The organism is Sphingomonas sp. MJ1 (PH-R8) (assembly GCF_048058635.1).
Classification (GTDB): domain Bacteria; phylum Pseudomonadota; class Alphaproteobacteria; order Sphingomonadales; family Sphingomonadaceae; genus Sphingomonas.
This window is the reverse complement of the sequence record NZ_JBBEFX010000014.1, coordinates 1-57,671: the sequence shown is the minus strand read 5'-3', so window position 1 is coordinate 57,671 and position 57,671 is coordinate 1. Positions and strand designations below refer to the sequence as shown.

Annotated in this window: 38 protein-coding genes (1 of these 38 running past the window's edge); 15 read left to right on the top strand and 23 right to left on the bottom strand. The window is 67.4% G+C overall.

The features are described 5' to 3' along the window. Both VPH46_RS12315 and VPH46_RS12310 read left to right on the top strand, forming a co-directional pair. Positions 1 to 748: the 3' portion of a M24 family metallopeptidase gene (locus VPH46_RS12315; RefSeq protein WP_416611609.1), read on the top strand. Its footprint begins 509 nt before the window's first position; the window shows 748 of its 1,257 coding nt (coding positions 510–1,257); its start codon lies beyond the left edge, outside the window; its stop codon occupies positions 746 to 748. A gap of 71 nt (positions 749 to 819) precedes the next feature. Beyond that, entirely contained in the window at positions 820 to 1,443 is a 624-nt protein-coding gene (locus VPH46_RS12310) for a retropepsin-like aspartic protease family protein (protein ID WP_416611607.1), read from the top strand. A 58-nt stretch (positions 1,444 to 1,501) separates the two neighbouring features. Here VPH46_RS12310 and VPH46_RS12305 read toward each other — a convergent pair whose 3' ends face one another. After that, positions 1,502 to 3,160, bottom strand: coding sequence for a glycoside hydrolase family 43 protein (locus tag VPH46_RS12305; RefSeq protein WP_416611605.1), 1,659 nt, complete (start codon positions 3,158 to 3,160; stop codon positions 1,502 to 1,504). Continuing rightward, the gene (locus VPH46_RS12300; protein ID WP_416611603.1) at positions 3,157 to 4,398 is read right to left on the bottom strand and encodes an MFS transporter; all 1,242 of its coding nucleotides are present in this window, start codon (positions 4,396 to 4,398) and stop codon (positions 3,157 to 3,159) included. The genes VPH46_RS12305 and VPH46_RS12300 overlap by 4 nt, the downstream gene beginning before the upstream one ends. Before the next feature lie 188 nt (positions 4,399 to 4,586). On the opposite strand from VPH46_RS12300, the gene VPH46_RS12295 reads away from it, so the two are divergent. From VPH46_RS12295 to VPH46_RS12280, 4 genes are all read left to right on the top strand, one after another. Then, entirely contained in the window at positions 4,587 to 5,624 is a 1,038-nt protein-coding gene (locus VPH46_RS12295; RefSeq protein ID WP_416611601.1) for a LacI family DNA-binding transcriptional regulator, read from the top strand. A gap of 213 nt (positions 5,625 to 5,837) precedes the next feature. Next, complete coding sequence (locus VPH46_RS12290; protein WP_416611599.1) at positions 5,838 to 6,680, top strand: FadR/GntR family transcriptional regulator; 843 nt, start codon at positions 5,838 to 5,840, stop codon at positions 6,678 to 6,680. A gap of 174 nt (positions 6,681 to 6,854) precedes the next feature. Further along, positions 6,855 to 9,410: a glycoside hydrolase family 9 protein gene (locus VPH46_RS12285; protein ID WP_416611597.1), complete on the top strand. Its 2,556-nt coding sequence runs from the start codon at positions 6,855 to 6,857 to the stop codon at positions 9,408 to 9,410. 40 nt (positions 9,411 to 9,450) lie between these two features. Then, a complete protein-coding gene (locus VPH46_RS12280) occupies positions 9,451 to 11,097 on the top strand; it encodes a glycoside hydrolase family 43 protein (protein ID WP_416611595.1) in 1,647 nt (548 codons plus the stop codon). 86 nt (positions 11,098 to 11,183) lie between these two features. Here VPH46_RS12280 and VPH46_RS12275 read toward each other — a convergent pair whose 3' ends face one another. Beyond that, on the bottom strand, positions 11,184 to 12,620 hold the full coding sequence (locus VPH46_RS12275) for a sugar porter family MFS transporter (protein WP_416611593.1): 1,437 nt from the start codon (positions 12,618 to 12,620) through the stop codon (positions 11,184 to 11,186). A gap of 132 nt (positions 12,621 to 12,752) precedes the next feature. Then, on the bottom strand, positions 12,753 to 13,838 hold the full coding sequence (locus VPH46_RS12270) for a LacI family DNA-binding transcriptional regulator (RefSeq protein WP_132883592.1): 1,086 nt from the start codon (positions 13,836 to 13,838) through the stop codon (positions 12,753 to 12,755). Positions 13,839 to 14,026: 188 nt separating this feature from the next. Between VPH46_RS12270 and VPH46_RS12265 the strand changes: the two genes are divergently transcribed. From VPH46_RS12265 to VPH46_RS12250, 4 genes are all read left to right on the top strand, one after another. Next, a complete protein-coding gene (locus VPH46_RS12265) occupies positions 14,027 to 15,133 on the top strand; it encodes a glycoside hydrolase family 43 protein (RefSeq protein ID WP_416611591.1) in 1,107 nt (368 codons plus the stop codon). Positions 15,134 to 15,140: 7 nt separating this feature from the next. Continuing rightward, on the top strand, positions 15,141 to 16,583 hold the full coding sequence (xylB, locus tag VPH46_RS12260; RefSeq protein WP_416611589.1) for a xylulokinase: 1,443 nt from the start codon (positions 15,141 to 15,143) through the stop codon (positions 16,581 to 16,583). Further along, on the top strand, positions 16,580 to 17,890 hold the full coding sequence (gene xylA, locus VPH46_RS12255) for a xylose isomerase (protein WP_416611587.1): 1,311 nt from the start codon (positions 16,580 to 16,582) through the stop codon (positions 17,888 to 17,890). The genes xylB and xylA overlap by 4 nt, the downstream gene beginning before the upstream one ends. A gap of 217 nt (positions 17,891 to 18,107) precedes the next feature. After that, positions 18,108 to 19,214, top strand: coding sequence for a Gfo/Idh/MocA family protein (locus VPH46_RS12250; RefSeq protein WP_416611585.1), 1,107 nt, complete (start codon positions 18,108 to 18,110; stop codon positions 19,212 to 19,214). A gap of 128 nt (positions 19,215 to 19,342) precedes the next feature. Here VPH46_RS12250 and VPH46_RS12245 read toward each other — a convergent pair whose 3' ends face one another. The 5 genes from VPH46_RS12245 to VPH46_RS12225 form a co-directional block, all read right to left on the bottom strand. After that, a complete protein-coding gene (locus VPH46_RS12245) occupies positions 19,343 to 22,489 on the bottom strand; it encodes a TonB-dependent receptor (RefSeq protein WP_416611583.1) in 3,147 nt (1,048 codons plus the stop codon). 254 nt (positions 22,490 to 22,743) lie between these two features. Further along, a complete protein-coding gene (locus VPH46_RS12240; protein ID WP_416611581.1) occupies positions 22,744 to 24,375 on the bottom strand; it encodes a DUF5597 domain-containing protein in 1,632 nt (543 codons plus the stop codon). A 38-nt stretch (positions 24,376 to 24,413) separates the two neighbouring features. Continuing rightward, on the bottom strand, positions 24,414 to 25,730 hold the full coding sequence (locus tag VPH46_RS12235) for an MFS transporter (RefSeq protein ID WP_416611579.1): 1,317 nt from the start codon (positions 25,728 to 25,730) through the stop codon (positions 24,414 to 24,416). A gap of 1 nt (position 25,731) precedes the next feature. After that, positions 25,732 to 26,943: a D-mannonate dehydratase ManD gene (manD, locus tag VPH46_RS12230; protein WP_416611577.1), complete on the bottom strand. Its 1,212-nt coding sequence runs from the start codon at positions 26,941 to 26,943 to the stop codon at positions 25,732 to 25,734. Between the two features lie 8 nt (positions 26,944 to 26,951). Further along, complete coding sequence (locus VPH46_RS12225; protein WP_416611575.1) at positions 26,952 to 27,233, bottom strand: hypothetical protein; 282 nt, start codon at positions 27,231 to 27,233, stop codon at positions 26,952 to 26,954. A gap of 112 nt (positions 27,234 to 27,345) precedes the next feature. Here VPH46_RS12225 and VPH46_RS12220 point away from each other — a divergent pair, with 112 nt between their 5' ends. The 3 genes from VPH46_RS12220 (at position 27,346) to VPH46_RS12210 (ending at position 32,661) form a co-directional block, all read left to right on the top strand. After that, complete coding sequence (locus tag VPH46_RS12220) at positions 27,346 to 29,445, top strand: alpha-glucuronidase family glycosyl hydrolase (RefSeq protein ID WP_416611574.1); 2,100 nt, start codon at positions 27,346 to 27,348, stop codon at positions 29,443 to 29,445. 34 nt (positions 29,446 to 29,479) lie between these two features. Continuing rightward, a complete protein-coding gene (locus VPH46_RS12215) occupies positions 29,480 to 30,712 on the top strand; it encodes an SGNH/GDSL hydrolase family protein (RefSeq protein WP_416611572.1) in 1,233 nt (410 codons plus the stop codon). Between the two features lie 98 nt (positions 30,713 to 30,810). Continuing rightward, a complete protein-coding gene (locus tag VPH46_RS12210; RefSeq protein WP_416611570.1) occupies positions 30,811 to 32,661 on the top strand; it encodes a M1 family metallopeptidase in 1,851 nt (616 codons plus the stop codon). Positions 32,662 to 32,704: 43 nt separating this feature from the next. Here the strand turns inward: VPH46_RS12210 and mnhG are convergent, their stop codons facing one another. From mnhG to VPH46_RS12180, 6 genes are read right to left on the bottom strand one after another with little or no spacing between them, the layout of a single operon-like run. After that, positions 32,705 to 33,082 (bottom strand): monovalent cation/H(+) antiporter subunit G, encoded by a 378-nt coding sequence (gene mnhG, locus VPH46_RS12205; RefSeq protein WP_416611568.1) that lies wholly within the window; start codon positions 33,080 to 33,082, stop codon positions 32,705 to 32,707. Next, positions 33,079 to 33,360, bottom strand: coding sequence for a K+/H+ antiporter subunit F (locus VPH46_RS12200; RefSeq protein WP_239435296.1), 282 nt, complete (start codon positions 33,358 to 33,360; stop codon positions 33,079 to 33,081). The genes mnhG and VPH46_RS12200 overlap by 4 nt, the downstream gene beginning before the upstream one ends. Further along, positions 33,357 to 33,845, bottom strand: coding sequence for a Na+/H+ antiporter subunit E (locus tag VPH46_RS12195; RefSeq protein WP_416611566.1), 489 nt, complete (start codon positions 33,843 to 33,845; stop codon positions 33,357 to 33,359). Before VPH46_RS12195 ends, VPH46_RS12200 begins: the two co-directional genes overlap by 4 nt. Next, positions 33,842 to 35,452, bottom strand: coding sequence for a monovalent cation/H+ antiporter subunit D (locus VPH46_RS12190; RefSeq protein ID WP_416611563.1), 1,611 nt, complete (start codon positions 35,450 to 35,452; stop codon positions 33,842 to 33,844). The genes VPH46_RS12195 and VPH46_RS12190 overlap by 4 nt, the downstream gene beginning before the upstream one ends. After that, positions 35,449 to 35,787, bottom strand: a complete 339-nt coding sequence (locus VPH46_RS12185) for a Na+/H+ antiporter subunit C (RefSeq protein WP_416611562.1) — start codon at positions 35,785 to 35,787, stop codon at positions 35,449 to 35,451. The genes VPH46_RS12190 and VPH46_RS12185 overlap by 4 nt, the downstream gene beginning before the upstream one ends. Next, positions 35,787 to 38,714, bottom strand: a complete 2,928-nt coding sequence (locus VPH46_RS12180; protein WP_416611560.1) for a monovalent cation/H+ antiporter subunit A — start codon at positions 38,712 to 38,714, stop codon at positions 35,787 to 35,789. The genes VPH46_RS12185 and VPH46_RS12180 overlap by 1 nt, the downstream gene beginning before the upstream one ends. Positions 38,715 to 38,963: 249 nt before the next feature. On the opposite strand from VPH46_RS12180, the gene VPH46_RS12175 reads away from it, so the two are divergent. Beyond that, entirely contained in the window at positions 38,964 to 42,827 is a 3,864-nt protein-coding gene (locus VPH46_RS12175; protein ID WP_416611558.1) for a Mur ligase family protein, read from the top strand. Here the strand turns inward: VPH46_RS12175 and VPH46_RS12170 are convergent. The 8 genes from VPH46_RS12170 to VPH46_RS12135 all read right to left on the bottom strand — a co-directional run bounded on the left by VPH46_RS12170 (position 42,766) and on the right by VPH46_RS12135 (position 55,643). Next, positions 42,766 to 43,797: an alpha/beta hydrolase family protein gene (locus tag VPH46_RS12170; RefSeq protein ID WP_416611556.1), complete on the bottom strand. Its 1,032-nt coding sequence runs from the start codon at positions 43,795 to 43,797 to the stop codon at positions 42,766 to 42,768. The genes VPH46_RS12175 and VPH46_RS12170 overlap by 62 nt on opposite strands. Then, positions 43,794 to 44,987, bottom strand: coding sequence for an HlyD family efflux transporter periplasmic adaptor subunit (locus VPH46_RS12165; RefSeq protein WP_416611554.1), 1,194 nt, complete (start codon positions 44,985 to 44,987; stop codon positions 43,794 to 43,796). Before VPH46_RS12165 ends, VPH46_RS12170 begins: the two co-directional genes overlap by 4 nt. Further along, positions 44,987 to 47,197 (bottom strand): type I secretion system permease/ATPase, encoded by a 2,211-nt coding sequence (locus tag VPH46_RS12160; protein WP_416611552.1) that lies wholly within the window; start codon positions 47,195 to 47,197, stop codon positions 44,987 to 44,989. Before VPH46_RS12160 ends, VPH46_RS12165 begins: the two co-directional genes overlap by 1 nt. Next, positions 47,194 to 48,465: a TolC family protein gene (locus VPH46_RS12155; RefSeq protein ID WP_416611551.1), complete on the bottom strand. Its 1,272-nt coding sequence runs from the start codon at positions 48,463 to 48,465 to the stop codon at positions 47,194 to 47,196. Before VPH46_RS12155 ends, VPH46_RS12160 begins: the two co-directional genes overlap by 4 nt. Before the next feature lie 130 nt (positions 48,466 to 48,595). Next, positions 48,596 to 51,466 carry a BapA/Bap/LapF family large adhesin gene (locus tag VPH46_RS12150; RefSeq protein ID WP_416611549.1) on the bottom strand — a complete coding sequence of 957 codons (2,871 nt, stop codon included), beginning with the start codon at positions 51,464 to 51,466 and terminating at the stop codon, positions 48,596 to 48,598. Between the two features lie 253 nt (positions 51,467 to 51,719). Next, entirely contained in the window at positions 51,720 to 51,989 is a 270-nt protein-coding gene (locus VPH46_RS12145; protein WP_416611665.1) for a response regulator transcription factor, read from the bottom strand. After that, positions 51,965 to 53,515 carry a PAS domain-containing protein gene (locus tag VPH46_RS12140; protein WP_416611547.1) on the bottom strand — a complete coding sequence of 517 codons (1,551 nt, stop codon included), beginning with the start codon at positions 53,513 to 53,515 and terminating at the stop codon, positions 51,965 to 51,967. Before VPH46_RS12140 ends, VPH46_RS12145 begins: the two co-directional genes overlap by 25 nt. 508 nt (positions 53,516 to 54,023) lie before the next feature. After that, positions 54,024 to 55,643 carry a DUF5597 domain-containing protein gene (locus tag VPH46_RS12135; RefSeq protein ID WP_416611545.1) on the bottom strand — a complete coding sequence of 540 codons (1,620 nt, stop codon included), beginning with the start codon at positions 55,641 to 55,643 and terminating at the stop codon, positions 54,024 to 54,026. Positions 55,644 to 55,837: 194 nt separating this feature from the next. Here VPH46_RS12135 and VPH46_RS12130 point away from each other — a divergent pair, with 194 nt between their 5' ends. Next, positions 55,838 to 57,502 carry an alpha-L-fucosidase gene (locus VPH46_RS12130; RefSeq protein ID WP_416611543.1) on the top strand — a complete coding sequence of 555 codons (1,665 nt, stop codon included), beginning with the start codon at positions 55,838 to 55,840 and terminating at the stop codon, positions 57,500 to 57,502. Positions 57,503 to 57,671: the final 169 nt, after the last annotated feature.

Sequence of the window (57,671 nt, the reverse complement as noted above, 5' to 3'; positions counted from 1 at the left end):
GCCGGGCATGCGGCTCGTGTCGGCCGATCCGATCGTCCGCGGCCTGCGCATGATCAAGTCGCCGGCCGAGATCGCGCTGATGCAGATGGCGACCGACGTCACCCTCGCCGCCTATCGCTGGACCTGGGCACGCGTGGAGGGCGGCATGGCCGGCCGTGACGTGTCCGCGCTGATGAGCGCCGCAACCCGCAAGCTCGGCGGCGAGCCGGAGTTCTCGATGGCGCTGGTGGGCGAGGCCTCCGCCTATCCGCACGGCAGCCGACAGGTGCACCGGATCGCGCCGGGCGAAGTGTTGCTGATGGACTGCGGCTGCTCGGTGCATGGCTATGAGTCCGATGTCTCGCGCACCTTCTCCTACCGAAGCGTCCGCCCTGAGGTTCGCCGGGTGTGGGAAACGGTCGCGAAGGGACAGCAGGTGGCGCTGGAGGCAGCGCGGATCGGCGTCGCGGCCGGCACCATCGACGATGCCGTGCGCACCTTCTACGAGGCGCAGGGCTATGGCCCGCGCTACCGGCTGCCCGGCCTTTCCCACCGCACGGGCCACGGCATCGGCATGGATGGGCATGAACCGGTCAACCTCGTGCACGGAGAGACTACCCCGCTCGCCGCCGGCATGTGCTTCTCCAACGAGCCGGGCCTCTACTTGCCCGGCAAGTTCGGCGTCCGGCTGGAGGATTGCTTCTACATGACCCCGGCGGGGCCGCGCTGGTTCAGCAAGCCGCCCGCATCCGTCGACAGTCCGCTCTGATCGTCCCTGAGAGACGCTGCGGATCGAAACCCCGGGCTTTGGGTTCGTGACTGGATGAAGGGCTACACCGCGTGACCATCAGCACCGAATGGCAGCAGATCGCGATCTATGCGGTGCTTGCGGCGCTGGCGCTCGCATTCATCCAGCGCATCCCCTTCATCGGGCCGATCGTGCGCTTCGCTTTCTCGGTCGGCTTGCTCGCGCTGTGCCTGTTCATCCTGTTCCAGCAAGCACCCTACGAACCCTCGTTGGCGCGCATCGCCGAGCGCCTCGGCGTGAACGGCCAGGAGGTGTCCGGCGGAGAGGTTCGCATTCGGATGTCGCCGGACGGGCATTTCTGGGCACGCGCGACGATCAACGGGGTGGAGCGCCGGATGCTGGTCGACAGCGGCGCGACGATCACCGCGATCTCCGAGGACACGGCAAAGGCGGCCGCCATAGGCTCCGGCTCCAGTCTGGTTCCAGTGGTGCTTCAGACCGCGAACGGCCTGGCCCAGGCGCGCACCGGATCGGTGAAGCGGCTCGAACTGGGATCGATCACGGCGCGCGATCTCAAGGTCGCGATCTCCCCGGCGCTCGGCGACATGAACGTGCTGGGGATGAACTTCCTCTCCGATCTCGCCTCGTGGCGGGTCGAGGGACGGACGCTGATCCTCGTCCCGAAGGCCGGGGTAAAGCGGACGCGCAAACCCTGAGGAGGGGCACGGCTGCGCTGGCTCGCGCTTCGCAGCCATTTCCCCGCATCCAGCGCGCCTAGCCCAGAACCTCTGCGCGTGCCGATGCCTGCTCCCGCAGCGGGTCGGCCGCCGGGTGCTCGACATAGTGGAAGTAGCGGAAGTCGGCCGGAAGGCCGGTGCCGGCCATGTCCTGGCACGCCATGCCGACGAAGGTGCCGGTGAAGTTCGGCAGGCCCGGCAGCGTCGCCTCGTCCGACAACAGGCTCGCGTCGAACGTCTCCGGTAGCCAGCACCACTCCAAGGCCCCTGCCAGGCGATAGCCGAACCGAAGCGCCTCATGGTCCACCTCCACGCGAAGCTCGACGGCGCCCGATCCGATCGGGATCGGCGGCGTGAGGAGACTGCTCCCCTCCCCCTGCGGCGTGACGGCCAGCACCTGGATCTGGCGCTCGCCGCCATCGTCGGCGGTCAGGTGGAGGAAGTAGAATTTGGTGCTGTTGTAGTAGCAGGCCAGGCCAGCCGCCTGCTGGAAGTGCTGGGGCTCGAACTCGACGCAGCTCTGCGCATGGTAGCGGAACGCCTGTTGTCGCCGCGCGACCAGCGACTGGGTGAAGTGGCTGCCGATGGTCTCGCGCCCGTAGAGGCGCAGATAGCCCGGACGCGCCTCGAGGCTGAAGAGCTGCTCGGGATAGGGCGTCCGGAGCCATTGGAACGGCTCCGGCAGGGTCGAGCCGGTGAACTCGGTCTCCTCTTGCACAGGGTCGACGGCGGCGTGCGCCGGCCCTGCTACTTCCGCCACCGGTACCCCCGTCCCGTCGACCGTACGCAGCCATCCGTCCGCACCCCAGCGCATCGGCTGGATCGCGCTTTCCCGCCCCAGCACGCAGCGGTCGCTTGCCGGCAAGGGGCGCCCACAGAGGTAGGTCATCCATGTCTCGCCCGAGGGCGTTTCGACGAGGTCGCCGTGACCGGTGCGCTGCAAGGGAGCCTCCGTCCGGCCGCGGGCCGTGAGCACGGGGCCGTCGGGATGCACCTCGTAAGGTCCGAACAGCGAACGCGAGCGGGCCATGACGACGGCATGGTTGCGCTCGGTCCCCCCTTCTGCGACCAGGAGATGGTACCAGCCGTCCCGCTTGTAGAGGTGCGGCCCCTCGGTGAAGCCGAGCGGCGTTCCCTCGAAGATCACGCGGCGCTCCCCGAGCAGGCAGCCGCTGTGGAGATCCATTTCCTGCGCGACGATGCCGGCGAAGCGGCGCCGGCCCGGCCGATGATCCCACAGCATGTTGAGCAGCCAACTGCGTCCGTCGTCGTCGTGGAACAGCGCCGGATCGAAGCCGCTGCTGTTGAGGTGGACGGGATCGGACCAGTCCCCATCGATCCGATCGCACCAGACCCAGTAATTGTGGAAGTCGCGCAGCGATGCCCCCCGGGCACCGTCCACCGTCGTACGGCCGTAGCGCTTCACATCGGTGAAGATCAGGTGGAACCGCCCATCGGCGTAGCTGAGGTCCGGCGCCCACACCCCGCAGGAGTCCGGATTGCCGCGCATGTCGAGCTGGCTGGGGCGGCGAAGCGGACGGGCGACGAGACGCCAGTTGGCGAGATCACGCGAGTGGTGGATGTGGACGCCTGGAAACCATTCGAAGGTGGAGGTGGCGATGTAATAATCGTCGTCCACGCGGACGATCGACGGATCGGGGTTGAAGCCCCGCAGGATGGGATTGCGGATGGTCATGCGGTTTTCCGAACCAGCGTCCAAAGCAGCGCAGCGCCGAGGAGGTCGAGCAGGCCGAGGAGGATGAAGAAGGGTTGATAGCCAACCTGGTCGACCAGCGAGCCCAGCACGAGCGTGAAGATCAGGACGCCCAGGTTGGCAGCCGTCCCCGACACGCCGGTGGCGGTCGCCACCTGGTCCTGCGGAAACAGGTCGGACGACATGGTGATCACCGTTACCGACAGCGTTTGATGCGCGAAGCCGCCAAGGCAGAGGAGTGCGACCGCCGCGATGGGGCTCGTCACCGTTCCGACGAACATCATGCCCATCATCAGCACCGCACCCACCGTGAAGGCGCCGCGACGCGCATCCACCAGAGAGACACCGCGCCGCTGGAGCCAGGCCACCACGGCAGGACCGAACAGGCAGCCGAGGTCCGCCGCGAGAAAGGGCAGCCACGCAAACATCGCAATCTGGGTGAGATCGAAGTGGCGCGCCTGGACGAGATACAGCGGCATCCACAGCGACAGCATGCCCCAGACCGGATCGGCCAGGAAGCGTGCCCCTGCGATGGCCCAGAGGTTCCGCTGGCCAAGCAATTCCCGAAGCGGCGGCCGGCGTCGCCGCTTGGCAAGCGCTGCCTCCTGCCCTTCGACGATAAGCGTGCGCTCCCTCTCGGACAGGGCCCGATGTCGCCCGGGCGGCGCGTACCAGAACAGCCAGGCGATCACCCACAGGAGGCCGAGACCGCCGGCGACGAAGAACGCCGCACGCCAGCTGTGGTTGAGCACCGCCCAGGCCACGAGCGGCGGCGCGAACACCGCGCCGAAGGACGCCCCGATCTGGTAGATCCCTCCGGCAACGCCGCGCTCCCGCGCAGGAAACCACTCGGCGACCAGCTTCATGCCGGCCGGCTGGGCAGAGCCCTCGACCAGCCCCAGCGCGCCGCGCAGGCCTGCAAAGCCCATCCAGCCGGTCGCCAGGCCGTGGCCCATGGTGATCAACGACCACACCGCGACGAACAGGGTGAAGCCGATCTTCAGGCCGATCAGATCGAGCAGATAGCCCGCGACCGGCTGGAACATGATGCCGAGCTGGAACGCGCCCGTGATCCACGAATATTGGGCGGACGAAATATGCTGCTCGGCCATGATCGCCGGTGCGGCGACCCCAAGGATGCTGCGCGTGAGATAGTTGATGACCATCGCGCCTACGAAGAGGCCGATGATGGTCCACCGAACATGCGGAAATCGTCTCACCGTGCAGCCCCTCCCGGTAACGTTACCATCTTCGTAGCCTGCTCGGCGGAGCGAAGGCAAGTCGCCGGGTGAAGGGCTGCGCGGCAGAGAGACGCGCGCGACGGCATTGACGAAGCCGCCTGCAGGGATGCACGTCCTCTGGTCGACGGTCGCAGGCGAAGTCCGCCGGCAGCAACGCAGAGAAGAGCTTGGCACAAACCGCCCGACGGACGCGTGGCGTCACCATCATCGACGTAGCCAAGCAGGCCGGCGTGTCGCCCATGACCGTCTCCCGCGTCATCAACGCCGATCCTGGCGTTCGCGATCAGACCCGCGAACGCGTGAACGAGGCAATTCGCGCGCTCGCTTACAAGCCGAACATGATGGCGCGGAGCCTGGTGACGTCCCGCGAGATCCGGATCGGCGTCATCTACTCCAATCCAAGCGCCGCCTTCATGAGCGATTTCCTGGGCGGCGTCTTCGAGGAGGCGTCCGCCCGCGCGGCGCAGCTGATCCTTCTCAAGGGCAAGGATGGCAAAGCGCCGACGCCGGAGGCGATCGAAGGGCTGATCGCCTCCGGTGTCGGCGGCATCCTGCTGGCGCCGCCGCTGGGCGAGATGCCGCTCGTACGGCAGGTGCTTCGCGCGGCGAACCTGCCCGTCGCGGTCGTCGGGGGGACTGCACCCGATGCCATCTCGGTGGGCATCGACAATCGCCGGGCTGCCTATGACATGACCCGCCACCTGATCGAGCTGGGGCATCGCCGCCTCGGCTTCATCCTCGGCAATCCGGACCAGTCCGCGAGTGCGGAGCGGTTGAGCGGGTTCCAAGAGGCGGTGCGGGAAGCCGGGACGATCGAGGCCCAGATCGCCCAGGGCGATTTCAGCTATGCATCCGGCTTGGTCGCGGGCGAGCAGTTGCTGGATGCGCCCACCCCGCCCACCGCCATCTTCGCGAGCAACGACGACATGGCCGCGGCCGTCGTTTCCGTCGCGCATCGCCGGCACCTGGACGTGCCGGCCGACCTTACCGTCGCCGGCTTCGATGACACCACGGCGGCGGTGACGCTCTGGCCCCCTCTCACGACGATCCGGCAGCCGGTGCTGGAACTCGCGGCGGAAGCGTTGCAGCTTCTGATCCGGGAAATGCGCGCCGGCACCGTTGCGCCGGCGGGGGACGGACGCTTCCGCGTGCTCCAGCATGTCCTGGTCGAGCGCCAGTCGACCGCGCCGCCCGCGCGGAGCTGAAGGGCGCCTGCTGCAACGCATGGCGGGTTGCCGGTTGGCCGGCTGCGTGACAGGTTTGCCGCAAGAATAGAAGATTTGGGAGAACGGAATGCGGCTGTCGACCTATGCGGCTCTGCCGGCGTGGCGGGGAAGCTGCGCCCTTCGTTGCCCGCCCGAGCTTCCGATCCAGCGGCGAGCCTCCGTCCGCGTTGCGCCCCTCCGTCCGGGCAGCCGATGAGCGACGGCAGCGACATGGTACAGCGGGCCGGCGCGATCTCGGAAGGCCAGGATCTTCCGCAAGCAGTTGCCGACACGTCCCCGGCCACCACCGAATCCCGGGAGTCCACGCGCAGGCCTGGACGGCGCCTCCGCGGTGCCGTCGCCCACAAGCTGGGCGTCGCGATCCTTTCGGGGCAGTACAAGCCGGGAGACGTGCTGACCGGCGAGATCGCCGCGGCTGAAGCCCTGGACGTTTCCCGCGGCGCGTATCGCGAGGCAGTTCAGGTCTTGACCGCCAAGGGGCTGGTGGAGAGCCGTGTCAAAACCGGCACCCATGTTCTTCCGCGTGAGCGATGGAACCTGCTCGACCCCGACGTGCTCGCATGGGCATTCACCGGAGAACCGGACGCGCGGCTGGTGCGCAGTCTCTTCGAACTGAGGCTGGTGATCGAACCCGCCGCGGCCGCGTTTGCGGCCGAGCGGCGTACCCGAGCGGACCTGAAGCGCATGGGAGATGCGTTGAAGGGCATGCGCCGGCACTCGCTTGCGACGCCAGCCGGCGTGGCGGCGGATCGCGACTTCCACGACGCGCTGCTGCACGCGACCGGCAACGATGCGATGGTGGTTCTAGGATCCTCGATCGGGGCCGCCGTCGCCTGGACCACGCAGTTCAAGCAACGCACCCGCGCCTTGATCCGCGATCCGATCCCCGATCATGCCCGCGTCTATGATGCCATCGTCGCAAAGGACGTGGCGGGCGCGAATGCCGCGATGCGGCTGCTGGTCGAACTGGCGTTGACCGACACCCGCATCGCGATGCCGCCCCGCGCGGAGGATGAGCGCGCCGATCCGGCCTAGACCGCCGATGTAATTCGCTTCCCCTTCAACGCTTCTGATAGCGCTATCGACAGGAGCTACTCTCCTCGACGTTCTGCAACTCTCAACACAAGATGCAGCTAGCAGACGATGTTGTTAGCGCTATAGTCGAGCACAGGCGCCAAAGAGTGCCGGGACAATCAGGAGAGGATGGTCATGGCGGGAAGACCTGTGTTCTGTCTGCTGGCAGCACTGCTTGCAAGCGCTGCGCCCATAGAAGCTCAAACCCTTCAACCGCCGGCATCGCCGGAGCTGAAGCTGGGCGAAGCGGGCTATTACGAGGCGCCGGCGGTCAACGTGCTGGTCTTCTCGAACTGGTACGACGGCCTGTTCGCCGACTCCAAGATCAGCGGCGTCGAGATCATCCAGCAGGGCAAGCGGATCGCGACAAACGGCGATGTCCGCCTGTCCTCTACTCCCGGCCAATGGGACGCGATCGGACGGTTGGTGGACCGGCAGGTGGACGCCGCAACCGGTGCGATCACGGTGACGCTGGAGTATCCGGAGCACCAATGGCGCTACCGGATCCGCTCCGCAAAGCGCGGCGCGGCGGTCGCCGTATCGGTGATCCTGGACCAGCCGGTCCCGGCAGCACTCGCGGGCAAGGCAGGCTTCAACCTGGAGTTCCTGCCCTCCGCCTATTTCCACCATAGCTATATGGTCGACGGCCGTACCGGCGGCTTCCCGCTCTACCCCGCCGACGCCATGATCCGGACGCCCGAGCGCAACGCGGCGAGCGGACGCGCCGAAGGTCCGGGCGCCGAACCAACGGCGATGGCGCGCGGCAACCGCTTCGTGCTTGCACCGGAAGACCCGGCGCGGCGCGTGTCGATCCAGTCGAACGTGGAGGTGCAGCTGTTCGACGGTCGAAACCAGGCGCAGAACGGCTGGTTCGTGTTCCGCTCGCTGCTGCCGGCAGGACGCACGGGAACGGTCGTCGAATGGACGATCCAGCCGAACAGCGTTCCAGGCTGGCTGCGCCCGCCCGTCATCGCCCACTCGCAGCTCGGCTACACGCCCGACGCGCGCAAGGTCGCCACGATCGAGCTCGACCGCAACGACCGCCGCACCCTGCCCGCGCGGCTGCTGCGCATCGGCGAAGATGGCCGCATGACGCCCGTCGAGACCGGGTCGCCGAAGCGCTGGGGTGACTATCTGCGCTACAGCTACCTGCAGCTGGACTTCAGCGGAGTCCACCAGCCGGGCCTCTATGTGCTGGAATATGGCGACACCCGCACGGCCCCGTTCCGGATCGCCGCCGACGCCTATGCCGGCGCCTGGCACCCGACGATGGACGTCTATTTCCCGGTCGCGATGGACCATATGTTCGTCAACGAGGGCTATCGCGTCTGGCACGGCGAGGCGCATCGGGACGACGCGCGCCAGGCGCCGGTCAGCCATGAGCACATCGATCTCTATGCGCAGGGGCCGACCACCGATACCCGCTTCAAGCCGGGCGAGCACATTCCCGGCCTTGCGGTCGGCGGCTGGTTCGACGCGGGCGACTTCGACATCCGCACCCAGTCGCAATATCAGGTGATCCGCTCCTTGGTGGACAGCTGGGAACGCTGGCGGCCGACGCGCGACACGACCGCGATCGATTGGAGCCGCCGCCGCACGGAGATGCATGTCCCCGACGGCACCCCCGACCTGCTCCAGCAGATCCGGCACGGTACGCTGCAACTGGTCGCGCAGTTTGACGCGGTCGGCCACGCCATCCATGGCATCGTGGAGCCCGACGTCGCCCAATATACCCACTTGGGCGACGCATCGACCAAGACCGACGGGCTGATCTACGACCCGAGCCTGAAGCTGGGCGAGGAGCGGAACGGGGGCAGCGGCACGCCGGACGATCGCTGGGCGTTCACCACCAAGGCATCGGCGCTCAACTATGGCTCGATCGCCGGGCTGGCAGCAGCATCGCGGGCGCTGGCCGAAGTCGATCCGGAGCTTTCGAAGAAGGCGCTGGCGATCGCGACCCGCACCTGGGCGGAGGAGCAGTCGCATGCCCCCGATCTCTACCAATATGGCAACACCACCGGCGGCCCGCTGGAAGCGGAACGCTTCTCGGCCGCGGTGGAATTGCTGCGCGCGACAAAGGACCAGCGCTATGTCGCGGCTGTCCAATCGGCGTGGCCGGCGATCGAGAAGACCTTTGCGTCGAACCTGCGCGACGCCGTCGCGGCCCTGCCCTTCATGCCCGCGAGCTATCGCAACGGCATGATCCCGGCGGTGCGGGCCTATGCCGATGCCACGCGCACGGGAGCAGCCGCCAATCCGTTCGGCGTGCCGATCACCACCGGCGGCTGGGCCGGCAGCGGCGCCGTTTTGGGATCGGCACTCAACGCCTATGCCCTGCACAAGGCGTTCCCGGACATCATGCCGGCCGATCCGGTATTCCGCGGGATCGAGTTCCTGCTCGGCCATCACCCCGGCTCCGACATCTCGTTCGTTTCCGGCGTCGGCACCGTCTCCAAGGAAGTGGCCTATGGCAACAACCGTGCCGACTTCTCCTTCATCGCGGGTGGCGTCGTCCCCGGCGTTTTGATCATCAAGCCGGACTTCCCCGAGAACCATGAGGACTGGCCCTTCTTCTGGGGCGAGAACGAATATGTGATCCCGGAAGGGGCGATGTGGATCGAGCTGGCGCATGCTGCGCACGAGCTCGCCACCCAGGGCGCTGCGGCCAAAGCGGCACCGAGCAAGCAATAAGAGCAAGTTCGTCCCGAACAGGATCACGGAGAGGATCGACATGCATTTTCGCACGCTTGTCCTGGCGCTGGCGGGTCTCGCCGCCGGCTCCCCCGCGCTGGCGACGGAGCCGGCACGGTTCAGCCGCTTCACCTACGACGGCCGCACCCAGGAACGGGTGACCGTCCGTACGGGGCAACACCGCAACCCGATCCTCTCCGGCTATTATCCCGATCCGTCGGTCACGCGCGTCGGCGACGACTATTATCTCGTCCTCTCCTCCTTTGCGCACTATCCGGGGTTGCCGATCTTCCGCTCGAAGGACCTGGTGAACTGGACGCAGATCGGCAACGCGATTGATCGGCCGGAGCAGCTCGACTTCACCGGCATGCGGACTTCGCAGGCGGTGTTCGCCCCCGACATCTCGTACCACGACGGTACCTTCTACATCGCGAACACCTGCGTGGAGTGCGGCGGTAACTTCGTCATCACGGCGAAGGATCCGGCCGGCCCCTGGTCGAAGCCGATCTGGCTGCCGTTCGAGGGGATCGATCCTTCGATCTTCTGGGAAGGCGACCGCGCCTATATCGTCAACAACCGAGCACCGGCCGAACCGCCGCGCTACGACGGCCATCGCGCGATCTGGATCCAGGAGTATGACTGGCGCGCCGCCAAGATGGTGGGCGAAAGCACGCAGCTGGTGAACGGAGGCGTCGACATCTCCAAGAAGCCGGTGTGGATCGAGGGGCCGCACATCCTGAAGAAGGACGGCTGGTATTATCTGACCGCTGCCGAGGGCGGGACCAGCGTCAACCATTCGCAGGTGGTGCTGCGTTCGAAGAACCTGCGCGGCCCCTTCGTACCCTATGCGGACAACCCGATCCTGACCCAGCGGGATCTCGATCCGGCACGTCCAAATCCGATCACGTCTGCGGGGCACGCCAAGCTGGTCGAGACGCAGAACGGAGAGTGGTTCGCGACCTTCCTCGCCGTGCGCCCCTATGAAGGCGACTTCTACAACATCGGGCGCGAAACCTTCCTTCTGCCAGTCACCTGGAAGGACGGCTGGCCGATCATCCTGCCCAAGGGCGAGACCATCCCCTTTGCGAGCAGGGCGCCCAAGCTGCCGGCCCAGGCGCCCGGCCCGGTGCCGACGACCGGCGACTTCGGCTATGTCGACGAGTTCGACGGCGACAGGCTGGCGATGCAGTGGGTCGGCGTACGCACGCCCAAGCGCCCCTTCTACCACCTCGAGGCCGGTGACCTGGTGCTCGACCGCGGCACACCCATCGGGGACCTCTCGGGCGTGCCCGCCTTCCTTGGCCGGCGGCAACAGCATCATGTCGCCACGGTGACCACCACGGTGCGCTTCGATCCAGGGGCGGACGGGGAGCGCGGTGGCCTCGCGGCGATGCAAAGCGACCGGAACTACCTGTTCTTCGGCGTGACGCGGATTGCGGGCAAGCCGGTGGTGGCGCTCTACACGGCCGACCAGGGCCAGGAGCGGCTGGTTTCCTCGGCTCCAATATCGCCCGGAAATCCCGTGACGCTGACGATCCGGGCCGATGGAGGGACCATGGCGTTCGACTATGAGGGCGCAGCCGGCAGGAAGACGCTGGCCGCGGACGTGGACGCGCAGTTCCTGAGCACGAAGGTCGCGACGGGCTTCGTCGGAACGCTGATCGGACCCTACGCCTGGACCAAGTAAGCCTTTCCAGACGTCAGATATGAGAAAGGCGGGAGTACCGGTGTGGTACTCCCGCCTTTTTCTGTGTTGGTGACTAGCAGGAGGGCTTAGCCCGCCATGTCCTCCAGTTCGCGGCCACGGGTCTCGTTCACCATCGCCTTCACGAAGAAGAACGACACGGCCGCGAAGAACGCATAGCCGAAGTAGGTAACGGTCAGGCCCGGCGAGACGGCAAGCGCCGGGAAGCTCACCGAGATCGCCGCATTGGCGATCCACTGCGCGAAGCCCGAGACCGCGAGGCCGGAACCGCGGATCTGGTTCGGGAACATCTCACCCAGCATCACCCACATGACCGGGCCCCAGCTGGCATTGAAGAAGATCACGTAGAGGTTGGCCGCGACCAGCGCGATCATCCCGTTATGGCCCGGCAGCGAAACCGCGCCGGACGCATCGGTGACTGCGGTGGAGAAGGCGTAGGCCACCACGGCCAGGGTAACGGCCATGCCGGCCGAGCCGACGAGCAGCAGCGGCTTGCGGCCGATGCGATCGACGGTCGCGATCGTGAACAGGCAGGCTGCGATCGACAGCACGCCCGACAGGATGTTGATCTGGAGCGCGTTGTCCTCGGTGAAGCCAACCGCCTCCCACAGCACCGCGCCATAGTAGAAGACGACGTTGATGCCGACGAGCTGCTGGAAGATCGCGAGGCCGATGCCGGCCCACAGGATGGGACGGATCTTGCCGGTTGCCTTGTCGCGGAGGTCCGACAGCTTGGGCTTGTGATGGTCGGCCGCGAGGGAGTTGCGGATTTCGACGACCTTGCGGTCGGCCTCCGCACTGCCGAACAGGCGGGTGAGCACCGCATGAGCCTCCGCGTCACGTCCCTTGGCGACCAGGAAGCGGGGGCTTTCCGGGATGACGAGCAGCGCCAGCAGATAGATGGCGGCCGGGATGGCCTGCAGCCAGAACATCCAGCGCCAGGCCGGGAAGCCCAGCCAGAACTCGGACGTCGAGCCACCGGCATAGCGCGCCAGCACGAAGTTGGCGACGAACGCGCCGGTAAGGCCGGTGATGATCATCACCTGCTGCACGCTCGAAAGCCTCCCACGGATCGAAGCGGGAGTGACTTCCGAGATATAGACCGGGGAGATCACGCTCGCGGCGCCGACGCCCAGGCCGCCGACGATGCGGGCGAGGATGAAGACCAGCGAGCCATTGGCAGCGCCGGCAAGTACGGCGCTGACCAGGAACAGCACCGCCGACAGCATCATCACGTTGCGGCGGCCGATCGCGTCGGCCAGCCGTCCCGCGCCAAAGGCGCCGATGGCGGAGCCCACAAGGATGGCGCCGACGTTGACGCCGATGCCCAGGCGGCCGAGGTCGAATGCCGACTCCAGCCCCTTTTGCGTGCCGTTGATCACGCCCGAATCATAGCCGAACATGAAGCCGCCGATCGTCGCCACTGCGACGATTGCGGCGATGAAGCCGTGGTTGGTGGCGATGCCTGCCCCCCCCTGCCCCGGTCCCCTAAAGCTGTCAGTCATCGTCTCTCCTCGCCCGGCCCACGCCGGATTCATCGTTTGTGCGGCTTCTTGCTCCCCGCGGCTGGTCGCGCTCGAGGTGGCCAACTGCCCGTCCGCCTTAACCTGTTATCGCTATCAAGTTGCCGGCTGCCGTCAAGCGCCGAGCGCGCGTGGCCGGCGACGCGGCGGCGCGTCCGATTGACGGCGGATCAGCGTGTAATCGAGAACCTGCTGCTCTGCGGCGCCATCCAGCCGCTTCTGCTGGCGCAGGGTGGCGACAAGCAGTTCCACCGCGGCGCGGGCCATGTTGGCGATCGGCTGGTGGATGGTCGTCAATTCCGGCCAGATCGCGGTCGCCAAGGTGGTATCGTCGAAGCCGCAGACGGTAAGGTCACCAGGCACGTCGAGGCCGCGGCGATGCGCGATCGCAACCGTCGCTGCCGCCATGTCGTCGTTCGATGAAAAGATTGCGGTGGGCGGCTCCGGCAGGTCCAGCAACTGCTCGGCCGCGTCCAGCCCGGAGCGGTAGGTGAACAGCCCGTCGACGATCAGCGCCGGATCCTCGGCCATGCCGGCAGCGGCCAGCGCTTCCCGGAAACCCTCGAGCCGCTGCGCACTCGCGGACAGGTTGGGGTTGCCCGCGATGAACCCGATGCGGCGATGCCCCAGATCCATGATGTGCCGGGTCATCATCGCCGCGGCCTCGCGATCGTCGATGCGGATCGCCAGCTGGTTTTCTGCGGGCAGGCCGGTGGCGACGGCGACCGTCGGGATCCGCGCCGATCGGAGCAGCGAGAGCAGCGCCGGCGCCTCGCACAAGGGAGGCGGCAGGATGATGCCGTCGATGCCGCCGCGCACCAGATGCTGGGCGACCTCGAGTTCATGTTCGCCGAGTTCGCACCGCTCCACGACGATCTGGACGTCGCTGCGGCTCGCCTGGTCCAGGCTGCCAAGCAGGAACTCGCTCAGGAAGCCGGCGCTCGGGTTACTGTACAGCAGGCCGATCCGGACCTGCCCTGCCCCGGCCAAGCTGCGGGCAGCCCGATTGGGCGCATAGTTGAGTTCCGAGATGGCCGCATTGACGGCGTCCCGTGTTGCCGGCCGGACGTTCGCCTCGCCGTTGATGACGCGCGACACCGTCATCGGAGACACTCCGGCTCGCCGGGCGACGTCGCTGATGGTGGGGGCCGAACCCGCGCGGCGGGAAGAACGTGTCGGTGCGGCGGAGATCGGGTCCATGGGGCGGTTGGCGCATTCCAGGTTCGAGACCGCGCAGGCATGAACGCAAGCGGCAGGATGGGCAAGAGCGACGCGCGTGTGCAATCTCCTTGCAGGCGCCGAAATCCCGCAATATGGTAGCGCTATCTAGGTTGCGTCAGCGGCCCGAGGCCTCGCAAGAAGGTCCGAAAAGAGGAAGGAGAGCCTGAATGCGCCTGCGCCTACAACTCTGTCTGGCGACCGCCGCCATTGCCGCTACGGCAACGCTGGCCGGCGCGCAGACCCACACCGCAGCTCAGCATGCGACGCATGCCGAAGCACGTAGCCCCGAGGGGCGCCGGTACGTGGCGCAGCCGCTGGTGACCGACAAGTTCTTCGCCGATCCCTCGGCGCACGTCTTCAACGGGAAGCTCTACGTCTATCCCAGCCATGACGTCGATGCGGGGATCCCCAACGACGACCTGGGCAACCAATATGCCATGCACGACTATCACGTGCTGAGCATGGATCGCGTCGGCGGCCCGGTGACGGTGCATCCGGTCGCGATCGACGTGAAAGACATTCCCTGGGCCTCCAAGCAGACCTGGGCGCCGGACGCTGCGTACAAGAACGGCACCTATTATCTCTACATGCCGGCGCGCGACAAACAGGGCATCTTCCGCATCGGCGTCGCGACGTCCAAGTCGCCGACCGGGCCCTTCAAGGCCGAGAAGGAGCCGATCCGCGGCAGCTACTCCATCGACCCGGCCGTGTTCACCGACACGGACGGCGCAAGCTACATGTACTTCGGCGGCATCTGGGGCGGCCAGCTCCAGCGCTGGACGACGGGACGCTATGATCCGAACGGCGGCGACACCGACCTGAAGCAGGACGACAAGCGCGCGATCGCACCCAAGATCGCCCGCATGTCCGCCGACATGAAACAGTTCGCCGAAACCCCGCGTGACGTCGTCATCTTGGACGAGGCCGGCAAGCCCGTCCTGGGCGGCGACCACGACCGGCGCTTCTTCGAGGCGGCGTGGACGTTCAAGCGCGGCGGCAAATACTACTTCACCTACTCCACGGGTGACACGCACTTCCTGAACTATGCGATCGGGGACTCGCCCTATGGGCCGTTCCGCTACACGGGGCACATCCTGAAGCCGGTGCAGGGTTGGACGTCGCATCACTCGATCGTCGAGTTCCAGGGCCGCTGGTGGTTGTTCTATCACGATACCCAGCTATCCGATAAGAACCACCTGCGCTCGGCCAAGGTGACCGAACTGACCTTCAACACGGACGGCACGATCCAGCTGATCGATCCGTTCAAGGACTGATCGGCCCATGTTCCTCGGCATCGATATCGGCACCTCCGGCGTCAAGGCGGTGGTGCTGGACGAACACGGCGCAGTCGTTGGCCAGGGTACCGCCGCGCTCAGCGTGCAACGGCCCCAGCCGCTCTGGTCGGAGCAGGATCCGGACGCCTGGTGGCATGCCACCACGGCGGCGGTGCAGGCGATCGATCCGGCGGTGCGGCGAGCCGTGCGGGGCATCGGGCTCGCCGGCCAGATGCACGGCGCGACGGTCCTGGGCGCAGACGACACGCCGCTGCGGCCGGCGATCCTCTGGAACGATGGCCGCTCCTATGCGGAATGCGCGGAGCTCGAGGCAGCGGTCCCCGAGCTGCACGCGATCGCCGGCAACCTTGCGATGCCGGGGTTCACGGCACCCAAGCTCCAGTGGCTCCGCCACCACGAGTCCGCGGTCTTCGACCGCATCGCCACCGTGCTGCTGCCCAAGGACTATGTCCGACTGAAGATGACCGGCGAGAAGGCTTCCGACATGTCGGATTCGGCGGGCACCCTGTGGCTCGACGTGGCGGGCCGGCGCTGGAGCGACACGCTGCTCGCGGCCACCGGCCTCACCGAGGCGCAGATGCCGCAGCTGGTGGAAGGGAGCGACATTGCCGGCCGGCTGCTCCCCGACATCGCCGCGTTGTGGGGCATGGCCGAGGTGCCCGTCGCTGGTGGCGGCGGCGACAATGCCGCCGGTGCTGCCGGTGTCGGCGCGGTGCGCGACGGCGACGCCCTGCTCTCGCTCGGCACGTCGGGCGTCATCTTCGTGGCGACGGACCAGTTTCGGCCGAATGTCGCCGGCGCAGTCCACGCCTTCTGCCACTGCCTGCCGGCCATGTGGCACCAGATGGCGGTCCACCTGTCGGCTGCGGCCTGCATCGATTGGGTGGCGCGCCTGACCGGCGCCGCCGGTGCCGCCGACCTGTTTGCCCGCGCCGAACGCGCCGGTCCGGCGTCCGGGCCGGAGATCTTCCTCCCCTATCTCTCCGGTGAGCGGACGCCGCATAATGATGCGCAGGTGCGCGGTGCGTTCCTGCGGCTCGACCATGACACCAGCCCGGAACGGCTGGCGCAGGCGGTGCTGGAAGGCGTCGGCTTCGCCCTTGCCGACGGCGTGCGCGTCCTGCGCGAAGCCGGAACCACCATCGATCGCCTGTCGGTGATCGGGGGTGGCGCCCGTTCGCGCTACTGGGGCGAGACGCTTGCGGCAGCGATGGACGTGACGCTTGTCTACCTGCAGGGCGGCGAAGTTGGGCCTGCCTTGGGTGCCGCCCGTCTCGCCCAGCTTGCCCTCGATGGCGGCACCGCCGCAGACGTGTGCCAGGCACCGCCCGTCGCCCACGTCATTGAACCCGATCCAGCGCTCGTCGAGCGCCTGGCCCCCAAGCGCGCCACCTTCCGCGACGCCTATCCCCGCATAAGGAACCTGTGATGGCCGAGTTCTTCGCCGACATTCCCCAGATCCGCTACGAGGGTCCCGATAGCGAGAACGAACTCGCCTATCGCTTCTACGACAAGAACCGCGTCGTGCTCGGCAAGACGATGGAGGAGCATCTGCGCTTCGCCGCGTGCTTCTGGCACACCTTCTGCTGGCCCGGCAGCGACGTGTTCGGTGGCGGCACCTTCAACCGCCCCTGGCATCGCGGTGCCAACGACAGCAACGCAGCGGCGCAGAAGCGTGAGGTGGCGTTCGACTTCTTCCAGAAGCTCGACGTGCCCTTCTACTGCTTCCACGACGTCGACGTGATGGCGGACGCCGCCAACGTGGCGGAGCATCGCCGCTACTTCGCCGAAGCGATCGATCACCTTGAAAAGCTGCAGGCGTCCTCCGGCCGCAAGCTGCTGTGGGGCACCGCCAACCTGTTCAGCCACCCCCGCTATGCCGCCGGCGGCGCGACCAACCCGGACCCGGAAGTGTTCGCGTTCGGCGCGATGCAGGTCCGCGACGCGCTGGAGGCGACCCATCGCCTCGGCGGCACCAACTATGTGCTGTGGGGCGGCCGCGAGGGCTATGAGACGCTGCTCAACACCGACCTAAAGCGCGAACTCGACAATCTCGGCCGCTTCCTGAACCTGGTGGTCGAGCACAAGCACAAGATCGGCTTCACCGGCACGATCCTGATCGAGCCGAAGCCGCACGAGCCGACCAAGCACCAGTACGACTTCGACACGGCGACCGTGTACGGCTTTCTGAAGCGCTATGGCCTGGAGAACGAGGTCCGCGTCAACATCGAGGCGAACCACGCCACGCTGTCCGGCCACACCTTCGAGCACGAGATCGCGACCGCAGGCGCGCTCGGCATCTTCGGCTCGATCGACGCCAATCGGGGTGACCCGCAGAACGGCTGGGACACCGACCAATTCCCGAACTCGGTCGAGGAAATGACGCTGGCGATGCTGGAGATCCTGCGCGCCGGGGGCTTCACCACCGGCGGTTTCAACTTCGACGCCAAGGTCCGCCGCCAGTCGATGGACGCCGTCGACCTCTTCTACGGGCACATCGGCGGGATCGACGTGGTGGCCAAGGGCCTGTTGAATGCCGCAGCCCTGATCGAGGACGGTCGCCTGGATGCGTTCAAGGCGGAGCGCTACGCCGGCTGGACCGGCCCGTTCGGCGAAAAGATCGCCGACCTCGATCTGGCCGGGATCGCGGACCTGGCGGTCGAGCAGTCGATCGACCCGCAGCCGCGCTCGGGCCGCCAGGAGCGGATCGAGAACCTCATCAATCGCTTCATCTGACAAGGCCTTTCTCCGGGCGAGCGTGCGCTCGCCCGGAGGAGCCAATCGGCCACCGCGGGTTGGGGCGCATGCCCCTTCCCCACGGCGGCAATGCTGCTAGCTTCGCCCCGAAGCCCCATCCGAGGACGCGCCACACCGCAACATCCGATAGTCGCCTAGCTTTGCGCTTGTGCGTGCGCCTTCCCGATCGATCGACCCGAACGCCAGGGAGCCTGCTATGGAAGTTGCACGACGTGATCTCATCCTATCGGCCGCCGCACTCGCACTTAGTCCCCGCGCCTTCGCGGCCGAGCGCCCGAACCGCCCCTTGGGCTATGCGATCGTAGGCCTCGGCTACTACGGCCTAGGCGTCATCATCCCGCAGTTCGCCAATTGCGAGCACAGCCGCCTGGCCGCGGTCGTGAGCGGCGATCCCGCCAAAGCAAAGAAGGTGGCAGCCGAACACGGCCTGTCCCCGCGCTCCATCTACTCCTACGCGAACTTCGACCGGATCCGCGACAATCCGGACGTCGACGTCGTTTATGTCTGCCTGCCCAATTCGATGCACGCCGAATATACGATCCGCGCCGCCAAGGCGGGCAAGCACGTGATGTGCGAAAAGCCGATGGCCGTCTCCGTCGCGGAGTGCGAGGCGATGATCGCGGCCTGCAAGACCGCCAACCGCAAGCTGATGATCGGCTATCGCTCCCATTTCGAGCCGTTCAACCTGGAGGCCATGCGGCTGGCACGCGCCGGTGAGGCAGGAAAGATCCGCTACGTTCGGTCCGAACACGGCTTCGTCCAGGGCGACCCATCGGCGTGGCGGCTGAAAAAGGCGATGTCGGGCGGCGGCTCGCTGATGGACATGGGGATCTACAGCCTGCAGGCGGCTCGCTACATGACGGGCGAGGAGCCCGTGGCGGTGACCGCGCGGGAATCGACCGACCGCAAGGACCCGCGGTTCACCGAGGTCGAGGACATCCTCGACTGGACGCTCGAGTTCCCCTCGGGCGCGATCGGCAGCTGCCAGTCCATGTACAGCGCCAACCAGAACCACATCCTGCTGATGGGCGACAAGGGCCGAATCGAGCTGGAGCCGGCGACCCGCTACGACGGCCAACGCATGTGGCTGGGTAAGGATGGACGCGAGCGCGAGGTGACGCCGCCGCCGGGTCCGGGCAAGACGCAGTTCGCGGGCCAGCTCGACCATCTCGCTCAGTGCGTCCGCACCGGCCGTGAGCCGATCGTCTCGGGCGAAGAGGGGCTGCGCGACATGCGCATCGTCGAGGCAATCTACCGCTCCGCGCGAGAGGGGCGCACCGTTCGCCTCGACGGGCGCGGCTGACCTGCGGAGGGCGGCGCGCGACTAGAAGACCGGCGGACCACCGGCGCGTCCGCCGGAGCGGGAACCCCGGAAACGACAACGCCGCCCCGAGGGGCGGCGTTGCGCGTTCTTCGTGCGGATGGCGGCGCTTAGAAGCGTCCGCGCACGCCGACCAGGACGGTCCGGCCTGGATTATATTCGCTGAACGTGGCGTTCGGGAACTGGAAGTACGAGCTCTGTGCTTCCTTGTTGATGTTGATCACGTTCACCACGACGGTCGGCAGATAGTCGTTGCCGAGGATCTTGCCGAGATCGATGTTGCCCGAGAAATCGAGCTGACCGTAGTTGCGGCCGATGATCGCGGCATCCGGGATACCGTTCTGGTTCAAGCCCGAGTTCACCGAACCTTCGTTGTAGGTGTAGGTCAGGCGTGCCGACAGGCCGTTGCCTTCGTAGTAGCCGGTCAGCGTGTAGGTGGTCGGCGAGACGCCCAGGGCGACCGGCGCAACGGTTCCCTCGCCGCGCTGATCGATCAGGGTAAGGTTGCCCTGCACGCCGAAGCCTTCGACGCCGATCAGGCGGGTGGCGAAGTCGAGCGGCTGGGTGACCTGGAACTCGAGACCGTTGACCTTGAGCTTGCCGTCGGCGTTCACCTGCTGCTGAAGCTGGATCGGAACGTCCTCAGGCCGGATACCTGCCGGGGTGGCGCGATCGATCAGAGCCTGCTGCTGCGCCGCGGTGAGCGAAGCGAAGGTGATCCCGAAGGGCGCCAGCGTCGAGAACGGCGCAGTGGTGATGCCGTTGATCGTGAAGCCGGTGATCGACTTGCGGAAGGCCGCAAACGCGATCACGCCTTCGCCACCCGTGTAATATTCGAAGCCGAGGTCGATGTTGTCCGAGATGTACGGGTCGAGCGCGTTGTTCCCGAGCGTGCCGACGTCCGCCGACGGCTGTACAAACGATGCACCCGGCAGCAGCTGGTTGGGGTCCGGACGGGTCATCGTCCGCGAGATCGAGGCACGGGCCACCGCCTTGTCGCCGAAGCTGTAGGCGAGGCTCGCCGACGGCAGGAAGTTCGAATAGAGGCGCTGCGTCCGCGCGAAGTTCACGATCGTCGGATAGCAGGAGCCGTCGAGCACGAACGTGGGGCTCTCGCCGGGGCAGGTAACGCCGCCCCGGACGTTCAGCGGGTTCGGAATCGTGGTCCGGCCGCCGACCCGCTGGTCGGTACGAACATAGCGGATGCCGCCGTTCAGGCGCAGCGTGTCGCCGTCGCGCACATCGAACACGCCGTTCATTTCGATGAACGTGCCGGTCACCTTTTCGCGGATCAGGCCGCCGTTGGCGCCGCTGCTGCCGGCACCGGTCTCCGTCGCCCCGGCAAGCAACTCGTTATAGTTGGTCGCATCCTTGAACCTGTTCCAGTCGACCGTGACGAAGCCGGCGCCGGTGGGCATGAGGAAGCCTGGCACCGCCGCGGTCGGAACCAGCGACCCGCCATAGCTGAGCGGCGGCAGTCCGGTCGAGAAGCCGGTCCCGTAGGCCGGATAGGACGGATAGCCCGGGGGCGTCGCCGTACCGGGCAGGTTGGCACCGTCGCAGACCGGCTGACGGTTCGGGCCGGGCAGGACGACATTGGGATTGTTGCCGCAAACCGCTGCCTGCCACGGGTTGGTGTTGTCGAACGGCGTGATCCGCCGGCTGGTGTCGTCATAAGCCGCGCCGACGCGGACGCTGAAGCGCGACTCATCGCCGAACAACAGGCTGCCGCGGACGCCCTTGGTCTCGGTCTCGCGCTCTTCGCCGTTGAGGTTCAGGCGGCCGCCGCCGGCCCAGCCGAAGCTGGCCGGATTGTTCAGGTCGATGTTGGGCGAGATGTCAGGGATGCCGCCGTCGTTGGTGTAGTCCACCGTCACGCCGCTGTTTGGGGGCGTGATGACGAGGACGGTCGGGCTTTCCCGACGGAAGGTGCTCTTCGTATAGTTCGCCTGCAGGTCGCCCTTGATGAAGTCGTTGATGACGAACTCCATACCCGGGTTGACGCCCCAGTAATCCTGACGGTCCTTGTACGGGCGGAATTCGAGGAAGAACTGCGAATTGGCGTAAGTACCGCTGGTGACGGTGCACCCGTCCGAACAGTCGGACTTGTCGTAGGTGGTGTTGAGCGGGATGGCGGCGCCATTGCGGACCGCCCAGTTCATTGCCGAACGCTGGAAGTCGGTGTCCCGCTTGGCGTACATGCCATCGACATAGAAGTGCAGCGCATCGCTCGGCCGCCATTCCACGGACACCAGGCCATTGTAGCGGGTGCGTTCCCCGATCTCGGTACGCGGGCGGCCAAGACGCGGCAGCAGGCCGTTGTCGAGCTGCTCGATCGTGGCGCCCGGGTTGTTGGCGAGGAGAAACGCCTGGTCGATCACCGTGCCGGGGGTCAGGCCGTTGCCGGCGTTGACCGGAACGGTGCCGGGGATAGTCCAGTTGCCGCCGCCGGTGTTGTTGCGGGTCGGGCTGCTGCTCTGCGCGGCGGTCAGGTTCGGGTTGGTCCAGCCGATCGTCTCGAAGCCGTCGACCCGGAAGCGGTTCTTGACCGCCGCGCCGCCGACCAGGATGCCGAAGTCGCCGAACGTGGCGCTCGCCAGGACGTGCCCACGATAGCCCCACTTGTCGGCCGAGCTCACCTTCGAACCCTGGAGACCGTAGCTGATATAGGGCTTGGGATTGTCGAAGGGCCGAGCCGAGCGCAGGTTCACGGTACCGGCCGCACCGCCTTCGATCTGGCTGGCCGTGGGCGACTTGCTGACGGTCAGCTGGGTGAACAGCTCGGTCGGGATCAGGTCGAGATCGACCTCGCGGTTCGTGCTCTGCGCATCGAACCGCACGGACGCGATGGCAACCGGTGCGCCGTTCAGCAGCACGCGGGTGAAGTTGGTGCCCAGGCCGCGGATCGCGACGTTGGCGCCTTCGCCCGTCACTTCACGGCTGATGGTGACGCCCGGGATGCGGTTCACCGATTCCGCGATGTTCGTGTCCGGGAACTTGCCGATGTCCTCGGCGAAGATCGTGTCGGTGAAGCCGATCGAGTTGCGCTTGGCGTTGGTCTGGCTCTGCAGGGATGCGCGGTAGCCCGTAACGACGATGTCTTCGTTACCGGTGGCAGAAGGGTCCGCCGGTGCCTGCGCCGCGTCGTCGATGGCGGTAGGCTGGGTCTGCCCGGCGCCGTCCTGGGTCGGGGCGCCTGCTTCCGTGGTGGCGCTGCTCGAGGAAGAGGCGGTGGGCTCTCCCTGCGTCTGAGCCATGGCAGGCCAAGCGGCGGTGGTAAGCAAAAGCGCGGCAAAGCCGCTCGCGCGGCGAATCGGTACAGTCCGCATGGGTTCCTCTCCCTGTGAAGCCGGGGCGTGGACCGCCCTCGTTTCTGGATGTGCTATGCTTTACTGGTAGCGCTACCCAGCGCAAGCACGTTTTTTACCCGACGTTGCTGTCGATGTTCGCATTGCAGCCCGGTGTCACCTTGCAGACACGTCGACCTCTTGAGCCACCCGCCGGAGGTACGTCACCGGTAGCGGTACAAACGTACTCTCTGGATCCCCCATTGCCCCGCCGGCAGCCGGATGTGGCGCCCCTGGTGCGTCTGGTCGCCGTTCAGCAGGCGTCCCGCCACCCACTGGCCGGCGGCGTTGAACACGCCCTCTTCCGCGCGCTCGATCCCGGCAAGCGACGGCCCCTCCCCCGCACCGGCGAAGGTGACCGTAATCCCCTGCCCCGCGATCAGATACTCGTCCGCTCCGATCTGGATCACCATGCCGCCGTAGCCGGCGGTTTCCGGCGTCATCGTGGGCCGCTCGATGTCTGCGAAGGCGACGGTGAAGCGGTAGTTGCCCACCCGCCGGACCTGCGGCTCGTAATCGAGCGAATCGTCGTAGCGCTGCCGCGGCTTGAAGCCAGCGATCCGGTCGCTGCCCTGCGCCTGCAGGATGTGCGGCTGGAGCTGGCGAAGCACGCCATATGCCGCGCCGAGTTGACCCGGCGCATCGTCCACGGAGTCGATCGAGAACGGCCCGAAGCCGATAGCGTCCCGCTCGCCAAAGGCATAGAAGGCGTTTGCCGGCACGATCGGATTGTCGGCGTTGTGCGCCTCCGGCACGAACAGCGGATTGTCCGGCCGGTGATAGCGATCGACGATCTGGGTGAAGTTCGAGAAATAGATGTCGGGCGCGAGCAGGTCGATCGAGGGCGCCCCTGCCTTCCACACGTCGATCAGGTGCGGCAACGGGCCGCCGCTCGGATATTGGCCGGGCGCGCGTCCCGGTCGATTGAGCGCGACGTTCACGTACATCGGCAGCGCGTAGGCCGCCTTGCCCGCGCGGGCGAGCGCATCGGCGAAGCGCGCATAGTGCCACGCGGTGAATACCTCCGCCGCGGCGTCGCCGTCGCCGAACAGCTCCGTCCAGCTGCCCTGGGTGCGAGCACCGCGCTCCAGCCACATCGCCTTCATCTCCGGCACCAGCGTGTCGCGGTGCTGGACGAGATAGGTGGTGAGCTCCGCCGGCACCGGCTGCGCAAAGGCTGCATTGGCGGCGGGGGAATAGTCCCGCGCCACCGGCAGCATGCCGATCTCGTTCTCCACCTGCACCATCACGACGGTGTTCCGTTCGCCATCGACGGCCTTCAGGTGTGCGAGCATCGCCGCATAGGCGCGGGCATCCGCTCGGATCATCTCCTCGCCAAAGGTCGACAGGATCTCCACCGACTGCCCGTTGGGCAGCCCCGCCCGCGGGAAGCGCGCCTGATCGCGCTTCACCCATCCGGGCACATAGGTGGACATGGAGTTCTTGTAGGCGCCGAACCAGAGCAGCACGAGCTTCAGGTCGTTCGCGCGCGCCTCGCGGATCATGGAGTCGAGGCTCGACCAGTCGAACCGGCCCTCGACCGGCTCGATCAACTCCCAGGATACTGGCGCCAGCACCGTGTTGAGGTTCATCGCGCGCAGCTTGGCCCAGTGCGGCGCCATATAGGTCGCGCTGGAGGCTGCCGAATTGCTCAGCTCCCCCGCGATCAGGAGCATCGGCTTGCCGCCGACGACAAGCTGGGTCGCCTCGCCGTTGCGCTCGAGGCGCGGCGTCTCGGCCAGAACAGGCGTGGCGATGAGGAGCGTTGCACCCAGGCTTGCAGCGATATGCTTCACGTGAGTTCCCTTGTTCGGTCGGCGACGGCGGAGAAGGCTCATTGCGCGATCTTCACGTCGCGGTAGCGCGGGTTGAGGAGGTGGAAGACCAGCAGCGCGACCAGGTAGGCGAAGCCGCAGGCGACGAAGAACGGGCCGTAGCTGCCGACCTTGTCGAGCAGCGCACCCAGCGTCTTGGAGGCCAGGAAGCCGCCGACCGCGCCCGCGAAGCCGCCCAGGCCGATCAACGTTCCCTGGGCATAGCGGGGGAACTGGTCCCCCGGCAGCGCGAACAAGTTGGTCGAGAAGCCCTGGTGCGCCGCGCAGGCGAGCCCGATCAGCGCGACGGCGATCCAGATGCTGCTCGCCTGTGCTGCAAACATCACCGGCAGGGCGAACAGCGCACACACGAACATCGCGCGCTTGCGGGCGCTTCCCGCGGAGGCACCCCGCTTCAGCTGGCGCGACGAGTACCAGCCGCCCGCCACCGCACCCAGGTCCGCCAGGATGTAGATCGCCACCAACGGCGGGCCGAAGCTCTTCAGGTCGTAGCCGTAGCGGGTGTGAAAGAAGTCCGGCAGCCAGAAGAGGAAGGTCCACCACACCGGATCGATCAGGAAGCGGCCGGCCATGTACGCCCAGGCCTCGCGATGACGCAGTACGGACAGGAAGCCTGCACGACCGTTGTCGTCCGCCGGCTCCGCCTCGATCCAGGCGCGCTCCTCGGTCGTGATGCGCGGATGGCGGCCCGGCGGATGATAGAGGCGCCACCAGGCGACGAGCCAGACGATGTTGAAGAGGCCGGTGACGATGAACGCCCAGCGCCAATCCAGGATCAGGTCGGCGACGATGAAGCCGACCAGCAACGGGGTCACCACCGCGCCCACGTTCGCGCCGGCGTTGAAGATGCCGATCGCGAGCGCGCGTTCCTTCTTGGGGAACCATTGCGAGGCGGCAGCGAGTGCGGAGGGATAGGTCCCCGCCTCGCCGAACGCGAGCGGGATGCGGGCGACGACGAAGCCGGCGGTGGAGGTGACCAGCGTCTGCGCGAAATGCCCGACCGTCCAGCTGCCCATCGCCAGCAGATAGCCCCACCGCGGGCCTACCCGGTCGATCAGCCAGCCGAACAGCAGGAAGCCGACGCCATAGAAGACCTGAAAGTAGCCGGTGATGTCGGCATAGCCGGAGTTGGTCCAGCCGTAGAGGCCCTGCAACTGCGGCTTCAGCACGCCCAGCACCAGCCGGTCGATGTAGCTGAGCACCACGGCGGTGAAGAGGAGGCCGCAGATCACCCAGCGGATGCGCCCGCGCGGCGGCCGCACCGCATGCGCGGCGGTTTCCGGCGCCTGTGCGGCGGCCTGGGTGAACTCGCTCACCTCACCAGCTCCACAAGGTACCGTCCTCCAGCCGGTTCACCGGCAGGAAGGCGCGTTTGTACGCGTGGGTGCTCGCCAGTTCCTCGTCGATGTCGACGCCCAGGCCGGGCTTGTCGCCCGGATGCATCAGCCCGTTGGCAAAGGAATAGGCGTGCGGGAAGACGCGGTCGGTCTCCTCCGTGTGCGGCATGTGCTCCTGAATGCCGAAGTTCGGAATGGAGAGGCCGAAATGCAGCGCCGCGGCCATGCAGATGGGGCTGAGATCGGTCGCGCCATGGCTGCCCGTGCGCACCTGATACAGGTCGGCGAGCGCCGCGATCCGGCGCATGTGGGTGATGCCGCCGGCATGGACCACGGTCGCCCGGATATAGTCGATCCACTGGTTCTCGATCAGCGTCTTGCAGTCCCAGATCGAGTTGAAGATCTCCCCCACAGCGAGCGGCGCCGTGGTGTGCTGGCGGATCAGGCGGAAGGCGTCCTGGTTTTCGGCCGGGGTCGCATCCTCCAGCCAGAAGGGACGATAAGGCTCCAGGTCGCGGCCGAGCCGCCCGGCCTCGATCGGGGTCAGTCGATGGTGGATGTCGTGCAGCAGGTGGACGTCCCAGCCGAGTTCCTCTCGCGCGACCCGGAACAGCTCGGGCACGACGCGCAGATATTTGGAGGTCGACCAGATGCTCTCGCTCGGCAGGTCCGCGTCCGCGGGCTCATAGCGCTCGCCATGCTTGGCGACGCCATAGGTGGAGGGCAGCCCCGGCACGCCGCATTGCAGGCGCACGGCCAGGTAGCCCTCGTCCATCGCCGCCCTGGCTGCCGCAATCGTATCGTCGATCGTCGTGCCGTTGGCATGGGCATAGACCATGCAGCCTTCGCGCGCCGCACCACCGAGCAGCTGGTAAACGGGAAGCCCCGCGATCTTGCCCTTGATGTCCCATAGCGCCATGTCGACGGCCGCGATCGCGGTCATCGTCACAGGGCCCCGCCGCCAATAGGCGCCCTTGTAGAGGTACTGCCAGACGTCCTCGATCTGGTGTGCCTCGCGCCCAATCAGGCAGGGCACCACATGCTCGGCGAGGTAGCTGGCGACCGCGAGCTCCCGGCCGTTGAGCGTGGCATCGCCCACGCCGGTCGTGCCGTCGTCGCACTCGATCTTGAGGGTGACGAAGTTGCGCCCGGGGCTGGTGACGATGACGCGGGCTTTGACGATCTTGGGCATCGGATTCCTCAGGCGATCTTGAGCACGACGGGTTGGAGGCCGCGGCCGTTCGGGCCGAGCAGGATTTGCAATTGGCGGGTGCGACTGCCTCGCGCGTCCCATCCCGCAGCCGGAATGCGTTCGGACTGCGAGTTGCGCAGTGTCGTGATTGGACGCGCGCCAGAGGAGACTTGATTGCAGCCATACTGCCGGGCGACCGCTTCGCCCGCGCGGCTATCGAGGATCGTAGATCCGTGGCGCGCGGACGACTGGCGGTCGCTCTGCTCGGTCTTCCATTCTGCGCGCGTCACGATCCGCTCCCCGTTGCGGCCTCCGTCTTGCGCGGCTTGCCTGTTCAACTGATACCGTTACCATGGCCAGCGACGCAGCGGGCTGTCAACCGCCGCGCACCGGGAGAGAGGAATGAAGGCAATGAGGACGCTGGTGCGCGCCAGCGCCATCGCGGTGACCGCAGCCCTGCTGACGGCACCGGCCGCCGCGGAAGACGGGTACCGCCTCTGGCTCCGCACCCAGGCGCCGGCCGAGGGGCCGATTGCGATCTTGCGCCTTGGCGACACCCCCACATTGCGGCTCGCCGAAGCCGAGCTTCGTCGTGATCTGCCCGCCGCTGCGAACCTGCCGGTACTGGTAGCGCTGGCAAACGACCCTTCGGTTTCGGGGCTCCGGCTGCCGGTCGCGGAACTCGGCAATGAGGGCTATCTGGTCCGCCCCGTCTTGCTCGGCGGGCGTCCGGTGCTGTTGGTCATGGGCAACACCGATCGAGGCGTGCTGTATGGCGCCTTCGCCCTGATCCGCCATGTCGCCAGCGGCGGACAGGTCGCAAACGCGACGCTTCGCTCGGCGCCCAAGGTGAAGCTGCGCGTCCTCAACCATTGGGACAACCTCGATGGCACGGTGGAGCGTGGCTATTCGGGCGAGTCGCTGTGGGACTGGTGGAAGCTGCCGGACTACCATGATCCTCGGTATACAGACTATGCCCGCGCCAATGCCTCCATCGGCATCAACGGCACGGTGCTGAACAACGTCAATGCGAAGGCCGACAGCCTCACCGCGCCCTATATCGCAAAGGCGGCGGCGCTGGGCGACGTGTTCCGCCCCTGGGGCATCCGCGTCTATCTCTCCGCCCGCTTCTCGGCACCGATCGAGATCGGCGGCCTGAAGACCGCGGATCCGCGCGACCCTGCCGTTGCGGCCTGGTGGAAGGCGAAGGCGGACGAGATCTATCGCGCCATCCCCGACTTCGGCGGCTTCCTCGTCAAGGCGAACAGCGAGGGGCAGCCGGGTCCGCGCGACTATGGCGCGAGCCATGCGGATGGCGCCAACATGCTCGCTGCGGCGGTAAAGCCGCATGGCGGCATCGTGATGTGGCGCGCCTTTGTCTACGCCGACACCGATCCGGAGGACCGCGCCAAGCAGGCCTATACCGAGTTCAAGCCACTAGACGGCAAGTTCGCCGACAATGTGATGGTGCAGGTGAAGAACGGCGCCATCGACTTCCAGCCGCGCGAGCCCTTCCATCCGCTGTTCGGCGCCATGCCCAAGACGCCGCTGATGATGGAGTTTCAGATCACCAAGGAGTATCTCGGGCAGGCGACCCACCTCGCCTATCTGGGGCCGCTCTTCACCGAGGTGCTGGAGGCGAAGACGGGGCGCGGCAAGGAGACGGTGGCGAGCGTCGTCGACGGCGAGAGCGAGCGCCACCAGCTGACCGGCATGGCCGGCGTCGCGAACATCGGCGACGATCGCGACTGGACCGGGGGCACGTTCAACCAGGCGAACTGGTACGCATTCGGACGGCTGGCATGGGACCCGTCGCTCGATGCGGCGGCCATAGCACGCGAATGGGCGCAGCAGACGTTCGGCACCGATCCGCGGGTCGTGGACCCGGTCGTCGACATGATGATGCGCTCGCGCGAGGCGGTGGTGGACTATACCGGGCCCTTGGGCCTCGCGCACGTCATGGCGACCGGACACCATTACGGGCCGGGTCCGTGGGTGAGCGAGCTGCAGCGGCCTGAATGGAATCCCGTCTACTATCATCGCGCCGATCGCCGGGGGATCGGCTTCGACCGCACCCGGACAGGCAGCAACGCGGTCGCGCAATATGCGCCGGCGGTGGCGAAGCTCTATGCGAACCCGCGTACAACCCCTGAGAGCGAGCTGCTGTGGTTCCACCACCTCCCCTGGGACTATCGCCTGAAAAGCGGCGAGACGCTTTGGGAGGGGATGGTGCGCCGCTACGACCGCGGCGTGGCCACCGTGGCGGCGATGCGGCGTGAATGGGACGGACTGCGCGCGCTGGTGGATGCGGAACGCTGGGAGAAAACGGCAGCTTTCCTCGCCATCCAGGAGCGCGAGGCGCGCTGGTGGCGCGACGCGAGCCTCGCCTATTGGCAGTCGGTGAACGGGCTGCCGCTCCCGGCCGGGGCAGCGGCGCCCGAGCACGACCTCGCCTGGTACAGGGCGCAGAGCTTCCCCCATGCGCCCGGCAATCCGCATTGATCCGCCACCAACCCCGGCATTGAGGAACCACCCGATGGCAACAGCTTGGAAGACGACGATTGCGGCCGCCGCCCTTCTTCTGGCCGGCGGCGCTGCCGACGCGCGCACCAGCGCCACCCGCTGGATCGCGAGCTGGGGCTCGGCACAGATGATCCCGGAGGGCGAGAATGCGCTGCCGGCGGATGCGACACATGCCGTCACCCTGCGCCAGGTGGTCCGCCTCTCGGCAGGCGGCGGCGAGATCCGCGTGCGGTTTTCCAACCGCTTCGGCACGCGTCCGCTGCCGATCGGCGCGGCGCATGTCGCCCGCGCGGCAAAGCCGGGGACCCCGCGGGTTGAAGGCGGCGTGGCGCTCACCTTCTCGGGTCACGCGGATGCCGTGATTCCGGCCGGGGCGGAAATCTATTCGGATCCGGTATTGCTGAACCTCGCGCCCGGCGCGGACCTCGCCATCAGCCTCTACCTGCCCGAGGCACCGGAACCGCAGACCGGCCACCCCGGGGCGCGCGCGACGAGCTTCCTTCTGACCGGCCAGCATGTCGCGGACACGGACCTGCCCGGCGCGCGGCCCACCACCCGGTGGTACCTGATCGCCGACGTGGAGGTGGCGGCCGCAACGAACGTCGGCACGGTGGTGGCGATCGGCGACTCCATCACGGACGGCTATGGTGTCGAGCCGGAGCGGAACACCCGCTGGACCGACGTCTTCGCGCAACGGCTGCGGAGCGAAGCGCGGACACGGGGCATTGGCGTGGTCAACGCGGGGATCGGCGGCAACCGTATCCTTCTCGATGGACTCGGCCCCAATCTGATGGCCCGCTTCGATCGGGACGTGATCGCCCGCAGCGGCGTCCGCTGGGCGGTCGTGCTGGAGGGGATCAACGATCTCGGCACCCTCACCCGCGACGCCCCGGCGACCCCGGAGCAGCATCGCGCGCTGGTGCGGCAGATCACCGCCGCCTACCGCCAGCTCGCCGAGCGTGCGCACGCCCATGGCATCAAGCTGATCGGCGGAACGGTCATGCCGTTCGGGGGCAACAGCTATTATCACCCCGCGCCCGAACTGGAAGCGGCGCGACAGGAGATCAACCGCTTCATCCGCACCTCCGGCACGTTCGACGCGGTCCTCGACTTCGACAAGGTGATGCGCGACCCGGCACAACCGGATCGGCTCGCCCCGGCGCTCGACTCCGGCGATCACCTCCACCCGTCCGAAGCGGGCTATCGGAAGATGGGCGAAGCGGTGCCGCTGGGCCTGTTCTCATAGGCGCACGCGCGAGCGGGCGGAGCGCGAAGTCGCGCCGGCCCTTGCGCGCGGGGCGGTCAGCAGCGACACGTGCGGCTTCACCAGAACAGTGGATCCCCATGCGCCGCTTCCTCCTTGCTTCCGCCCTGCTCGCCGCGCCCGCCATGGCCGCGCCGGACGCGCCCTCGCCGATCCTGACGACGCCGGATGCGCGCGACGTGCTCACCTATGCGCGTCCGGAGATCGCGCGGGTGACGCATGTCGACCTCGACCTCGTCGCCGACTTTGCGAGCCGCACGATGCGGGGCACCGCGACCCTCGACATCCTGGCGCGCCCGGACGCGCGCGAGATCGTGCTGGACGACAAGGGGCTGGTCATCAGCCGCATCACCGATGGCGCGGGGAAGCCCCTCAAATGGACGGTCGGCGCGGAGGACCCGTACAAGGGCGCGCCGCTGACCGTCGCGATCGGAAAGGCCCGCCGGGTGGTCATCACCTATAGCTCGCGCCCCGACGCGCGGGCGCTCGGCTGGCTGCCGCCCGAGCTCACGGCCGGCAAGCGCAAGCCCTACCTGTTCAGCCAGGGGCAGGCGATCAACAACCGCAGCTGGATCCCGACCCAGGACAGCCCCGGCATTCGCCAGAGCTGGAGTGCGTCGATCACGGTGCCGGCCGACCTGGTGGCGGTGATGAGCGGCGAACGGCTGACGCCCGAGGGCGAGGCTGCCGGCGAGGGCCAGCGCCGCTATCGCTTCCGCATGGACCGCAACGTCCCGCCGTACCTGATCGCGCTTGCGGTCGGCGACATCGGCTTCCGCGCGGTGGACGGCCGTACCGGCGTCTTCACCGAGCCTACCGATCTCGACCGGACGGCGTCCGAACTGTCCGACACGGGCAAGATGGTGACCACGGCGGAGGCGCTTTACGGCGCCTATCGGTGGGGCCGCTTCGACGTCCTCGTCCTCCCGCCCTCCTTCCCGTTCGGCGGCATGGAGAACCCCACCCTCACCTTCGCCACCCCGACGATCATCACTGGCGACAAGTCCAACGTCGACGTGATCGCGCATGAGCTGGCGCACAGCTGGTCGGGCAATCTCGTCACCAACGCGACCTGGTCCGACAGCTGGCTCAACGAAGGGTTCACCACCTATTTCGAGAACCGCATCGACGAGGCGCTGTATGGCCAGGAGCGGGCAGCGACGCTCGCCGACCTGTCGTGGGACGACCTCCAGCGCGACCTGAAGGAGGCGAAGCCCGAACAGACGCGGCTGCACGGCGATCCGGAAGGCACCTTCGGGCAGCTCGACTATACCAAGGGGTCGACCTTCCTGCGGACGATCGAATACACGGTCGGGCGTGCGCGTTGGGACGCCTATCTGCGCTCCTACTTCGACCGGCATGCGTTCCAGCCGCAGACCAGCGCCAACTTCCTGAAGGACCTCCGCGCCAACCTCATCCGGGGCGATAGCGCCCTGGAGGAGAAGCTGCAGCTCGACGCGTGGGTGTACCAGCCCGGCCTTCCGGCCAATGCGGTGCATGTGAAGTCGGCGACGCTCGCAAAGATCGATCAAGTCCTGGAGCGCGTGAACGGCGGCGCACCGATTGCCTCGATCGATGCGAGCCGCTGGTCGACGCAGGAATGGCTTCGTTTCCTCAACGGCCTGCCCCGCCAGCAGAGCGCAGCACGCCTGGCCGAATTGGATCAGGCGTTCCGGCTCTCCACGTCCACCAACGCCTATATCCGCTCTGCCTGGCTCGTGCTCGCGATCGGCAACCGGTACCAGCCGGCGATCGCCTCGGCCGAACAGTTCCTGCCAAGTGTCGGTCGCAACCTGCTGATCACGCCGGTCTATCGCGCGCTGAAGGCGCAGGGCGACTGGGGCATGCCGGTCGCACGACGGATCTTCGATCGGGCACGCGCGGGCTATCACCCCGTGACCGCAGGAGCGATCGCGCAACTGCTGGGTTGAGGCAGCGGCTGACGTCGGCTCGCCGACGCCGGCCGCCGGCAGGCTAGTCCTTTCCCGACACCTCGCCGCCCTCGTCCTCCTTATCCCACGGGAGGCTCAAACGTCCCCCCGCCCGGTCCCGGTACAAGGCCGAACGGGCGAGCAGCATGAACGCGACCGGGGCCGTGGAGGTCAGGAACAGCGCAATGACGATCTCGTGCACCGAAAGCCGGCCGCGCAGGACCGAGAAGCAGACGATGGAGGCGGCTACGATCAGCGCCATGCCGAGCGTGCTGCCGAGCGTCGGCGCATGGACCCGCTCGTAGAAGGTCCTGAGCCGCAGCAGGCCGAGCGAGCCCACGAGGGTCACCACGGCGCCGGAGAGGACCAGCAGCGCGACGATGAGCGCCGCCCATCCGGGCAGATCGGGCGCCTGGATCATTCGATCACCTCGCCGCGCATCAGGAACTTGGCGAGGGCGACGGTTCCCACGAAGCCGAGCAGCGCGATGATCACCGCCGCCTCCAGATAGAGCGTCCGCCCGGTCTGGATGCCGAAGGTCAGCAACAGCAGCATGGCGTTGGTATAGAAGGTATCGAGCCCGAGCACGCGATCCTGCGCGCGCGGTCCCCATGCCATGCGCAGGAAGGCGCAGAACACCGCCAGTCCGAGCAGGATCTGCGCGGCGGTGATCGCGAGCGCGAGCGCCAGGGTCGTCATGGCTCAAACGCCTGGAGCAGGAGAACTTCGTAGCGGGACTTGATCAAGGTCGCCCACTCCTCTTCGTCGATGAGGTCCAGCACGTGGAGCAGCAGCGTGCGTTTCCGCTGGTCGTACTCGACCCACAGGGTGCCCGGCGTGGCGGTGAGGATCAGCGCGAGCAGCGCCAGCCCGCCGCGTTCGGTCAGCTCCAGCGGAATGCGGACGAAGCCGGACACGCGGCCCTTCCGCGGGAACAGGATGATCGCCGCCACTGCCAGGTTCGAGCGCACCACATCGATGGCGACCAGGGCGCCGAGCTCCGCTAGCGGCGCCAGGCGAACACGCCGCCTGCGGGGCGGACGCAGCACCGCCATGGCGTGGCTACCGATCAGAGCCGCGCCGGAACCGAGCAGCAACTGGCCGACCGAAAGCGACTGCGACAGCAGCAACCACACCAGCAGCAACGCTAGGGCGAGCCCCGGATAGGGTAGCCACCGCCTCATCGGCCCGCCGCCTCCGGCCCGAGCACCGCCTCGACATAGCCGTGGCGGTCTCCCAGCGACTGGCTGGTCCGCTCCATGTACCGCATCGCAGGCCCGGCGAAGATCGTGAGGGCAAGGCAGATGCCGAGCAGCAGCCCCACCGGCAGCAGTTCGGTCACGCGCAAGGCCGGCTGGGGGCGCTCGGAAGGGGCCCAGATGAGGTCGATGCCCGCGCGCGTCGTCGCGATCAACGTCGCGAGGCCGGAACCGACGATCAGCCCGATGAGCCACCAGACGGGCGCGCCGACCGTATCCCGCAGATCCAGCAGGCCGTTGATCATCGCGAACTTGGCGAGGAAGCCGGAGAGCGGCGGCAGCCCCGCGATCAGCAACACGCAAAAGGCGAAGCCTCCGCCAAGGATCGCCACCGATGCCGGAATGACGACGCCGACCTCGCTCTCCTGCTCGATCGGCATCAGCCCGACGTACTCGTCGTCGAAGACGGGCTCGCCGCCCAGGGCCGTCGCGGCATCCCGGCGCTCGACGAGCTCGATCAACAGGTAGAAGGCGGCGACGCCAAGCGTCGAACTCACGAGATAGAAGAGCGCGCCGGCAAGGACCGAGCCCTCCCCCGCGCCTACCGCGGCCAGCAGCGTTCCGGCCGAGATGGTGAGTGAGTATCCGGCGATCCGCGACAATCTGCGCGCGGCGAGAACGCCGATGATGCCGAACGCGATCGTGCACACGCCGCCGAAGAACAGCCATTGCTGGGCGGCGCCCGCAGTCCGGCTGATCTCTGCGCCGAAGAGGAGCAGCGGTACCCGAAGCACCGCATAGACCCCGACCTTGCTCAGGATGGTGAAAAGCGCAGCTACCGGAGGCGCCGCCGCGGCATAGGTGCGCGGCAGCCAGAAGCCGAGCGGCCACATCCCCGCCTTGACCAGGAACGCGACGCTCAGGATCGCCATGCCGGCTTGCAGCATGGGCAGGTCCCGGTCGCTCACCGCGGCCACCTGCAACACCAGATGCGCCATGTTGAGCGTGCCGGTCACCCCATAGATGAGCGCCGCACCGATGAGGAAAAGCAGCGACGTCGCGACGTTGAGCGCAACATAATGGAGCGCTGCCTTGATGCGGGCCTTGCTCGACCCGTGCAGCAGCAACCCGAAGGACGCTGCCAACAGCACCTCGAAGAAGACGAACAGGTTGAACAGGTCGCCTGTCAAAAAGGCGCCGTTGAGCCCCATCAGCTGGAACAGGAACAGGGTGTGGAAGCGACGCCCGGCCTGGTCCCACCGGGTCGCCGCATAGATCAGCGCAGCGAGCCCCACACAGCTTGTGAGCACCAGCATCAGCGCCGACAGCCAGTCCAGCACCAGCACGATACCGAAGGGGCCCGGCCAGTTGCCGATGCGATAGACGAGGGTTGCGGGATCGCCGGCGAACCCTGCCCGAGCCATGCGCGTGAGCAGCAGCACCGAGAGGAGCACGAGCGCCGCGGTGGTACCGAGCGCGATGCCCCGCTTGGCCGTGCGTCGCTTCTCCTTGAGCAGCAGCAAGGTCGCGCCGGCGACCAGGGGCAGCAGGATGGGGGCGATGATCAGGTGCCCAGCCCAACCGCCGCTCATTCGCCGTCGTCCCCGTCGACATGGTCGGTGCCGGTGATGCCACGCGAGGCCAGCAACACGACCAGCAGCAAGGCGGTCATCGCGAAGGAGATCACGATCGCCGTCAGGACCAGCGCCTGAGGGAGCGGATCATCGTATCGCGCCGCTTCCACCGCACCCGACCCCACGATGGGAGGTGCATCCACCTTGAGCCGCCCCATCGCATAGATGAACATGTTCACCGCATAGGAGATGAGCGACAGGCCCAGGATCACCTGGAAGGTTCGGGGACGCAGGATCAGCCATACGCCCGACGCGGTGAGAACGCCGATGCCGAGGGCAAGAACCAGTTCCATCAGCGCTTCTCCACCCCCGTCTCCTCGCGGCCCCGCAGCGGGCGCACCGGCCTGCGGATCGACTGGTGTGCGATGGCGATGAGGATCAGCGCCGTCGCCCCCACGACGAGCAGGAACACGCCGAGGTCGAACAGAAGCGCGGTAGCCAAGGGGACTTTCCCGATCAGGGGCACCTCCAGGTAGTGGAACCAGGACGTGAGGAACGGATGGTCGAAGAGCACTGCCGCAGCGCCGGTAGCAGCTGCGATCAACAAGCCGGCCGCGATCCAGTCGGTCGGGCGAACGCGCAGGCGCGCCTCCACACTGCGCGTTCCCGCCGCCATGTACTGGAGGATCAGCGCGATCGACATGGCGACCCCGGCCGCGAACCCGCCGCCGGGAAGGTCGTGGCCGCGCAGGAAGAGATACAGCGCGATCACGACGATGAAGGGGAAGACCCACTCCAGGATAATCCGCGGGACGACCAGGTAATCCGACACCGTGTCCCCCGGCGCACGCCCTGCATGCGCTTCGTCGAAGGCGTCCTGCAGGCGCTGCTGCTCGGGGTCGCGGACGCTCTCCCGGGCCGGCCGGAACCGGCGCAGCAACGAGAACACCGTCAGCGCGACGATCGCCAGCACGGTGATCTCGCCGAGTGTATCGAAAGCCCGGAAATCCACCAGGATGACGTTGACGACGTTGCGACCACCGCCCTCCGCATAGGAGCGCTCCAGGAAGAAGCGGGAGATGGTTTCGGGAAGCGGACGGGTCATCATCGCATAGGCCAGGGCCGCGACGCCCGCGCCCGCAGCAACGGCGATCAGGAGGTCGCTCCCCCGCCGCAGCACGACGCTCGCGGGCGTGCGCTTGCCAGGCCAGTTGTCCGGCAGCCGCTTGGGGAGCCAGCGCAGGCCCAGGAGGAGGAGCACCGTGGTCACCGTCTCCACAAGCAACTGGGTGAGGGCAAGGTCGGGAGCCGAAAGCCAGACGAAGCCGATGCAGCTGGCAAGCCCGGTCCCGGAGACCAGAACCACGGCGGCGAGCCGGTGATATTTCGCCTGCCAGGCTCCGGCCACGGCACAGGCGCTGCCGATCAGCCAGATCAGGGCAAAGCCGGGATCGATCAGGGTTCGCGGCGCCGTTCCCGGCGCGTAGCCGTGCCGCAGGAAGGGCAGCAGCGCCACGGCACAGGCGACCAGCACGATCAGGCGAAGCTGCGGCTGCAATTGGCGCGTTCCCAGCCAATCCTCCAGCCATCGCGCCCCAGAGACGAGCACGGAGAGGACCGCGTCGAACATGCGCCGGCCCCTCAGCCGTCCGAGCAGGGGAACCGCATCGGCGGCATTCAAAGCCCGCGCGAAAACCAGATAGGCGGCTGTGCCGAGCACAAGCGCGATGACGCTCAGCAGCAGCGGTTTGCTGAACCCGTGCCAGATCGCGAGGCTGTATTCCGGCGTCCCTCCCCCCAGTGCCGCGCGAACCGCGACGTCGAGAAATGGGCCGATGGTGACGGCGGGCAAGATCCCGATGACGACGCAGGCAAGCACCAGGACCTCGATCGGCAGACGCATCCAGTGCGGTGCCTCATGCGGGCGCCGCTCCAGTTTCGTAGGCGGCGGACCAAAGAAACTCTGGTGGATGAAGCGCACCGAGTAGAGCACGCTGAAGATCAAGCCCAGGGTGACGAGATACGGCAACGCCTGGTCGAGGAGGGTCTCGTTGGTGTCCTCCAGCGCCTCCGCGAGCAGCATCTCCTTGGAGAGAAAGCCGTTGAGCAGCGGTACGCCCGCCATCGCCGCCGCGGCGACCATCGCCAGCGTCGCGGTGATCGGCATGAACCGATAGAGCCCGCTCAGCTTGCGCAGGTCGCGGGTGCCGGCCTCGTGATCGATGATGCCGGCCGCCATGAACAGCGACGCCTTGAACGTCGCGTGGTTGATCGTGTGGAAGATGGCAGCCACGGCAGCAAGCGGGCTGCCGATCCCCAGCAGCAGGGTGATGATGCCCAGGTGGCTGATGGTCGAATAGGCGAGCAGCCCTTTCAGGTCCTGCTGGAAGATCGCCGCCCAGGCACCCAGGATCAGCGTGATCAGCCCGACACTGGTGACGATCAGATACCACGCCTCGCTTCCGGCCAGCACCGGCCACAGTCGGATCAGCAGGAATATACCTGCCTTTACCATCGTCGCCGAATGGAGGTAGGCCGAAACCGGCGTGGGCGCCGCCATCGCGTGGGGCAGCCAGAAGTGGAACGGGAACTGCGCGCTCTTGGTGAACGCGCCTATCAGAATGAGGATCAGCGCCGGCAGGTAGAGGCTGCTCGCACGGATGCGGTCCCCGGAGGCAAGCACCGTATCCAGATCATAGCTCCCGACGATCTTTCCGATCAGGAGGACGCCGACGAGCAAGCAAAGCCCGCCCGCTGCCGTGACGACCAGCGCCATACGGGCCGCGCTGCGCGCGCTTTCGTTCTGGTGCCAATAGCCAATGAGGAGGAACGAGGTGAGGCTGGTCAGTTCCCAGAAAAACGCCAGCTGCACGAGGTTGCCCGACAGGACCAGCGCGAGCATCGAGCCCATGAAGGCGAGCAGGAACGAGAAGAAGCGCGGGACCGGATCGCGCGGAGACATGTAGTAGCGCGCATAGACTATCACGAGAACGCCGATCGCGAGGACGAGCATCGCGAAGATCCAGGTGAGGCCGTCCAGGCGGAGGATGATGTCGAGCCCCAGCGAAGGCAGCCAGGAAACGCCGGTCTGAAAGCCCGTGTCATTCGCGACCTGCGGATAGAGCACCGCCATCAGCACCGTGCCCGCGAGCGCGACGGCTCCCGCGATCAACGCTGCAGCGTCGCGGCTTCGCGTCGGAAGCCCGGCAACCGCGAGACTGCCTACGAACGGCAGCAGCAAGACCAACCACAAGATGACGCTCGACGTCGCGATAGACATTCTCCCTTTTCCTCTCCGCGGGCGCCGACGCGCTCAACCACCCCGGAGCTTTTTGATTGGCTCGGTTGGGCGCAGCCGAGCTGGTGCCTACCGAGTGCTGGATCTTCGGAGGGCCGCCCCGCGAAGCTTCTGGGATCAACGTAGGACGCCGCGCCTGCGATGCAACTCGCCGCGATGGCGCACGGCGCCGTCTTAGCATTGCGTAAACCTGCGCTCGCCAAATTCCCGTTTGGATTGCAGGATGTTGGCATGTCGAGCGCGGAAATGATGGCGAGCCTCTTCAGGCTCATGGGCACGAGGACGCCAGCGGCCCAGGGTTTGCCCCCGACGGTCACGCTCTTCGGCGCTTTCAGCTCGGGAAGCAGCAGAGCGCAGGTCCTGACCGCGCGCGGCGAGAGCCTGGAAGCGGCGTGGAAGCAGCTGGCCGCAGAGATCGAGACGGCCACTGCGGGAGATCCTCCCCGCTGGCTGCGCGTGGAGAGGGTCGACCAGGCCGAATCCACCAGCTGGGCAAAGCTGAAGGCCAGCCTGCGCCAGACCAAGCGCAATTATTTCCGTTACGGCATCGCGCTCGACGCGGAGTTCGAACGTGCCTTCCTGGAGCAGGAACTCAACGCCAACGCCATGCTCTATGGCGGCAACCCCATCGCCCACGCGGTGGTGAACGAGGGCAACTTCACCATCTATGCCCGCCGCAAATACGGGCCGGCGACCCAGATCGACTTTGCCGACGATCAACCGTTGTTCGTGTTCACGACCCAGGCGGTATTCGCCGATGCGGACGGCACCTGCGTCGTCCTGCACGACAGCGGCCTTGAGCGCGGCCGGCGGCAGCTCGACCCACTGACGCCGGAGGACGTGGCGGCACTGGTCCGCAGCGGCGCCAGGCACCTTGCGCGACAGGTCGGTGTGGATGGCCGCTTCGTCTACGGCTACCATCCCTGCTTCGACCGAAAGATCGATGCCTACAACGCGCTGCGCCATGCCAGCTCCACCTATTCGATGATCGAGGCCTGGGAGATGCTGCGCGATCCGCAGCTCGCCGCCGCGATCGAGCGCGCGCTCGGCTATCTGGTGCGCGAACTGATCCGCCCCGCGCCGCTTGGCGATGGCAGCGAGGCCGCGTTCCTGGTGGACGTGGGCGACGAGATCAAGCTGGGCGGCAGCGCCGTCGCGATCCTGGCACTGGCCCGCCATGCCCAGGCGACCGGCTGCCGCGACCATCTGGCCCTGATGGAGCAGTTGGCGCTCGGCATCCGCTCCATGCAGGACCCCGCGACCGGTGCCTTCGCGCATGTGCTGCACTATCCCGACCTAGCGGTCGTCCAGCCGTTCCGCACGATCTACTATGAGGGCGAGGCCGCGTTTGCGCTGATGCGCCTTCACCAGCTGACCGGCGAGCCGCGCTGGCTGGCGGTGGTGGAGCGCGCCTACGACCACTTCATCGCGGCCGAGCATTGGCGGCACCACGATCACTGGCTCGGCTATTGCACCAACGAGCTGACGCTGGTGCGGCCGGAAGCCCGCTATTTTCAGTTCGGCATCCGCAACGTCGCCGGCTATCTCGACTTCGTTCGGGACCGGATCACCACCTTCCCCACGCTGCTCGAACTGATGATGGCCGCGCATGCGATGCTGTCGCGCATCGCCGAGCTTCCGGAGCATCGCCACCTGCTCGCCGAAGTGGACATCGCGCGCTTCAACGAGGCGCTGGAGGCGCGTGCGCGGCACCTGCTGAACGGGCATTTCTGGCCGGAGCTGGCGATGGACTTCGCCCGGCCGGACCGCATCGTCGGCAGCTTCTTCATCCGCCACCAGGGCTTCCGGGTGCGGATCGACGACGTCGAGCATTATCTCTCCGGCTTGGTCGCCTATCACCACTATCGGACGCAGGGTCGGCCGCTGCGTCCGCTCGCAGCGGCCTCGGGTCCGGCGGACCTGTGGGATGCCGATCGCCTGGTCGCGGCGACCGGAGGCAGCTGGGAGGTGCCGCCGCCCGCCGGCTGGTCTGCACGCGGCGTCTGCATCCATCCGCCGACGTACCGCGCCGGTCAGCTAGCGGTGGTCCGCTCGAGGGACGCCGGCCGCGGGATGCGCCCGGCCGCGCTTGCCAGCCTGTCGCCGCCGCCGGCCGCAATCGTCACCGACGGCGATCCCGGCGCCCTCCCGCCCCACATGCCGGTGCTGCGCGTCGCCGACACGGGCAATTCCATCCTCGAACTCGGGCGCGCGGCGCGCCAGCGACTATCGGTGCCCGTGCTCGCCGTCACCGGAAGCGCGGGCAAGACGACGGCGGTGGCGATGCTCGCCCATGCGCTGGAGCCGTTCGGCACGGTCGGGCGCAGCGCCCATAACGCCAATCTGCCGCATGGCGTCGCCTGGAACCTCGCCTCGATTCCGGCCGACGCCAAGCACGTCGTGCTGGAGCTCGCAGTCGGGCGCATGGCGCACAGCGCGCGGCTGGCGCGGCCGGACGTTGCGATCTTCACCACCATCGCGCCCGCGCATCTGACCAACGGCAGCAGCGTGGCGGATATCGCCCGCACCAAGAGCGCGATCTTCCTCGGCATGGCGCCCGGCGGCATCGCCATCCTCAACCGCGACATGGACCAGTGGAACATCGTCCACGCTGCCGCCCAAGCGCGACGGCTGCGGGTGATCCACTATGGCCGGTCGGACGAATGCGAGCTGCGCCTGCTCTCCTACGACGGGTCGACGCGGGAGGTCGAAGCGGCGGTATTCGGTCGCCGGGTGCGCTTCACGCTGGGCGCGTCGGGCGAGCACATGGCGTTCAACGCGCTGGCGGCCCTGGGCGCGGTGGCGGCACTGGGCCAGCCGATCGAACCGGCGATCGAAGCGCTCGCGAGCTTCCGGTCGCTCCCCGGCCGCGGCGAGACGCTGCCACTGGTGATCGACGGCAAGCGGGTGACGCTGATCGACGATGCGTACAACGCCAATCCCGCCTCCATGGCCGCGGCGCTGGCCGATCTCGCCCAGCGTCCGGGAATCCGGCGCATGGCGGTGCTGGGGGAGATGGCCGAACTCGGCGAGGCCGAGGAACCGCTTCATCGCCAGCTCGCCAACGCCGTCGACCCCCGAATCGCGCGCGTGCATGCGGTCGGCGCCTTGTGGAACGGCTTCTGGGAGGCACTTCCGGGCGGGCAGCGTGGCGTGCACGCCGAAAGCCTGGAGGCACTTCGCGCAGCGGTCCGTGCCGAGCTTAGCGATGGCGACGTGGTCCTGTTCAAGGGATCGAACAGCCGCCGCATCCACGAGCTGGTCGCCTGGCTCAAGGCGGCTGCGAGCGGCGCTCCCCCTGCCCCACTGCTGCGGGCGCCGGCGCCGCAGACAACCCCGCCGCAGAGCCTGCTGCTCTACGACCTGGAAGCAGAGCGGATGGTCGTCTCCGAACATGCCGATGCCGCGCACCACCCCGCGGCACTGGCGAAGCTGCTCACCCTCTGCCTCGTCGACGAACGCCGCCGCGAACTCGGCCTTGCGGAGGACGCGCCGATCTCCGTCTCACCCACTGCTGCGACGGTGGACAGCCGCTGGCGGTTCGAAGCGGGGGAGCGCGTGTCGCTCGGTGATCTGATGGCCGCGACCGCGATCGTCGGGGCAAACGAAGCAGCGCACGCCCTGGCGGAGTGGCACAGCGGATCGTCCGAGGCATTCACCGCCGAAATGAACGCGCGAGCGCGGGCGATCGGGATGACGGCGAGCCGGTTCGCCTCGCCGAGCGGCCTTGGCCTGGGGCAGGCGATCACGGGTCGCGATGCGATCCGGCTGGGTGCCCATGTGCTCACCCACGCGCCCGCCATCCACGCGCTCTCGGCCAAGCCGTGGTTCGCGTGGAAAGGGGCAACCTACCCCAACACCAACCGGCTGATCGGCACGGTGGCGGGGGTCGACGGGCTGCGCACGGGCAGCGTCGGCGCGCGTGCCCATCACCTGCTGCTTTCGGTGACCGATGGGGATGGCAGGCGCTGGATCGCGGCCGTGCTGGGCGCACCCACCCGCGGTGCCCGCGACGCAGCCGCGCGCGCGCTGCTCAGTTCTGCACTTCCTCCGGCACGGGCGGCAGCGGCGCCATTGCGCGCAACGCCGCGCTGATCGCGGCCGCGTCCTCTCCCCGCGCATAGAGTGCTGCGCCCGCCTTCAGCGGCTCGGCGAGCAGGTGCCGGGTGCGTCCCTCACCCCGCAGCAGGATGTGGGTGGGGTGCAGCCCGGCGCTGCGCAGCCGCTCCACATAGTGGCGTTGGCTGAGGAAGGGCACGACCCGGTCGCCGGGGTCCGACAGGACGAAGATGTCGGGTCCCGGCTTCGGGATCCCGCCGACATGGGCGATCGGGTCATAGACCGCGGCCGGGTCCTCGACGGGACCGCCGTCGGGTCCGCGCCGTTTCTGGTAGGCACGCATCACCTCTGCCGCCGAAACCAGCCCCGAGCTGATGAATGCGCCGGCGATGTCGCGCCGCTGGTCGAGCAGCGCCGCAACCAGGTGCCCGCCCCCGGAATGCCCCGCAAGGATGAAGCGCGACACCCGATACCGCGCCTTGATCCGGTCGAGCGCACCGTCGACCAGCCGCACCTCGTCCAACCGGCGCCTCGCGCCATGATTGCCCGAGGATCCGTAGAGGCCCGGCCGCGCGAGGAAGATCGCCGGCGTGCCGCCGTCGCGAGACCAGCCGGCCATTTCCTGCCGAATGTCGGCCGGAGAGCGCCGCGCATAGCTCCCCGCGATCAGTCGGACGCCGCCGCGTCCGCGCAGCAGCACGTCGCCCGGCAGGTACACCAGCATCGTGCCGCCGGCGCGCGGGTTGCCGGCCGGATAGGTGCGGATGCACGCACCGCCGCCGCGGACCGGAACCCAATAGGCGTCGGGCACGTCGGTGCAGCGCCGCCTGCTGCTGGTGGACCCGTTCAGCGCCTCGCGCGCGTCGAAGGTCTGGCGACCGCGCGGCACGCGAAGGGCTGCGGGGCGCTGGGCTTCGTTGGGCATCAGCCGTGGCGGCATCGGGGTCTCCAGTTGCGCAGACAGGAACAGGCTTGCCGCCCCCAACCAATGCCCGAGCACGCTCACCGCTCCCGCAATGCCTCCCGCCCCCGGTTGAACGGCTTCACCAGATACTGGAACACCGTCTTGCTGCCGGTGTGGATGTCGGCGGTCGCGACCATGCCCGGCACGATCGGAAAGCGGCGCCCGGCCTTGTTGACCAGCGCATCGCTGTCGGTCCGGATCAGCACGCGGTAATATTCGACGTCGGGCTTTGCTTCGTCCTTGATCGTGTCGGGGGAAATCGTCGCGACCTTCCCCTTCAGCCCGCCGTAGATCGCATAGTCATAGGCGGTGATCTTGACGCTGGCGGGTTGGTTCGGATGGATGAAGGCGATGTCGCGCGGCGAGATGCGCGCCTCCACCAGCAGCTTGTCGTCCAGCGGCACGATGTCCATCAACCGGCCGTTGGGCGGGATAACGCCGCCGATCGTCGACACCTCGATGTTCTTGACGATCCCCCGCACCGGGGAACGCAACGTCAGGCGGGCAAGCGTGTCCGCACGCCCCTTCACCACCGGCGACAGTGTCGCCACCTCGGCGTTCGCCTTGGCCAGCTCTTCGCGGGCCTGGACGATATATTCGGAAGTGAGGTCGGCCTGCTTCAATTCCAGGTCGGCAAGCTGCCGCTGCAGCCGCAGCACCTCGACGTTGCTGGCCGCACCCACCGCGATCAAGCGCTGCCCGATCTGCACCTCGTTCGTCAGCAGCGCGATCGAGCGGCGGAGCCACGCGAGCGACTTGTCCAGGCTGCTTCGGCGCGCCTGGTACAAGCGCAGTTCCTTGGCCTTCAGCTCGGGATAGGGGTCGAGCTCGGCCGGGAATATGGGGGCGGTCTGTCCCACCTCCGCTTCCAGCCGAGCGACGCTGGCAAGCGCCGCGCGGTACTTGGCCGCGCTTTCCTCGAAGGTGGAAGCACTCTGCGTCGGGTCGAGCTGCGCCAGGATCTGGCCTGGTTGGACGATATCGTCCTGCTTCACCTGAAGCTTCGCGAGGATACCGCCTTCCAGCGACTGGATCACCTGCTCGCGCGTGGAGGGAACCACCCGCCCTGCCCCGGTCGCCACCTCGTCCAGCCGTGCGAAATACGCCCAGGCGAACAGCGCGGCCATGCACGCGACGATCACCCAGATCAGGCGCGTCGCGCGGCCAAGCCGCGCACCATCGGCATCGCCGAACACCCAGGCGCCATTCAGGACGTCGGCGCTCGTCGCCATCAGATCCGATCCTTTCGCGCCGGCACCACCTTTGCCGGCGGCCGCGGCGTGCGGAGCCGCTCCAGCACCTCGTCGCGAGGACCGTCGGCGACGATGCGGCCGCCTTCCACCACGATCAGCCGGTCGACCAGTTCCAGCGCGCGGGTGCGGTGGGTGGCGATCACCACCGTTCGCATCGCACTCCATTCCCGGAAACGCGCGATGAAGTTCCGCTCCGCCGCGTCGTCCATCGATGCCGTGGGTTCGTCCAGCAGGATGACCCGAGGGTCGCGGATCAGCAGGCGCGCGAGCAGCAGTGCCTGGACCTGACCGCCGGAGAGGCCGGACCCGCCCTCGAAGATCAGATGCTCCAGCCCTCGCGGCAGGCGCCGGACGAACTCGTCGGCCCCCACGATCGCCAGGACCGAGCGGATATCCTCGTCGGCGGCATGCGGTGCGCCCATCAGCAGGTTGTCGCGGATGGTGCCGTGGAACAGCCGCGCGCGCTGCGACGACAGGCTGATGTCGCGCCGCACGTCCGCGGGATCCACCTGGCCGAGCGCCACGTCGTCGATCAGCACTTCCCCCGAGACGGGCTCCAGCAGGCCGGACAGCGCCTGGAGGAGCGTCGATTTACCGGCGCCGTTGCGCCCGAGGATCGCGATCTTCTCGCCAGCCGCGATCTGGAGCCGGCTGACGGTCAGGGCGGCCGGGGACTGCGGGTCGCCGTAACGGAACACCGCATCCCGCACCGTCAGATCGCCGGCGATATGGGGCAGGTGCACGCGGGTCTCACGGTCCGGGTGATCGACGGGCAGCGCCATGACCCGGTTGAGGCCCGCGATGCTGGTCCTCGCCTGCTGAAGGCGGCTGAGCACCTGAGTCACCTGCGCAAGCGGCGTCATCATCCGGGATCCGAGCATCGACGCGCCCACCAGCGCACCCGTCGTAAGGTCTCCCGCCATGACCAGTGGCGCGCCGAAGAAAATGACCGCCGCATAGACGCCCGTCTGGACGGTTTGCGTCCACGATACGAGGCGGGCGGTCAGGCCCCGCAGCCGCAGCTGCGCCTCTCCCGTGACCGCGTTGAGATGGTTCCAGTGCTGCTGAAAGCGCTCCTCCGCCTGAAGGGTCTTCATATCCTCCAGGCCCTGAACCACCTCCACCAGCATGCCGCTGCGGAGCGAGGCCTCACGGGCCGCCTCGACCGCGTAGGCGCGGAGCTTCGGCTGGGCGAGCACGGCGGGAACCACCAGCAGCACCAGCGCGACGAGCGGCACCAGCACCAGCGTGCCGCCGATGAACCAGAAGATCACCAGAAACAGGAAGAAGAACGGCAGGTCCGCGATGGCCGCCACGGTCGTGGAGGTCATCAACTCGCGTACCTGATCCAGGTCGCGCAGTTGCGCCGTGAAGCTTCCGGTGGACACCGGCCGCGCGCTGTTGCGAACCCGCAGGGCGTGCCCGAACACCCGGTCCGAGATGCGCAGATCCGCCCGCTTTCCCAGCAGGTCAATGACGCCGGTGCGCAGCTGCCGCAGCACGAAATCGAAGCCGATCGCCAGGAGCACCCCAGCGAAGAGAACGTAGAGCGTGGGGAACGACTCCGCGGGCACGACGCGATCGTAGACCTGCATGGAGAACAGGACCCCGGTCAGACCCAGGAGATGTACCAGCAGCGACGCCGCGAGCACCGGCACATAGGCGCGGCGTTCCTGGAAGGCCGACTTCCACAACCACTTGGGCTCGAAGGGTTCGACATAGGCGTCGACCCGGGCGTCCGACGTGCCGCGTGCCGGGCGTGCCAGCACCACCAGTTCCGCAGCCTCCCGGAGCTCGGCAAGCCGAATCGTGACCGGAGGTTCGCCCGGACCATCCAGCAGGACACTCGCTTCGCCTCCCTCGCCGGCGCTGGTCAACACGCCCACTTGGCCGGTTCGAAGCTGGACGATCATCGGCAGGCGCCAGGGGGACAGCTCCCCTTCCAGCAGCCGCGGCCCCTCGAACTTCACCCGCAGGCCCATGCGGGCGGCCAGGTTCACGATCCGGTCGCGCGGCTCGGTTGCCCCGTCCCATGCGGAGAAGAGGCGCGCCGACTGCATCGACTGCGGAAGCCGGAACTGCGTCGCGACCTGCCGCAAGGCAGCCACCCAGCGATCCGTCATCTCCTGCGCGGCGGCTGCCTCTACGACGTCCTCCGACGCGACGCCATGGATCGGCTCGTACTTCATAAGGTCACTCCGCGGACCCGCATGCCGTTCAGCGCGAAGCGATCGCGCGACTGGCCCTTGTTGAACATGCAGTCGAGCCCGAGCCGCCGCAGGTCATGTTCCGCATTCACGCCATCGAACAGCACCTGGTGGAGTTCCTGCTCGGCGTTGAGCAGGTCGATCAGCGTGCGTGTCCCCATCTCCAGATACTGCAGGCGGTAGAGCTTGCCGGTCTCGCGCATCATCGCTTCGCGGGTCTCCAGCGAGGCTCGCCGCTGGCGAAGACTGGGGATCTGCTGTCGTGCCTCCGCCAAGGCACGCTCGACGGCGAGGTTGCTGGCCTCGACGGCCGCGGTGGCAGCCCGCAGCGATTGCTCCGCGCCTGCCCGTCGCGCCTTGGAAGCGCCGCCTTGGAACAAGCTGCTGGAGAGCGAGAGTCCGAAATCATAGTTGCTCGAGGACGAGATCGGGTCGCGCAGGTCCGCGGCAGCGCCTGCGTCCAGTGACAGCGTCGGCAGGGCGTCGGCGCGACTGCGGCGCAGGCGCGCGGTCGCTTCCTCCCGACGTGCGCTCGCCTCCTGAATGGTCGGTACCTGCGTCCAGTTCGGCTCGGGTCCCTCGCACATCTGGTCGAGCCAAGCGGGCGCCTCGGACCGGACGGCCGTGACCGGTGCTTTGCTGCCGATCAGGTAGCTCAGAACGCCGCGCCACCGTTCCAGCTGGCCGCGGATCTCCAGCACGGAAACGCGGGCGGCCTCCACCCGCGCCTCCGCCTGTACCGCGTCCGACCGGGTGCTGGCGCCGTTGCGGGTCCGGTGCTGTACCAGCGTGTTGATCGCCAGCACGCTTTCGAGCTGGGCGTCCGCGACCGCGAGCAGCGCCTCATGCCGCTGGATCTCGACGACCACCTGGGCGGTGTCGCGAACCAGGCTGTCCACTGCCAGCAACATCTGAGCGCGGCTGATGTCGACGCCCGCACGCGCCGCCGCCACGTCGCTGGAGACCTTCCCGAAGTCGACGATCATCTGGGAGACGGAAATCTGCGGGCGCGGCAGCCAGGCCGTGTTGCGCAAGCGGTTGTCGTACTGCGTGCCGACGCCGCCGCGGATCGTCGGGTAATAGCCCGCACGTGCGACGCGAACCTCGGCCTCGTCCGCGCCGATCCTCGCCACCGCCTCCTCGATCGAGGGGTTCCATTCGACTGCGCGGCGGACGGCCATCTCCAGCGAGAGCGCGCCCAGCGGCTCGAACCCCGGGGGTGCCGGTGGTCCGATACCAGACGCGGGCACTCCCTCTTGCGCGTATGCCAAAGGGAACGTCCCGCCCCCGATCATCGCGAGCCCAACTGCCGCGGCAAGCCACCGCCGGCAGCGCGATGGCTGTCGGCGGTAGGGATTGCTTACCTGCGATGCCCCTTGATCAGACGTGAGACGCGGCATTCGCCCACGGATCGTGCAAGGGGCTCTCGACCAGGATGACGGGTTCGATCTCGACGGCCACTTCCGTCTCGACATGAGGACCGTCCGCAGCGTCCGGAGTTGCCGACGGGTCGGTCTCCTGATCCGCCACAGGTTCGACCTCCAGCACGTCCTCGAACGCCGGCAGGGTGATCCCGTCCGCATCCGGACCGACGAGCACCGGCTGCGCGTCCGCGCCCTCAGCATGGCCAGGCAGGTGGTCCAACCCGGCCAAGACGACGGTGTCCCCATCGAGCGCCGGCAGGGTGGCATCCTGCATAGCCGGATCCTCCGCCGGAAGCGGCATTCCTGCCGGGTCCGACGGTAGCCTGGCTTCGTGCCCGCCATCGGTGGAAAGGGACAGCGCGGCCAGCCCATCCAGCGCCGTCACCTCGACATCCAGGTCCAGCAGCGCGACTTCGTCCGGCTGGACAGTGTCCGCCACCAGTACTCCGCCCGTGGCCTCCCCGATCGTGATCACCAGTTCGGCCGTGATCATCTCGCCGTTGGGATGCACGAGCTGATAAGTGAACCGGTCGGTCTGGTCGATGCCGGCATCATCCACGAGCGGGGTGTAGGTGAAATCCCCGTCTGCCTCGATGAGCAGCACGCCGTGGTCGCCGACGACACGCTGGCCGCCATATCCCGGTGCCACGAAGTCGCCCTCGGCCCGCTCGATCCGCAGGATGGTGTTCTGCGACCCCAGCACATCGCTGCCCGCGCCTTCGTCTCCGGTGAGCACATTGCCGCTCGTCGCCACGACGCCCGTGGCCTCCAACTCGCCCGGATAGGTCGTCACGCGCGTGGCAGTGCCCGTGACGTTCGTCCCCAAGCCCAGTCCATCGACCGACACGCGTACCCGGTAGTTCCCGGGCCCGAGGTCCTCGGCTTCCGCCCGGATGCCGCCGCCGGTGAGGCCGAGCAACTCGATCGGCGAACCGCCGGTCGCACTCCGCACGTCCACCCACTGCGTGCCCTCCAGGCGCTGAAGCACGAAGGTCGTCTCGCCGAGCAAGTTCGCACCCGAATTCGAGACCACGTCGAGGGTGAAGTCCTCGGTCGTGTTGGGTGCGACGTCGAACCGGTACGTGTCGGAGACCCTCCCCAACGTAATGAGCCCGGTGATTTCGATCGCGTCGGAAACCGTTCGGGGATCATCGACCCGCGGCCCCAGCACGATGCCGGCCTCTGCCGTGTCACCGACCGCCACCACCGCCGTGCCGGGCGCTTCGAAATCCGTCGCGTCCCAGATGATGTCCGCGTCCGGGCTGTCGAGGCGGACATTCAGCGTCGCTTGTGACGGACCGTCCGGCCCGAGCAGCTGGTAGCTGAAGCTGTCGACCTGGCCGATGGCACTCGCCTCCACGTCCGCATTCGGCGTGTAGGTGAAGCTGCCGTCGGGATTGATCACCAGCGTCCCGAATTCACCCGTGACCTCCGTGGGTTCCGTGACGGAGACATAGACGCCCTCGTCGAGCACCTGCAGCACTGCTCCGTCGTTCGGGCCGCGCTCGTCCGCAGGTCCGGCTTCCGACGCGTCGAACACGTTGCCGGTGATCGCCAGAGCGGACACGACCTCGAAGTTCGTCAGGCTGGTGTCCTCCAGACCCGCCTGGAGATTGATCGTGGTGCCCACGCCCAGCGTACCGCCGCCCCCATAGGTGAGGCGGTAGTTGCCGGCCTGCAGATCGTCGGCAGTGACGGTGAAGCCGCGTCCTGCAACGGTAAGCAGATCAAGCAGCCCGCCTTGCGAGGCGTCCCCGATCCGCACCCAGCCGGCATCCGTCTGCACTTCCAGCACCGCCGTCGCGTTGGGCAGCACCCCAGCCAGGCCGCCGGCCGTGATGTCGAAGGTCGCATCGGTCACCGCACCTGACGGCACCTCGAACAGGAAGGTATCGGAGAAGGTGCCCACGTTCAGCAGTACGGATGTGCTGTCGGAAGCGGTACGCGTCGTAACGGCCGCCGCAATGTCGATCTGCGCCGTGACGATGTCGTCGTAAGCGACGACGTCGGCGTCTGCGTCGGCATCGGCGTCAGCGTCGGCGTCAGCATCGGCATCGGCGTCGGCGTCCGCATCGGCATCGGCGTCAGCGTCGGCATCGGCATCGGCGTCAGCATCCGCATCAGCGTCAGCGTCAGCGTCAGCGTCAGCGTCAGCGTCAGCGTCAGCGTCCGCGTCGGCGTCAGCGTCGGCGTCGGCGTCCGCATCGGCGTCGGCATCCGCATCCGCGTCAGCGTCAGCGTCAGCGTCGGCGTCGGCGTCGGCGTCGGCGTCCGCGTCAGCATCCGCATCGGCGTCGGCATCCGCATCGGCATCCGCATCGGCATCAGCGTCAGCGTCAGCGTCAGCGTCAGCGTCAGCGTCCGCATCCGCGTCGGAGTCCTCGGACTCATCGCCCGTGATCGCGCCGCCGACCAGACCGCCTGCGAAACCGGCAGCGATGCCCGCGAGCGGGCCGGCGAAGGCGCCCAGGCCGCTGGCCGCGCCAGCACCGACCGCACCGCCGACCAACTGGTCGCCTGCGGCGACTTCGATGAAGCTGAATTCGGTGCTGCCTACCGGCGCGCGCGCAAGCCAGACGCGGCCGTCGCTGCCCTGCAGCAGCAGGTCCTTGGGCGCGCTATCCGCACCCGGCGTGTAGAAATTCTCGACCCGCGCGGCGCCGCCGTCCTGCAGGCGAACCACCAGCGCGTCGCCCTCGCGCGCGAAGCCCGTGACCTCGGCGGGCGTATAGGGGAGCTTTACGACGTCCGTCGTTCCCGGAGTGAAGTTGGTCGTGCCAGCAGGGGTGGCATCGGCAGCGACATTGTCACTCGTCTGTGGGCTCACGGCGCATCATCTCCCTCTTGGCCCCGGAAGTCCCGCCATCCGACGGTCTCCGGTCACGTCTTTCGACGGCTCACGCCGCCTGCGGAGACGACGCCCTGTCTTGCCCGAACTTGCGTTCGGGAAAGTCGCGTCTCCGGACATCTATGTATTTGAGGGAAAAGGCCGATCCTATTGGACCAAGCCCCTAAGTGACTACGTAGAACCGCACGTCGGCATTTACTTTCTGGAAACCAGTTTCACCTGCCATGGCAGCTCAGGCCAGGCCCGCCGAGGCGGCCAACGCCATCGCTTCGGACATGGTACCGACCTGCAGCTTGTCCTTGATGTTGGCCCGATGCACCTCGATGGTGCGGGGGCTGAGCCCGAGTTCTTTGGCGATCAGCTTGCTGCTCAACCCGGTGAGCAGCCGGCTGAGCACCTCTCGCTCGCGTGGCGACAATGCAGCGAGCCGCTCGCGGGCGGACTGTGCACCGGGAGCGCTGGCTTCCTCCCGCTCGGTCACGGCGTGAAGCGCCTCCCGCAGGCCCGCAGGAGCTGCTCCTCCCCGCCCCCGGTTCCGGGCAGCACGTCGAACGCGCCCATCTTCATCAGGGAGCGGACCTCCTGAGCATTGCCGTGCTCGGGCGTGAGCGCGATGATCCGGAATGATCGACGCCGGTTCCCCAAGGCGCCCAGGATCCGCCCCAGGCTGTTGGGAGCGCTCGGAACGCTGAACAGGATGCAACCCGCCTGAAGAGCAGTGGCGATCTTCACGAACTGCTCGATCGTCTCGAACGTGCGGGGCTTGAAGCCGCGCCGCCAGAAACGGCCGGCCAGGCGCGCCTCCTCACCCGGCTCCAGGCCGACAAGGTAGATCTGCTGATGGTCCTGCGCATCGATGCGCTCGGCGATGCCTCCGACGCTGCGGATGCTGCCTTCCCGATCGGGTACCGCAAACAGCGTTTCCCGGATCTTGCGGATCTGTCCGTCGCCGCCGACCACGCGATATTCCTCGCAGATCAGCTCGCCTGCCTGCAGGCGCGGCAGGAAATCGATCTGACGATCGCGGTCGTCGGGATGGACCGTCCCCAGCCAGTCGCTCCAGCTTCGGAGCTGGGAAGCCGTCTGCTCTCCCCAAAGATGCGTCGTGTCCCCGGCCAGATAGTCAATCTGCTGGGTTTCGAGATCGACGATCCAGAGCACCTTGTGGCTGGAATGCGCGAAGGTTTCGAACAACTCCTCCTTCGAGTGGATCGACTCCATGGCGAGATGCCAATCGTGCACATCGGTCGCGGCACTGTACCAGCCCTCGATCTCGCCATCTGCGTCCAGCACGGGTTCGGACCGCACCAGCACCCAGCGATACTGGCCGTCGTTCCGCCGCAGCCGGTGGCGGCTTTCGAAGGTCGTGCGCCGGGAGAGCGCCTTTTCGAAGCGCAGGCGGATGGCCTGCACGTCGTCCTGGTGGACGATGGATGGCCAATCGTCACCGATGGTCGTCGGATCGACGCCGAGGAAGTCGATCATCCGCTGGTTCGCCCAGGCAACGTGGTTCGGAACCCGCGTTACCCAGAGCATCTCGGGCACAAGGGCGCTGAACCGCTCCAGTTCCTTCGCCTGACGCACGGCTTCCCGCTCTGCAAGGACCAGCTTGGTCGTCTCCCACGCGGTGACGAGAACGCCGCCCACCTCATCGTTGGCATAGCGCACCGGCGAAACGGAGAAGGTCCACCAGCCCTTTTGTGGGCCGCTGCCCCGATCTAGCTCCAGCGGCAGGTTCTCGTGAAAGCTCGCCTCGCCGCGCATCGCTGCGTTGACAATCCCGCTGACCTCGTCCCAAGCCTCTGCCCAGATTTCCCGGTACGGGCGCCCTAGCGCATCGGGCTTCTTGCCCAAGATGACCGTGTAGGCGTCGTTGAAGAAGGTGACGAAGTCGTCGCCCCAGAGGAGGCTTTGCGGAAAGGCAGAGTCGAGGATCAGGCCCAGCGTCGTGGTAAGTTCCAGTGGCCACTGCGGCCGCGGCCCCAAAACGGTCGATGACCAATCCTTTCCGCGGATGCGGGCCGCCATCAGGCTATTGCCGAGCTGCAGTGGGGCCTCCCTGAATCATCATCCGTCTCCCTGTTTTCGACCAATGCTCGCAGGCGGCAAGAATATGTCAATATCGGTCGAGGCGTCAGCCGCGGGAACGGGACTTAGGACCCTCAGCTACTCCGGGGTGAAATAAGTAAACCGTTTAGGACAATGGAACGTCCGCTCTGCGATCGGGATAGGGTCGACGAGACTGCACCAAAACGGATGGTATACGTTTTACCCGCAAAATCGCGCGTGGATGAAATCCCTAGATGCTGCTTTTAATGTAGCTTCGACGTGTCTCACCGCTGGCGAGCACTGTCGCCAATCTGGCCGGCAGCATCGAGTAAGCGCCCCGCCGGGGGCAACGGGACGTGCTCCGGGCGGTGTTCGCTGGCACCGCCAGACCGCGGAGCTTGAACGTCGTTCGGTCTAGGCGGACGGCATGACCGTCGCGATCGCCGTCAAGGACGAACGCGTCTCCATCCCCTCTTTGCCTGCCGCGCTATCGCTTCGGATAGCTGGCAAGCTTCACCCGCAGCAATTGCGGAGCGGCGGTGAAGTTCAGCCCCCAGTCCGCCTGATCGCCGTTCCACACGCGCTCGAACACCCATCGGCCATCCTCATCGTAATGGCCTTGCTCGATACGATCGTAGATCAGATTGGCGGCGCGCTTGTCCGCCAGATCGAAGTCGACCCGCGCACGAAAGCCCGTAACCAGATACTCGTTCGGCGCGAGTTCGGCGATTGCGACCCCGCCGGAGGGGTCAGGATTGCCCTTGGGCGGCGCTATGCCGAAGTCGGGGCGACCGAAGGTGGCGGTGGCGACGAATCTCCCGAGCTTCATCACCTGCTTGTGCTCGTCGGCCGGGTCATCGGGTTCCGCCGCGCCCCAGGTCTTGCCGTCCAAGGCGAGCCTTGCCCACAGCCGCGCGATGGGTCGGAACGAGGCGAAATGCGCCGCAAACGGCGCGATGGCCTCGTCGTTCAGCTTGGCCGTCAGCGGCAGCGTGGAAAGATACCGGTTGCCGTCCACGCCGAACGGCGCCCAGCCGATCGCGCCACGCCCGATCGCCTCGAAGAAGTATCGGGCATACTCCTTAGCGTGGCCGGTTTCCGGCACGAACAGCGGATTATCCGGCCGGTCATACGCATCGAGGAAGCCCCGGTAGGCTTTGTGATCGGGGTTGTAGATGTCGGGCGCCAGCGCATCCAGGTGCGGGGCCGCGGCCTTGTACACGTCGATCACGGTGTTGGCCGGTCCGCCGCTCGCGTAGCTTTTCGGCTCCTGATAGGTGAACGGATCGCCGGGAAGCGCCGCGTTGACATACATCGGGATCGGCTTGACCGCCTTCCCTGCCGCCGCGACCTGATCGATGTAGCGTGCGACGTGCCAGGCGTGGAAATACAGCTCGGCATCGCGGCCGAACACCGTGGCCCAGTCACCCGGCCGCTTCTTCATCTGGCGCCGCAATGCCGCGGGCACGGCGCCGGCGAAGGCCGCGTTCGCTTCGGGCGAGTGGTCGCGCGGCAGGCCATAGGAGCCGGGCTCGTTCTGCACCTGCACCATCACCACCGTATTCTGCGGATCGACTTCTTTCAGGTGGCGGATGAAGGCGGAAAAGGCACGGCGATCGGCGGCGAGCGTCTCGCGCCCGAACGGCGACAGGGCATAATGGTTCGTGCCATCCGGCGCGCGCATCCGGGGGAAGCGCTTGTTGTCCAGCTTCACCCAGGCCGGCGTATACTGGGGGTTGGTGTTCTTCCACGTACCGAACCACAACAGCACGAGGCGCAGCTTCCGCTCGCGTGCCTGTGCCAGCAACAGATCGAGATAGGAGAAGTCGAACACGCCCTCCTTGGCCTCGATCTGCTCCCAGGCGATCGGCACCTCTACCGTGTTGACGTGCAGCGCTTCCATGGTTGGCCAGACCTTTGCCATCGCGGAAGGCCACGCACTGGAGTTGTTCACCTGCGCGCCCAGGATCAGAAAGGGTGCGCCGTCGACGATCAACGCGTGGCGGCCGTCCCGCGTGACGATCCGCGGCACCGCGGTTTCCTGCGCCGCCGCGACCGGTGTCGAAAGCGTCGCTGCGGCTGCGATAGCCGTTCCGATGATCCTCATGCCCCTCCCCCTTTCGTTGCTGTCTCGCAGCGGCCGACGCGGCAAGAAGCCGTCGCGGGAAAACGGCTGGGACCACGCGCCTGGTGCAGCAGCAGCTTGATAGCGCTATCGCCTTGTCCGTCGCGCGTCCATACGCCAGGAACAGGAGCGGCGGAGCAGCCCGGGCGCATTACTCAGGCGAGGAGCGTGCCGCGATGAACGATCTATCGGAACGCCCGGTTCGTGCCGGCGCTTTCGGGGCGGGGGAGGACGAAGTGACCGAAGGACCATCGCGGCGTACCGTGATCGCTGCCGCGTTGGCGGCCCCTGCCCTGATCGCCGCGCGGGGCGAACGGGTGCAGCCGAACTGGCCGTCGCTGGTGCAGCATTACCGGTACCCCGAGTGGTTCCGCGACGCGAAGTTCGGCATCTGGTCGCACTGGGGGCCGCAGGCGGTACCCGAGCAGGGCGATTGGTACGGCCGCTTCCTGTACATGCAGGGCCATCCGATGGCCGACTTCCACCGCAAGACCTATGGCCATCCAGCCGAGTTCGGGATGAAGGACCTGTTCCCGCGCTGGACCGCCGCAGCTTGGGAGCCGGAGGCGCTGATGCAGCGCTTCGTCCGGGCGGGGGCCAAGTATTTCGTGTCGCTCGCCTGCCATCACGACAACCTGGACTGTTTCGACAGCAGCCACCACGCGTGGAATGCGACCGCGATCGGGCCGAAGCGCGATGTGGTCGGCATCTGGGAACGTGCGGCGCGGCGGGCCGGGCTGCGGTTCGGCGTGTCGAACCACATCTCGCATGCATGGCACTGGTACCAGCCGGCCTATGGCTATGATCCGGTCGGCCCGCGCAAGGGCGAGCGCTATGACGCGTACCGGCTGACCAAGGCCGATGGACGCGGGCAATGGTGGGAAGGGCTGGACCCGCAGGAGCTCTACACGGGGCGCCATATGGTGGTACCCGATGGGATCGACAGCATCGCGGCGATGAATGCCTGGCACGACCAGCACGACGGCCAGTGGATCGAGACGGCACCCCCGCACGACCGCCGCTTCGTGCGGCAATGGCTGCTGCGCCAGCAGGAGCTGATCGAGAAGTACCGCCCGGATCTCTGCTACTTCGACAACTACGAGCTGCCGTTCGGCCAGACCGGGCTCGAGGCGGCGGCGCACTACTACAACCGCTCGATCGAGTGGCACGGCAACATCGACGTGGTGCTCACCGCCAAGCAGTTGAAGCCCTATGCCCGGTTCGGCGTGGTGCAGGATGTCGAGCGCGGCTTTTCCGACCGGCTGTGGGACGAGCCGTGGCAGACCGACACGTGCATCGGAGACTGGTTCTACAGCCGCAGCCGCTTCACCGACAAAAGCTACAAGAGTGCCGAGGACGTGGTGCAGCGACTGGCCGACGTCGTGTCGAAGAACGGCAACCTGCTGCTTTCCGTGCCGCAACGCGGCGACGGCAGCATCGACGCGGAGGAGGAGCGGATCCTCGACGATCTCGCCGGCTGGATGGCGGTGAACGGCGAGGCGATCTTCGGCTCGCGGCCGTGGCGCGTGTATGGCGAAGGCCCGACGCAGCTTAGCGCAGGAATGCAGAACGAAGGCGCGTTCAAGGGATTCGACGAGCGGGACGTGCGGTTCACGGTGAACAAGGGTGCGCTGTACGTGCTGTTCCTGAAGCGACCGACGCGGCCGGTGACGATTGCGGCGCTCGGGCGCGGGCGGTGGAACGGGCGGGTTGCGCGGGCGACGCTGCTGAGCGGCGGGCCGGTGACGATGGCCCAGCTGGCGGGCGGGTTGACCCTGACCATGCCGCCGGGAACCGGCTTTGTCCCGGTGGTGAAGCTGGAGGGAGTGGGATTGGTTTGAGGCGGCGGCAGTCCTTTCACAAAGGGCGGAATGAGCGCAGCCATAACCCCTGTCTCTTATACACATCTGTGCGTGAAAGGGGGGGGGGGGGGGGGGGGGGGGGGGGGGGGGGGGGGGGGGGGGGGGGGGGGGGGGGGGGGGGGGGGGGGGGGGGGGGGGGGGGGGGGGG

Coding starts and splice junctions, on each gene's coding strand:
- VPH46_RS12270 (WP_132883592.1), bottom strand. CDS start 13,838: ATGGACCCGATCTCCGCCGCACCGACACGTTCTTCCCGCCGCGCGGGT.
- VPH46_RS12285 (WP_416611597.1), top strand. CDS start 6,855: ATGGCGGGAAGACCTGTGTTCTGTCTGCTGGCAGCACTGCTTGCAAGC.
- VPH46_RS12290 (WP_416611599.1), top strand. CDS start 5,838: ATGAGCGACGGCAGCGACATGGTACAGCGGGCCGGCGCGATCTCGGAA.
- VPH46_RS12245 (WP_416611583.1), bottom strand. CDS start 22,489: ATGGCTCAGACGCAGGGAGAGCCCACCGCCTCTTCCTCGAGCAGCGCC.
- VPH46_RS12130 (WP_416611543.1), top strand. CDS start 55,838: ATGAACGATCTATCGGAACGCCCGGTTCGTGCCGGCGCTTTCGGGGCG.
- VPH46_RS12265 (WP_416611591.1), top strand. CDS start 14,027: ATGCGCCTGCGCCTACAACTCTGTCTGGCGACCGCCGCCATTGCCGCT.
- VPH46_RS12140 (WP_416611547.1), bottom strand. CDS start 53,515: ATGGCGGCCCGCATCCGCGGAAAGGATTGGTCATCGACCGTTTTGGGG.
- VPH46_RS12215 (WP_416611572.1), top strand. CDS start 29,480: ATGGCAACAGCTTGGAAGACGACGATTGCGGCCGCCGCCCTTCTTCTG.
- VPH46_RS12195 (WP_416611566.1), bottom strand. CDS start 33,845: ATGAGGCGGTGGCTACCCTATCCGGGGCTCGCCCTAGCGTTGCTGCTG.
- VPH46_RS12200 (WP_239435296.1), bottom strand. CDS start 33,360: ATGACGACCCTGGCGCTCGCGCTCGCGATCACCGCCGCGCAGATCCTG.
- VPH46_RS12305 (WP_416611605.1), bottom strand. CDS start 3,160: ATGACCATCCGCAATCCCATCCTGCGGGGCTTCAACCCCGATCCGTCG.
- VPH46_RS12250 (WP_416611585.1), top strand. CDS start 18,108: ATGGAAGTTGCACGACGTGATCTCATCCTATCGGCCGCCGCACTCGCA.
- VPH46_RS12160 (WP_416611552.1), bottom strand. CDS start 47,197: ATGAAGTACGAGCCGATCCATGGCGTCGCGTCGGAGGACGTCGTAGAG.
- VPH46_RS12275 (WP_416611593.1), bottom strand. CDS start 12,620: ATGACTGACAGCTTTAGGGGACCGGGGCAGGGGGGGGCAGGCATCGCC.
- VPH46_RS12165 (WP_416611554.1), bottom strand. CDS start 44,987: ATGGCGACGAGCGCCGACGTCCTGAATGGCGCCTGGGTGTTCGGCGAT.
- VPH46_RS12135 (WP_416611545.1), bottom strand. CDS start 55,643: ATGAGGATCATCGGAACGGCTATCGCAGCCGCAGCGACGCTTTCGACA.
- VPH46_RS12175 (WP_416611558.1), top strand. CDS start 38,964: ATGTCGAGCGCGGAAATGATGGCGAGCCTCTTCAGGCTCATGGGCACG.
- manD (WP_416611577.1), bottom strand. CDS start 26,943: ATGCCCAAGATCGTCAAAGCCCGCGTCATCGTCACCAGCCCCGGGCGC.
- VPH46_RS12220 (WP_416611574.1), top strand. CDS start 27,346: ATGAAGGCAATGAGGACGCTGGTGCGCGCCAGCGCCATCGCGGTGACC.
- xylB (WP_416611589.1), top strand. CDS start 15,141: ATGTTCCTCGGCATCGATATCGGCACCTCCGGCGTCAAGGCGGTGGTG.
- VPH46_RS12185 (WP_416611562.1), bottom strand. CDS start 35,787: ATGGAACTGGTTCTTGCCCTCGGCATCGGCGTTCTCACCGCGTCGGGC.
- VPH46_RS12210 (WP_416611570.1), top strand. CDS start 30,811: ATGCGCCGCTTCCTCCTTGCTTCCGCCCTGCTCGCCGCGCCCGCCATG.
- VPH46_RS12190 (WP_416611563.1), bottom strand. CDS start 35,452: ATGAGCGGCGGTTGGGCTGGGCACCTGATCATCGCCCCCATCCTGCTG.
- mnhG (WP_416611568.1), bottom strand. CDS start 33,082: ATGATCCAGGCGCCCGATCTGCCCGGATGGGCGGCGCTCATCGTCGCG.
- VPH46_RS12280 (WP_416611595.1), top strand. CDS start 9,451: ATGCATTTTCGCACGCTTGTCCTGGCGCTGGCGGGTCTCGCCGCCGGC.
- VPH46_RS12180 (WP_416611560.1), bottom strand. CDS start 38,714: ATGTCTATCGCGACGTCGAGCGTCATCTTGTGGTTGGTCTTGCTGCTG.